This window comes from Mycobacterium europaeum (assembly GCF_002102155.1).
Lineage (GTDB): Bacteria > Actinomycetota > Actinomycetes > Mycobacteriales > Mycobacteriaceae > Mycobacterium > Mycobacterium europaeum.
Genome location: NZ_LQOU01000003.1, coordinates 1 through 55,863, shown reverse-complemented (window position 1 = coordinate 55,863; position 55,863 = coordinate 1). Strand labels below are relative to the sequence as shown.

Sequence of the window (55,863 nt, the reverse complement as noted above, 5' to 3'; positions counted from 1 at the left end):
CCGGCACCACCAAAGCCGCCGGCGCCAAGGCGATCTCCGGCTCGGACGCCTTCACCCTGCACGACACCTACGGCTTCCCCATCGAGCTGACCCTGGAGATGGCCGCCGAGGCGGGCCTGCAGGTCGACGAGATCGGCTTTCGGGAACTGATGGCCGAGCAGCGGCGCCGTGCCAAGGCGGACGCCGCCGCCCGCAAGCACGCGCACGCCGACCTGAGCGCCTACCGCGAGCTGGTCGACGCCGGGCCCACCGAGTTCACCGGCTTCGATGAATTGTCTTCGGAAGCAAAGATTCTCGGCATCTTCGTGGACGGCAAGCGGGTGCCGGTCGTCGCCCACGGCGCGCAAACAGGAGGGGCCGCCCAGCAGGTCGAGCTCGTGCTCGACCGCACCCCGCTCTACGCCGAGTCGGGTGGGCAGATCGCCGACGAGGGCACCATCAGCGGGACGGGGACCAGTGAGAGCGCCCGCGCGGCGGTCACCGACGTGCAGAAGATCGCCAAAACCCTGTGGGTGCACCGGGTCAACGTCGAGTCCGGTGAATTCGTCGAGGGCGACACCGTCGTCGCGGCGGTCGACCCGGAATGGCGCCGCGGGGCCACGCAGGGGCACTCGGGCACCCACATGGTGCACGCCGCCCTGCGCCAGGTGCTGGGCCCCAACGCCGTCCAGGCGGGATCGCTGAACCGCCCCGGCTACCTCCGGTTCGACTTCAATTGGCAGGGGCCGCTGTCCGACGAGCAGCGCACCCAGGTCGAAGAGGTCACCAACCAGGCCGTGCAGGCCGACTTCAAGGTGCACACCTTCATCGAGCAGCTGGACAAGGCCAAGGCGATGGGCGCGATGGCGATGTTCGGCGAGGCCTACCCGGACGAGGTGCGCGTGGTGGAGATCGGCGGCCCGTTCTCGCTGGAGCTCTGCGGTGGGACCCACGTGCACAACTCGGCGCAGATCGGGCCGGTGACCATCCTGGGCGAATCGTCGGTCGGGTCGGGGGTCCGCCGGGTCGAGGCCTACGTCGGGCTGGACTCGTTCCGCCACCTGGCCAAGGAACGCGCGCTGATGGCCGGGCTGGCGTCGTCGCTGAAGGTGCCGTCCGACGAGGTGCCGACCCGGGTGGCCAACCTGGTCGAGCGGCTCAAGGCCGCCGAGAAGGAACTCGAACGCGCCCGGCTGGCGAGCGCCCGCGCCGCCGCGACCAACGCCGCGGCGGGCGCGGAGCGTATCGGTAACGTCCGTGTGGTGGCGCAACGGATGTCCGCGGGGATGACGGCCGGTGACCTGCGTTCCCTGGTGGGTGACATTCGCGGCAAGCTGGGCAGCGATCCCGCGGTGGTGGCGCTGATCGCGGAGGGCGAGGGCGGCAGCGTGCCGTACGCGGTCGCCGCGAACCCCGCCGCCCAGGAACTCGGAATCCGCGCCAACGACCTGATCAAGCAACTGGCCGCGACCGTCGACGGCCGCGGCGGGGGCAAGCCGGACTTGGCGCAGGGCTCCGGCAAGGACGCGACCCGCATCGACGCGGCGCTCGAGGCGCTGCGCTCCGAGATAGCGCGGGTCGGCTGAGTGGTTCCCGCACAGCATCGCTTGCCCGACCGGCCCGGTGAACCGGGCCAGGACCCCGGTCGGGGCCGACGGATCGGCGTAGACGTCGGCAGCGTGCGCATCGGCGTCGCCTGCAGCGACCCCGACGGCATCCTGGCCACCCCGGTGGAAACCGTGCGGCGCGACCGCTCCGGCAAACACGTGCGGCGGCTCGCCGAGCTGGCCGCGGAGCTGGGGGCGGTCGAGGTGGTCGTCGGGCTGCCGCGGACGCTGGCCGACCGCACCGGCCCCTCGGCGCTCGACGCCATGGAGCTCGCCGACACGCTGGCGCAGCGGATCGCGCCCACGCCCGTGCGACTGGCCGACGAACGGCTGACCACGGTGAGCGCGCAGCGGTCGCTGCGCGCGGCCGGTGTCCGGGCCAAAGAGCAGCGGGCGGTGATCGACCAGGCGGCCGCGGTGGCCATCCTGCAGAGCTGGCTCGACCAGCGCCGCGCCACCCTGGCGGCGGGGGAGCCCGCCGATGGTTGACAGCGCACGGCGCCAACGGGCCGAACCCGAAGCGGTCGGTCCGTCCCGAAAGGGGAGCCGCGTCGCCCGGAACCGGGCCCAGCGGGGACGCCGCCGGCGGTTCACCGGCCAGATCGTGCTCGCGGTCGTGGCCGTCGTCGTGCTGGTGGGGGTGTTCGTCGGCGCCAAGCTCTGGCACACGGTGTTCGGGGCCGGTGACGACTACACCGGAGACGGCAAGCGCGACATCGTCATCCAGATCAAGGACGGCGACTCGACCACCATGGTCGGGGAGACGCTGCAGCACGAGCAGGTGGTCAAGACCGTCCGCGCCTTCGTCAACGCCGCGCACGGCAACAGCAAGATCTCCTCGATCCAGCCCGGCTATTACCGGATGCGCACCGAAATCCCGGCGGCCAACGCGGTCGCGCGGCTGACCGACCCGAACAACCGGGTCGGCCGGCTGGTCATCCCCGAAGGCCGCCAGCTCGACGACACCACCGACATGAAGACCAACAAGGTGAACCCGGGGATCTTCACCCTGATCTCCCGCGCCACCTGCGTGGACCTGGATGGCAACCAGCACTGCGTGGCGGTGGAGGAGCTGCGGGCGGCGGCGACCAACAGCCCCCCCGCGGCGCTGTCGGTGCCGCCGTGGGCCGTCGAGCCGTTCACCGAGCTCGGCAAGGACCATCGCCGGATCGAGGGGCTGATCGCACCGGGGACCTTCAACGTCGACCCGTCCGCCTCGGCCCAGACCATCCTGTCCGGGCTGATCAGCGCCGGCGCCGTCGAGTACATGAAGTCCGGGCTGGGGGACACCGCCCAAACCATGGGCCTGTCGCCCTACGACATCCTGGTGGTGGCCTCGCTGGTGGAGCAGGAATCCAAATCCCAGGACTTCGCCAAGGTCGCCCAGGTCATCTACAACCGCCTGCACGCGCACCACACGCTGGAATTCGACTCGACGGTCAACTACCCGCTGGACCGCCGCGAGGTCGCCACCACCGACGCCGACCGCGCCCAGAAGACGCCGTGGAACACCTACGTGTCGCAGGGGCTGCCGGCGACGGCGATCTGCTCGCCCGGTACCGACGCCCTGCATGCCGCCGAGCATCCCGAGCCCGGCGACTGGTTGTACTTCGTCACCATCGACGCCCAGGGGACGACGCTGTTCACCAAGGATTATCAGCAGCACCTGGCCAATATCGAGCTGGCTAAGCGCAACGGTGTCCTCGACTCCGCACGGTAGGGCGCCCGTCCCGGGCGCGGCCCGGAAAGCGGCGGTGCTCGGCAAGCCGATCGCCCACTCGAAGTCACCGCAGCTGCACCTGGCGGCCTACCGGGCGCTGGGCCTGCACGACTGGACCTACGAGCGCATCGAGTGCGACGCCGAGCAGCTGCCCGCGGTGGTCGGCGGGTTCGGGCCCGAGTGGGTCGGGGTGTCGGTGACCATGCCGGGCAAGTTCGCCGCGCTGCGGTTCGCCGACGAGCGCACCGACCGGGCCGAGCGGGTCGGGTCGGCCAACACCCTGGTCCGCACGGCGGCGGGCTGGCGGGCCGACAACACCGACATCGACGGCGTCGCGGGGGCGCTGGCGTCACAAGGGGAAGTGGCCGGCCTGGCGCTGGTGTGCGGCTCGGGCGGCACCGCGCCGGCGGCCGTCCTGGGGCTGGCTCAGCTCGGCGTCACCGCCATCACCGTCGTCGCGCGCAACCCCGATCAGGCGGCCCGGCTGGTGGACCTCGGCACGGGCGCCGGGGTGCCGACGCGGTTCGTGGCCCTGGACAGCGACGGGCTGGCCGGCGCGGTGGCCGCCGCCGAGGTGCTGGTCAGCACCATCCCCGCGAACGTCGCGGCGCGGTACGCGGACACCTTCGCGCCGATCCCGGTGCTGCTCGACGCCGTCTACGACCCGTGGCCCACGCCGCTGGCCGCCGCGGTGGCCGCGGCGGGCGGCCGCGTCGTCAGCGGGTTGCAGATGCTGCTGCACCAGGCGTTCACCCAGGTCGAGTTGTTCACAGGGCTCCCGGCGCCGCGAGAGGCAATGGCCGCGGCCCTCGGCTAGCGTCCGCGGCATGCGGATGGCGGCGACGGTCGCGGTGCTGGCCTGGCTGGCGGTGTTGAGCGGATACGACGTCCGCGAGCGCCGGTTGCCGAATCTGCTGACGCTGCCCGGGGCCGGGGTGATCCTGCTGGCGGCCGCCGTGGCCGGGCGCGGCTGGCCCGCCCTGGCCGGCGCGGCCGCGCTGACCGCGATCTATCTGCTGGTGCACCTGATGGCGCCGGCGGGGATGGGGGCCGGCGACGTCAAGCTGGCGATCGGCGTGGGCGCGCTGGCCGGCTGCTTCGGCGCCGCGGTGTGGTTCCTGGCGGCGCTGGCCGCGCCGCTGCTGACCGTGACGTGGGGCCGGCTCGCCGGCCGGGCGGGCGCGGCCGCGGTGCCGCACGGCCCGTCGATGTGCGTGGCCACCGCCGCCGCGATCGGGCTGGCGCTCGCCTGACCCCGACGGCGGCGCGCGGATGCAAGGCCACCCGGGCGCACATGGGAAGATGATCGGGTGTTGCGTTGGATCACCGCAGGAGAGTCGCATGGCCGCGCGTTGGTGGCCATGGTCGAGGGCATGGTCGCCGGCGTTGAGGTCACCTCCACCGACATCGCCGACCAATTGGCCCGCCGCCGGCTCGGTTACGGCCGCGGCGCGCGGATGAAGTTCGAGCGCGACGCGGTGACCGTGCTGTCCGGGGTGCGCCACGGGCTGACGCTGGGCGGGCCCATCGCGATCGAGATCGGCAACACCGAGTGGCCCAAGTGGGAGACCGTGATGGCCGCCGACCCGGTCGACCCGGCGCGAGCCGCCGAGCTGGAAAACTCAGCGCGCAACGAACCGCTCACCCGGCCGCGGCCCGGCCACGCCGACTACGCGGGCATGCTCAAGTACGGCTTCGACGACGCCCGGCCGGTGCTGGAGCGGGCCAGCGCCCGCGAGACCGCTGCCCGCGTCGCGGCCGGGACCATCGCCCGGTCGTTCCTGCGCCAGGCGATGGGCGTCGAGGTGCTGTCCCACGTCATCGCGATCGGTCCGTCGGAACCCTACGACGGCCCGCCGCCGCGGCCGCAAGACCTGCCCGCCATCGACGACAGCCCGGTGCGCGCCTTCGACAAGGCCGCCGAAGAGGCGATGATCGCCGAGATCGAGGCGGCCAAGAAGGACGGTGACACGCTCGGCGGTGTGATCGAGGTGGTGGCCCTGGGCCTGCCCGTCGGGCTCGGCTCGTTCACCAGCGGCGACAACCGGCTCGACAGTCAGCTCGCCGCCGCGGTCATGGGGGTCCAGGCCATCAAGGGCGTGGAGATCGGCGACGGCTTCGAGACGGCGCGCCGTCGGGGCAGCCGCGCCCACGACGAGATGTATCCCGGGCCCGACGGCGTCGTCCGCTCGACCAACCGCGCCGGCGGGCTCGAGGGCGGCATGACCAACGGCCAGCCGCTGCGGGTGCGCGCCGCGATGAAGCCCATCTCCACCGTGCCGCGGGCGCTGGCCACCGTCGACATGGCCACCGGCGGCGAGGCCGTCGCCATCCACCAGCGGTCCGACGTCTGCGCGGTGCCGGCCGCCGGCGTGGTGGTCGAGGCCATGGTGGCGTTGGTACTGGCGCGCGCGGCGCTGGAGAAGTTCGGCGGCGACTCGCTCACCGAGACCCGCCGCAACATCGAGGCGTATCGGCGCGCGGTCGCCGACCGGGAGCCGCCGGCCGCGCGGGGTACCGCGTGATGGCCCCCAGGGCGGTACTCGTCGGGCTGCCGGGGTCGGGCAAGTCCACCATCGGGCGGCGCCTGGCCAAGGCGCTCGGCGTCGAGTTCCTCGACACCGACGCCGCGATCGAGCAGCGGACCGGCCGCAGCATCGCCGACATCTTCGCCGCCGACGGCGAGCGGGAGTTCCGCCGCATCGAGGAGGACGCGGTGCGCGACGCGCTGGCCCACCACGACGGCGTGGTGTCGCTCGGCGGCGGGGCCGTCACCAGCCCCGGGGTCTGCGCGGCGCTGGCCGGCCACACCGTCATCTACCTGGAGATCAGCGCCGGTGAGGGCGTGCGGCGCACCGGCGGCGGCGCGGTGCGCCCCCTGCTCGCCGGCCCCGACCGCGCCGAGAAATACAAGGCGCTGATGGCCCAGCGGGCGCCGCTGTACCGGCGGGTGTCGACCATCCGTGTTGACACCAACCGCCGCAATCCCGGCGCGGTGGTGCGCTACATCGTGTCCCGGCTGGAGACGCCCGAGGGCGCGCACGCGGAGGCCGCCACATGACGCGCCCGGATCCGGTCACCGTGCAGGTGGCCGTCGACCCGCCCTATCCGGTGGTGATCGGCGCCGACCTGGGCGAGGAGCTGGTCGACCTCCTCTGCGACCGGCACCGGGTGGCCGTCGTGCACCAGCCGGTGCTGGTGCACACCGCCGAGGCGATCCGAAGCCGGCTGGCGGACAAGGGTGTCGACGCGCACCGCATCGAGATCCCGGACGCCGAGGCCGGAAAGGACCTGCCGGTCGTCGGCTTCCTCTGGGAGGTGTTGGGCCGCATCGGCATCGACCGCAAAGACGCCGTGGTCAGCCTCGGCGGCGGCGCCGCCACCGACGTCGCCGGCTTCGCGGCGGCGACCTGGCTGCGCGGCGTCGACATCGTCCACGTCCCCACCACGTTGCTCGGCATGGTCGATGCGGCCGTCGGCGGCAAGACGGGCATCAACACCGACGCCGGCAAGAACCTGGTGGGCGCGTTCCACCAGCCGCTCGCGGTGTTCGTCGACCTGGCGACCCTGGAAACCTTGCCGCACAACGAACTCGTCGCCGGGATGGCCGAGGTGGTCAAGGCCGGCTTCATCGCCGACCCGGTGATCCTCGAGCTCATCGAGGCCGACCCGCGCGCCGCCGTGGACCCCACGTGCGAGGTGCTGCCGGAGCTGATCCGGCGCTCGATCGCCGTCAAGGCGCGGGTGGTCGCCGCCGACGAGAAGGAGTCGGAGCTGCGCGAAATCCTCAACTACGGCCACACTTTGGCGCACGCGATCGAGCGCAGGGAGCGCTACGAGTGGCGCCACGGGGCCGCGGTGTCGGTGGGCCTGGTGTTCGCCGCGGAGCTGGCCCGGCTGGCCGGCCGGCTCGACGACGCGACCGCGCAGCGCCACCGCACCGTGCTGTCGGCGCTCGGGCTGCCGGTCGGCTACGATCCCGACGCGCTGCCGCAGCTGCTGGAATACATGGCCCAGGACAAGAAGTCGCGCGCCGGTGTGCTGAGGTTCGTGGTCCTCGACGGGCTGGCCAAGCCGGGCCGGCTGGCCGGCCCCGACCCGTCGCTGCTGGCGGCGGCGTACGCCGGGCTGTCCGGCGAAGAGGGTGAGCGATGACCGGCAGCGTGCACGTCATCAACGGCCCGAACCTGGGCCGGCTGGGCCGCCGCGAGCCCGAGGTGTACGGGGACACCACACACGAGCAACTGGCCGCGCTGATCGAGCGGGAGGCCGCCGCACTAGGCCTGAAAGCCGTTGTGCGCCAAAGCGACAGCGAAGCCCAGCTGCTGGACTGGATTCACTCGGCCGCCGACGCGGGCGAACCGGTCATCCTCAACGCCGGTGGCCTGACCCACACGTCGGTCGCGCTGCGCGACGCCTGCGCCGAGCTGCGCGCGCCCCTAATCGAGGTGCACATCTCCAACGTGCATGCCCGCGAGGAGTTTCGGCGCCACTCGTACCTGAGCCCGGTCGCGACGGGCGTCATCGTCGGGCTGGGAATCCAGGGCTACCTGCTCGCCCTGCGCTATCTGGCGGAAGCCGCCGAGCGCTAACCCTTGTCCGAGTCCGGCTTGCCGGGCTCGTCGCCGACCGTCCGGATCACCTCGGTCTTGGGGTCGTCGTCGGTCTTGGCGATCGTTTCGGTGGGCGCGTCGCGCTCGGCCGCTTCCGTGGGTGCCTCCCGCTCGGCGGTCGCGACCGCCGCGGTCCGCTCCTCGTGCTGCGCTGCGGCCGCCGGGATCTCCCCGGTCGGCGCGTCGTCACCGCGCACCGTGGAGAACACGTCGGTGTCACTGTCGCGCCCTTGCTTGTCCCCGAGGCCATGGCGTTTTTCCGGCTCCTTCTCGTACTGCCGGTCCACCCGCCAGCGGCCGATGGTCACGCCGATGATCCCGGGCAGGAACACGCAGAGCGCGGTGAACGCCGCGAACGTGGTCAGCTCGTTGATCAGCCCGCCCGTGTAGAGGCCCTTGTAGAACAGCGCGATGAGCCAGGAGACGGCGCCGGACAGGACGCCGGCCACCAGGCCGGCCAGCAGCCAGGTCATCGCCAGGTCGCGCCGCCGGTCCGGGTCCGGGTTCGCGATGGCGTCGGCCCGGCCGTCGAATACCCCCCACACGGCCACGCCGATGATGAAGAGAAGCAGCAGCACCACGCTGAAAAGCCCGGCCTGCGTCTGCCACGCGTTGATCAACGCGCCTTGGAACAAACGAACGACTACCATCGCCGCGGCGTAGACCAATCCGCGCAGCATCCAGGACCTCATGGGCAATCAGCGTAGCGAGTACCGTCAAGGGTCGTGACACATTCTCAGCGCCGGGACCACCTGAAGGCGCAAATCGGGGCCGTTGGACTGGACGCGATGCTGGTCAGCGACCTGCACAACGTGCGTTACCTGTCCGGTTTCACCGGATCCAACGGCGCGTTGCTGGTGTTCGCCGACGATCGCGACCCGGTGCTGGCCACCGACGGCCGATATCGCACCCAGGCCGCCGAGCAGGCGCCGGGGCTCGAGATCGCCATCGAGCGGGCCCTCGGGCGGCATCTGGTCGGCCGGGCCGCCGAGGGCGGCGTGGCGAGGCTGGGCTTCGAAAGCAACGTGGTGACCGTCGACGCCTTCGACGTCCTGACCGGCGAGCTCGGCGAACGCAACGCGGACACCGAGCTGGTGCGGGCCGCGGGAACCGTCGAGGCGCTGCGCGAGGTCAAGGACGACGGCGAGGTGGCGCTGCTGCGACTGGCCTGCGAGGCGGCCGACGCCGCGCTCGCGGAGCTGGTGGAGCGCGGGGGCCTGCGGCCCGGGCGAACCGAGCGCGAGGTGAGCCGGGAGCTGGAGGCCCTCATGCTCGACCACGGCGCCGATGCGATCTCGTTCGAGACCATCGTGGCCGCCGGCGCGAATTCGGCGATCCCGCATCACCGCCCCACCGACGCGCCGCTGGCGGCGGGCGACTTCGTCAAGATCGACTTCGGCGCGCTGGTGGCCGGCTATCACTCCGACATGACCCGCACCTTCGTGCTCGGCAAGCCGGCCGATTGGCAACTGGAGATCTATCAGCTGGTCGCCGATGCGCAGCGGGCCGGCCGGGAGGCGCTGCGGCCGGGTGCGAGCCTGCGCGATGTCGACGGCGCCGCGCGGCAGATGATCGTCGACGCGGGTTACGGCGAGCAGTTCGGCCACGGGCTGGGGCACGGGGTGGGGTTGCAGATCCACGAGGCGCCGGGAATCGGGGCCACCTCCACCGGCACCCTGCTGGCGGGTTCGGTGGTGACCGTCGAGCCGGGCGTCTACCTCCCCGGTCGCGGCGGCGTGCGCATCGAGGACACGCTGGTCGTGCCCGACGAAGCGGGCGCAACGCGCGGGCAGGCACCGGAACTGCTGACCAGGTTCCCCAAGGGGCTTGCCGTTCTCGACTAGGCAAACTGGGCATTTGGCGGACCGGCGTCCGGGGGTAGAGTCGGGGGGCGTGAGCGGGGTGGAGCCAATCGAACGTGGTTGGGCGCGCCTGCGGGACTTCCGGTGGGACATCCACGCCCAGCCCTTACGGGAGATGCGGCTCGAGATCGACATCGTGTATTTCACCGTCCCCGTGCCGTTCACCGGCGGTCGAGGCCTGAGCGTTCCCTTCTTGACGATGATCAAGCGGATGCCCCCTTCGGCCACCAAGCCGGACGAGGCCGGCCCGTAGCGCGTGCGGCGGGCTTCCCGCCGGTCCCGGGCCACCCGACCCGCGGGTCCCGGCCGCGACGCGACTTAGACTGACGGACACATTGCAGACAGCCGGAGAACGGCTGTTCATTCCCTAGGAGAGACACCGAACCGTGGCAAGCACCGCCGATTTCAAGAACGGACTGGTGCTGGTGATCGACGGCCAGCTGTGGCAGATCGTCGAGTTCCAGCACGTCAAACCCGGCAAGGGGCCGGCCTTCGTGCGCACCAAGCTGAAAAATGTGCTGTCGGGCAAGGTCGTCGACAAGACCTACAACGCCGGCGTGAAGGTGGAGACCGCCACCGTCGACCGGCGCGACACCACCTATCTCTACCGCGACGGCTCGGACTTCGTGTTCATGGACAGTCAGGACTACGAGCAGCATCCGCTGCCGGAGTCGCTGGTCGGCGACGCCGCCCGGTTCCTGCTGGAGGGCCTGCCGGTGCAGGTGGCGTTCCACAACGGTGCGCCGCTCTACATCGAACTGCCGGTGTCGGTCGAGATGGAGGTCACCCACACCGAGCCGGGCCTGCAGGGTGACCGGTCCAGCGCCGGCACCAAACCCGCCACCGTGGAGACCGGGGCCGAAATCCAGGTGCCGCTGTTCATCAACACCGGCGACAAGCTGAAGGTGGATACGCGCGACGGCAGCTACCTGGGACGCGTCAACGCGTGAGCAGGCCCGTCAGGGGACGCCACCAGGCCCGCAAGCGCGCCGTCGACCTGCTGTTCGAGGCCGAGGCCCGCGGACTGGGCGCGGCCGAGGTGGTCGACGTGCGGGCCGCGCTGGCCGAGACCAACCCCGACGTGGCGCCGCTGCAGCCCTACACGGTCGCGGCCGCCCGGGGGGTCGGCGAGCACGCCGCCCACATCGACGACCTGATCAGCTCGCACCTGCAGGGCTGGACGCTGGACCGGCTGCCCGCCGTCGATCGCGCGATCCTGCGAGTCGCCGTGTGGGAGCTGCTCTACGCCGACGACGTCCCGGAGCCGGTCGCCGTGGACGAGGCCGTGCAGCTGGCCAAGGAGCTGTCCACCGACGACTCGCCCGGCTTCGTCAACGGCGTGCTGGGCCAGGTCATGCTGGTGACGCCGCAGATCCGGGCCGCCGCCGCGGCGGTCCGGTCCGCGCCCGCCGCCGGGCCGGAGAACGAGGGCCCCGACGGGTGACCCGGCTGGAGCTGCGCGTCGTCGTCGCGGGATTGTTGGCCGCGACGGTGGTGCTGGGCGCCGTCGTGTGCGCCGCCTTCGGCTGGACGATCGTCGCGTCCGCGCTGTCCATCTACGCGCTCGGTGTGGGCGCCTGGCTCTATCACTGCGTCGAGCGCCTGATCGTGGCGCGGCGCATCAGCACCGTCCGCTCGGCCGCCAGGCCACTGCAGCCGCTGCTGCCGGTGATGGCCGCGCTCATGGGTCTGACCCAGTCGGTGGTCAGGTCCCTGACCGACGTCACCGAGCTGCCGGCCCGGCGCTGGGATCTGCCGGTGCTGCGCTGGGTGGACGGCACCCGGGCGAATCGGCGCGTCGTGGACGCCGACGACGAGCTGGACGGCTGAGGAGCGCTCACGCGAAACGAGCACGCGGGAGCCGCGGCGGGGTGAGAATACAAGTCGCACAGAAGAACAGGTGAGGTCATGACTCGATACACCACCCAGCCGCGACGACTCCGCGTCTCCGCGCTGGCGGCGGTGGCCAACCCGTCCTACGCCCGCGTCGACACCTGGAACCTGCTCGACGATGCGTGCCGCCACCTCGCCGAGGTCGACCTGGCCGGCCTCGACAAGACCCACGACGTGGCCCGGGTGAAACGCCTGATGGACCGCATCGCCGCCTACGAGCGGTACTGGCTGTACCCCGGGGCGCAGAACCTGGCGGTCTTCCGTGCGCACCTCGAGAGCCTGTCCACGGTGCGGCTCACCGAAGAGGTGTCCATGGCCGTGCGGCTGTTGAGTGAATACGGCGACCGCGCAGGCCTTTTCGACACCTCCGCGCCGCTGGCCGATCAGGAGCTGGTGGCCCAGGCCAAACAGCAGCAGTTCTACACCGTGTTGCTCGCCGACGACGCGCCCGCGACGGCCCCCGACTGCCTGGCCGAATGCCTGCGGACCCTGCGCAACCCGTCCGACGACGTGCAGTTCGAGATCCTGGTGGTGCCCAGCGTCGAAGACGCCATCACCGCGGTCGCGCTGAACGGGGAGATCCAGGCCGCGATCATCCGCGATGACCTGCCCCTGCGGTCCCGCGACCGGCTGCCGCTGATGAACACGCTGCTGGGGCCGAACGAGGACGCGGGCGACGTCATCCCCGACCGCGCCAACGACTGGGTGGAGTGCGGCGAGTGGATCCGCGAGCTGCGGCCCCACATCGACCTGTACCTGCTGACCGACGAGTCGATCGCGGCGGGCGACGACACCGAGCCCGACGTCTACGACCGGACGTTCTACCGGCTCAACGACGTCACCGACCTGCACAGCACGGTGCTCGCCGGGCTGCGGAACCGTTACAGCACACCGTTTTTCGATGCGCTGCGGGCGTATGCGGCGGCACCGGTGGGCCAATTCCACGCGCTGCCCGTCGCGCGCGGCGCCAGCATCTTCAACTCGAAGTCGTTGCAGGACATGGGGGAGTTCTACGGCCGCAACATCTTCATGGCCGAGACGTCGACCACGTCCGGCGGCCTGGACTCGCTGCTCGACCCGCACGGCAACATCAAGAAGGCGATGGACAAGGCCGCGCACACCTGGAACTCCGACCACTCGTATTTCGTCACCAACGGGACCTCCACCGCCAACAAGATCGTCGTGCAGTCCCTGACCCGCCCGGGCGACATCGTGCTGATCGACCGCAATTGCCACAAGTCGCACCACTACGGGCTGGTGCTCGCCGGCGCGTACCCGCTGTATCTGGACGCGTATCCGTTGCCGCAGTTCGCGATCTACGGGGCGGTGTCGCTGCGCACGATCAAGCAGACACTGCTGGACCTGGACGCGGCCGGCCAGCTGGACCGGGTGCGCATGCTGCTGCTGACCAACTGCACCTTCGACGGCGTGGTGTACAACCCGCTGCAGGTCATGCAGGAGGTGCTGGCGATCAAGCCGGACATCTGCTTCCTGTGGGACGAGGCGTGGTACGCGTTCGCCACGGCCGTGCCGTGGGCCCGGCAGCGCACGGCGATGGTGGCGGCCGAGCGCCTCGAGCAGATGCTGGCATCGCCGGAATACGCCGCGCAGTACCGGGATTGGGCGGCCGAAATGGAACGGGTGCAAAAAGAGGGGGACCGGTCGGAGTGGGTCGACCGCCGGCTGTTGCCCGACCCCGCCCGCGCGCGGGTCCGCGTGTACGCGACGCATTCGACGCACAAGTCGCTGTCCGCGCTTCGGCAGGCGTCCATGATCCACGTCCGCGACCAGGACTTCAACGCCCTGACCCGCGACGCGTTCGGTGAGGCGTTCCTGACCCACACCTCGACCTCACCGAACCAGCAACTGCTGGCGTCGCTGGACTTGGCCCGCCGGCAGGTCGACATCGAGGGTTTTCAGCTGGTCCGGCAGACCTACGACATGGCGCTGGTCTTCCGCCATCGGGTGCGTCGAGACCGGTTGATCAGCAAGTGGTTTCGCATCCTCGACGAGTCGGATCTGGTGCCCGAGGAGTTCCGGGCGTCGTCGGTGAGTTCCTACCGCGAGGTCCGCCAGGGCGCGCTGGCCGAGTGGAACGAGGCGTGGCGGTCCGATCAGTTCGTGCTGGACGCGACGCGGGTGACCCTGTTCGTCGGCAAGACGGGGATGAACGGCTACGACTTCCGCGAGAAGATCCTGATGGAGCGATTCGGCATCCAGATCAACAAGACGTCGATCAACAGCGTGCTGCTGATCTTCACCATCGGTGTCACGTGGTCGAGCGTGCATTATCTGCTCGATGTCTTGCGCAGGGTGGCAACCGATTTCGACCGTGCCGAAAGCGCGGCCAGCGTCGCCGACCGGGCGCTGCACCAGCGGCATGTCGAGGAGATCACCCAGGACCTGCCGCACCTTCCCGACTTCAGCGAGTTCGACGTCGCCTTCCGGCCGGTCGACGCGTGCATCTTCGGCGACATGCGGTCGGCCTTCTACGCCGGATACGAGGAGTCCGACCGCGAGCATGTCCTGATCGGCATGGCGGGGCGGCGGTTGGCCGAAGGCAAGACGCTGGTGTCCACCACGTTCGTGGTGCCCTACCCGCCCGGCTTTCCGGTGCTGGTCCCCGGTCAGGTGGTGTCCAAGGAGATCATCTACTTCCTGGCCCAGCTCGACGTCAAAGAGATCCACGGCTACAACCCCGACCTGGGGCTCTCGGTGTTCACCGAGGCGGCGCTGGCGCGGATGGAGGCGCAGCGCAGCGCGGCGACGGCCGCGGTCGGTTCGGCGTTCCCGGCCTTCGAGCTGCCCTCGGACGCCTCGGGACTCAACGGCGCGCTCAACGGCAACAGTGCCGCGCAAGCCGTCAGCGAAGACGCCTGAGCCTAATGCCCCGGTTGGGCCGAGACTTGTGGTTGCGGCCGGCCGAGTTCGCCCCGCCGGATCCCTCGCTGGATCTCGTCGCTGCGGGCGGTGCTGCCGGCTCGAGCCGTCTCCGGACAGCTGCAGCTGAGGGTGTTGAAAGGGCTCGGGTCGGCGCCGGCCGGCGCCGCCCCCACCAGCCCGGAGCCCAGGACGATGGCGAGATAGGCCAGCATTCGTGTGGTCGCGCGGTTGTTGCGGCGCGCAAGGCGTGCAGTACCTGACATGACGAGGTCAGCCTAGGAGGGGGTCGCTGAGAGGCCGCTGAGAAGCGCGCTGAGCTCGGTGTTTCCCGGGGGGCGGCCCTGCAGAATCGGAGGTATGCAGCTGCCTCGCCTCCCGCACTGGGGCATCCCCGCCCGCTCGGCCGCGGTGTCGGCGGCCGTCGTGCTCTGCGCGCTCGCCATCGCCGGCGCGGGACTGGACGCGTTCCTGTATCGGTCCCTGCTGACGGGCGTCGATTACGCCTCCGCCGAGAGAGTGCGCGACCTGAAAAAGGCGCTGCAGTCCGATCCGCCGGCCGGCCTCGACAGCTCGCTGTTGACCACCGACCAACGCGTGGTCGCCGTTCAAGTGATCGCCCCGGACGGTCAGGTGGTGAAGCGGTCACGCTCGGCGCCCACCACGCCGCTCGTTCCGGTCGGCGAGTTCGGCTTCGAGCTGCGTCGCGGATTGTCCGACGACGCGGTGGCCGGTGACGACATGCGCGTCAGCGGTCAACGGGTCGCGACCCCGTCCGGCGACTACACGGTGCTGGTGGGGGGCGGTAGCCGCGCGGTCGAGGCCACCGCGCGGACCGTCGCCCTGCTGCTGGCGTGCGGCGCGCCGGTCGTCATCGCCGGGGCCGCGGCCGCGACGTTCTGGCTGGTTCGCCGGTCGCTGCGATCCGTGGACGCGATCCGCGCGCACGTGGCCGAAATCTCGGCATCGGATCTGGCCGAACGGGTTCCGGTGCCGGAGGGCCGCGACGAGATCGCCGCGCTGGCGGTCACCATGAACCAGATGCTGTCCCGCATCGAAGCCGGCCACCGTGCGCAACAACGCTTTGTCGGCGACGCGTCACATGAGCTGCGCAGCCCGCTGGCCACCATCATCTCCGGACTGGAGGTCGCCGAGGCCCATCCCGATCTGCTGGACGCGGAGCTGGCGGTCCACACCCTGCTGCCCGAGGCGCAACGCATGCGGACGCTGGTCGAAGATCTGCTGCTGCTGGCCCGGGCCGACGAACAGAGCCTGCTGCGGCGCAAGGAAGAACTGGCTCTCGATGACGTCGCCGCCGTCGAGGCCGCCCGCGCGCGCCGCGAGGCGGACTGCGCAATCGACACCGACCTGTGCCCGGTGCGTTGCACCGGCGACCCGGTGGCCCTCTCGCGGATGATCCGCAACCTCGTGGAAAACGCCGTCCGCCATGCCACGTCGCGGGTTGTCCTCGGGGTCGGCAGCCGCGACGGCACGGCGATCATCACCGTCGGCGACGACGGCCCCGGAATCGCTCCGGGCGACCGGACCCGGGTGTTCGAACGCTTCGTGCGGCTGGATTCCGACCGTGCCCGCAGCGGCGGGGGAGCCGGCCTTGGCCTGGCGATCGTCGCCGAGGTGGCCGCCGCTCACGGCGGCACGGTCACCATCGACGACCGGGAGGGGGGCGGGACCCGGGTGATCGTGTCCCTGCCGCACCGCGACCCTCAGCACAACAGTCGGTAGCCGACGCCGCGGATCGTTTCGATGGTGTTGGTGCCGAACGGCAGATCGATCTTGCGACGCAGATATCCCACGTAAACCTCGACCACGTTGTCGGGGCCGTAGTAGTGCGCATCCCACACGTTGCGCAGGATTTCGGCCTTGGTCACCACCATGTCCTTGTTGCGCATCAGGAATTCGAGCACCCCGAACTCCCTGGGCGTCAACATGATCGGAGTGGAGTCGCGTCGGACGGTGTGGCGCGCGGGGTCCAGCACCAGCGATCCGGCGGTCAGCACCGCCGGTCGCTCCGGCACGCCGCGACGCACCAGCGCACGCAGTCGCGCCACAAGCACCCGAAACGAGAACGGCTTGGTCAGGTAGTCGTCGGCGCCCAGCTCGAACGCGTCTGTCTCGTCGTACTCGCCGTCCTTGGCGGTCAGCATGAGCACCGGTGTCCACACGTTGCGCGCCCGCATCCGGCGCAGCACCTCGTATCCGCTCTGGCCGGGGAGCATGATGTCGAGGACCACCACGTCGAAGCTGTTCTCGATGGCCTCCCGCAGGCCGTCGACGCCGGTGCCGACGTTCACCACGACGAACCCCTCGGCCTGCAGGCCCCGGGCGAGGGTCGCCGACAGCCGCGCTTCGTCCTCGACGAGAAGTACCCTCATGTCGTCACGCTTCGTGGTGGGCCGCGCCGGGGTGGCGCCCCGGACGCTGGGGGAGGACGACGAGCAGGGCCACGATGATCGCGGCGATCACCGCCGACGCCAGCGGGCGGCTCAGGGCCAGGCCGCCGTCGGCGACCGGCTTGTCGATGAAGTCGCCCACCGTCGCGCCCAACGGACGGGTCAAGATGAACGCGACCCAGAACAGCACCACCCGCGAGACCGACGTCCAGTAGTAGAGCGCCACGACCGCGGCCAGGCCGGCCGCGAACACCAGCGCGCCGCGCTCGTAACCGAAGTCGCGGGTGTCGGCGAGCCAATCGCCGAGCGCGGTGCCCAGGGTCTGCGAGAAAGTGATTGTCGCCCAATAGAACGCCTCCACTTTCGGCGTGGAGACGGTGGTGACCGACACGGTGCCCTGCGACCAGCGCCACAGGCCCAGGGTGGCCAGCAGGCACGCCAACAGCAGCAGCGACCCGCCGGTGTAGCCGATGCCCAGCGAACGGTCGGCGAAGTCGGCCAGCGTCGTGCCGAACGTCGTCGAGGCCACGATCGTCGCCCAGTACAGCGCCGCGTGGAAGCGCTTGGCGAAGATCTGCGCGGCAACCAGCACGACCAGCGCGACGCCGAACAGCGCGACCCCCGCCGCGTAGCCCCAGTTCAGTGTCATCGTGACGGTGTCGCCGCCCGTCTCGCCCAGCGTGGTGGCGAAGACCTTGATGATCCAGAAGCCCAGGGTGACCGCGGGCACCTTGGTCAGCGCCTGCCGCGAAACGTCGGTCATCCCCAGTCAACTTCCGGTGTCGTCGTTGGTGCTTTTCCAGGGTAGCCGCGCTGAGAAAACGCTGAGTGCGCGCATGAGGGAGCGCTGTGTTCGCGCTGTGAATCACGGAGTCGCATAGCGACTCGGCTGTTTCGCTAATCCCAAGGCGCAGAACGGATTCCGCTGATGAACCGCTTGGGCCGGGGCGTCAACTCTGAGTATCGGTTATCAATCGCCTTAGGATCCAATACGTTACGGTGCTCGCGGCGACAACCGCCCGGGCGAACGTCGTGTCACCATGGATTTCATGTCTCGGGAAGCCGGCAGCGTCGGTCGACTCGGCGCGGGGGCGCGGTGGTCGGTCATGGTCGTCTCCCTGGGGGTGGCGGCGACGTCGTTCCTCTTCATCAATGGCGTCGCGTTCCTGATCCCGTCGCTGCAGGCGGGCCGCGGCATCCCGTTGGCCGAGGCCGGCCTGGTGTCGTCCATGCCGAGTTGGGGCATGGTGGTGACGCTGGTGCTGTGGGGCTGGGTGTTGGACCGCGTCGGTGAGCGGGTCGTGCTGACGGTCGGTTCGGCGCTCACGGCGGCGGCGGCCTGTGCGGCGGCGTCGGCCCACTCGATGCTGGCCGTCAGCGTCTTCTTGGTCCTCGGCGGGATGGCGGCGGCCAGCTGCAACACCGCCGGCGGGCGGCTGGTGTCCGCGTGGTTCCCGTCGCACCAGCGGGGCCTGGCGATGGGCATTCGTCAGACCGCGCAGCCATTGGGCATCGCCCTGGGCGCGTTGGTGATACCGGAGCTGGCCGAGCGCGGCCCACGTTCGGGTCTGATGTTCCTCGCGCTCATGTGCACGGTGGCCGCGGTCGCCAGCGCGCTGGGGATCGTCGATCCGCCCCGGAAATCGCGCAAGGCGGCCACCGACGCCGAACTGGCCAGCCCCTATCGAGGGTCGTCCGTACTGTGGCGACTTCACGCGGTGAGCGCGCTGCTGATGATGCCGCAGACGGTGACCGTGACGTTCATGCTCGTGTGGCTGATCAATCGGCAGGGCTGGTCGCTGGCCGCCGCCGGCGGCCTGGTGATGGTGTGTCAGCTGCTGGGGGCGGCGGGCCGTGTCGCGGTCGGGCGCTGGTCGGATCGCGTCGGCTCGCGGATGCGGCCCCTCCGCGCCGTAGCCGCCGCCGCCGCGCTGAGCCTGTTCCTGCTGGCCTTCACCGACGGCGCCGGTTCACGCTTCGACGTGGTGCTCATGGTCGTCATCTCGGTGATCGCGGTGCTCGACAACGGGCTCGAGGCCACGGCGATCACCGAGTTCGCCGGGCCGTTCTGGAGCGGTCGCGCGTTGGGCCTGCAGAACACCGCGCAACGGCTGATGGCCGCCGCCGGGCCGCCCCTCTTCGGTGCGCTGATCGCGGCCGCCGCGTACCCGCCGGCGTGGGCGCTGTGCGCGTTGTTCCCGCTGGCGGCCGTGCCGCTGGTGCCCTCCTCCGCACGGAACCCGGGCGCGCCGGACGGTGCCGGGTCACCGGGAGCCGGGCGTGACCGCGAGGTGATCGGCGTTTCGTGATCGCGCGCAGGGCGCCGGACCCGGCCCGGTGGCCGGCGATCCGGGTGCGCTCGATCAGCGCAGGATCCTGGCGTACAGCAGGCTGTCCTGCGGCTCGGAGCCGACGTTGGGGTAGACGGCGTGGCGGGCCAGTCGTCCCTCCAGCACGAAACCGGCGCGCTCCAGCAGCCTGGCCGAGCGCTCGTTGTCGACGCTGCAGGTGGCCCACACCCGATACACCGCCCGGTCGCTGTCGAGCGTGGCCAGCAGCATGTCGAGCACGTCGGCCATCAAACCCTTCCCCCACCACCGACGGCTCAGGCAGTAACCGATCTCGACCGAGTGCGGCGCCGCCCGCCGGCAGCTGGCCAGCCCGACGACCTCGCCGCTGTGCCGCAACTCGATCACCCAGGTCCGCTCGTCGGGGGTGGCGTTGAGCTTCTCGGTGATCACCCGCCGCGTCGCCGCGACGTCGGGATGCGGCGCCCACATCAGATACTTGGTGACCTCGGGGTCGCGGGCGACGCGCTGAAACAGGGCGCCCGCGTCGTCGAGCACGGGCCGGCGCAGCACCAGCCGGGGCCCGGTGATCCGGTCGGGTGGGTAATCGGCCACGGTGCTAGAGGCCGAGCGCCTGATACGTGCGGCGAACGAATTTCGGTTGTACCGATTGGAGTTTCGCCAGCGAGGTGTTGCCGGCGACGGCCGCGGCCACGTCGGCGGACATGTCGGGCAGGTTCTGCACCAGATAGAGCAGAACCAGGTCGGCGGTCGGGTCGGCCTGCCACCACGTCCCGTAGGCGCCGGGCCAGCTGAAGGTCCCGACGCCGCCCGGGCCGAACAGCGGCGCGCTCCGGGCCGGATCGGTCACCACCGACAGGTTCAGCCCGAAGCCGCGGCCCACCCAGTACGGCGCCCCCAGGAAGTTGTGGCGTTTCTGTTCGTCGGTCAGCCGGTCGGTTCGCATCAGGCGGGCGGACTCGGCTGACAACACCTGCACACCGTCGATTGTTCCTTCACCGAGCAGCATCCGCACGAACCGCAGGTAGTCGTCGGCGGTCGACCACAGGCCCCCGCCCGCGTTGGGGAAGGAGGGCGGCTTGATGTGCGGCGGACCCATCACGTCGTGGTGCAGTTGGCCCCGCTCGTCGAGCCGATACATGGTCGCGGCGCGGCGCCGCGCCTCGGGGGAGACGAAGAACCCGCTGTCACGCATGCCGACCGGGCCGAGCACCCGCTCGTCGAGAACCTGGTGGAACGGCTTGCCCTCGATGCGCGACGCGATGACGCCCAGCAGGTCGATCGAATGGCTGTAGGTGAGCCGGTCGCCCGGCTGATGCACCAGCGGCAGTTTGGCCAGCCCGGCCAGCCAGGCGTCCGGGCCCTGATTGAACGGCAGCCGCATGTAGGCCTTGGCGATCGGCCCGGACACCGAGAAGCTGTAGGCCAGGCCGCTGGTGTGGGTGAGCAGGTCCTCGATCAGGATGGCGCGCCGGGCCGGATGCGTCCGGTCCAGCGGGCCGTGCGGCTCGTCGAGCACCCGCAGATCGGCCAGCTCGGGGACCCAGCGCACGATGGGGTCTTTCAGCGTCAGCTTGTCCTCGTCGACCAGGCTCATCACCGCGGCGACGGTGACCGGCTTGGTCATCGAGGCGATCCGGAACAGCGTGTCCCGCTGCATCGGCAGGCCGGCGTCCACATCGCGATGGCCGATTTCGTTGACCTGCAGCACTTCTCCGCGCTGCCAGACCATCGTGACCGCGCCGGCGAGCATGCCGGCGTCGCACACTTCGCGGATGGAGGCCGCGTTGGCGTCGAGATTCACCCGAATCACGTTAGCGTCGGGCCCGGGGCGCACCGACGTCACACTAGGACTCTCGCCCCTCCAGCGCCTGGTTCACCGTGGGATAGAGGTCGATGACCTCGTCGAGGCCCACGATGTGCAGCGGCCGGCTGGTGGCCGAGCCGTCGGCGGCCACCCGCAGCGACGTCGGGCTGTCCTGGGTCAGGCGATGCACCTCGACCAGCACGGTGATGCCCGCCGAGGACAGGAAATCCACCTCGGTGAGGTCGATGACGAGCACGGCCGGCGTACCGGACAGGGCGACGTCGATGTGCGTGGCGAGCGAGGGCGCGGTGATGATGTCCACGACGCCGCTGACCTCCAGGATCACCGCCTCACCGGCGTCGCGGCGGTTGACCCAAAACTCCTCGCTCATGACGATCCGAACCGTATCGCCTTCTCAACACGGCCGGTTAACCGGCCCGTCACCCGCCGGTCGCGGCGGCCGGCGGAGTCAGGGGCCCGCGACGTGGGGATCGGTGCACCGGGGCCGAAATTTCATGACGGTTTCGGTTGGGCAAAGGTACGGCAGCTTACCCGCGGGGCGCGGGCCGACATCCCCGGTCCGGTTCTAGTGTTGGCTGCTATGGCTGGACTGAAGAATCACGTGAAGCGCTGGCACACAGCGCTTCACGTAGCGGCCTCGGCGTCGGCGGTTGCCCTCGTCGGGCTGGCGGTCGCCCCCGCGGCTCATGCGGCCGCGGCCACGGCGACGTTGACGGTCGAACATACCTGGCAGACCGGCTTCATCGCCCGCTTCACCGTCACCAACCCGAACATGGTGCCGCTACCCGATTGGAAGCTCGAATTCGACATGCCGGCCGGACAGTCCGTCGTGCACAGCTGGAACAGCACCGTCACCCAATCCGGCACGCACTTTGTGGTCACCCCGGCGAATTGGAACCGCGTCATCGCGCCCGGGGGTTCGGCCACGGGTGGCTTCCGGGGCGTGCTGAGCGGTACCTATTCGCCACCGTCGAATTGCGTGCTCAACGGGCAGTATCGCTGCGCCTAGCGGCGACCGCGCTGGGCGCGGACGTACCAGAACGCCATCTCGACCTGTGCGCCGTCCACCTCCCGGCGCATCGTGGCGGGCTCCAGTGCCTCGATGTCCCACCCCGTGCCGCCCAGGACGTCGCGCAGCGTCTGCTCGGAGACCGCGGGCCGGGGCCAGCGCTCGTCGGTGGCGTTCGCGTCGGAGAAGCAGCTGATCAACAGCGTGGCGCCCGGCCTGGTCGCGCGGTGCACCGCGGCGGCGTAGCTGCGCTTGCCCTCGTCGTCGAGGCAGTGGAACATGCCGCTGTCGATGACGGTGTCGAACGCGCCGGTGTAGCCCGCCAGCTCGGTGGAGTCGGCGACCGCGAACGTGATGTCCACGCCGGCGTCGGCGGCCCGGCGCCCGGCGGTGATCAGCGCGGTGGGGGAGATGTCCAGGCCGGTCACCTCGAACCCGTTCTGCGCCAGGTAGATGGCGTTGTCGCCGAGCCCGCAGCCGATGTCGAGGACGTCACCGTGGACCCAGCCCCCGCCATGCCACGCGATGACATTGTCCTTGGGCGCCTTGGTGTCCCACGGCGGTGTCGTCATCGGCGGGATGCCTTCGCCGGGGCTCTCGCCGCGGTAGAGCGCGTCGAAGTCCATTCGCTGCAGTCCGGAGAAGCCTGAGCCGGTCATGTCCGCCAGGGTAGTGCCGCGTCCGCCCAAGCCGGGACGCGTGGGACGCGTGTGGCGCGCCGGGTGATCCCGCGCGGTGGCGGTCGTGCCTCGCGCCGCCCTCCGGCGAAGAAGTGCTACGCTGCCGGGCAGTCGACATCCTTTAACGATCCGTCCGGCGAGGCGGAGAAGGAGGTCAGGGTTTCGCATGGGTGCAACGGGTGACACCGGCACCGGCCGCGAGTTGATGTCGGCGGCCGACGTGAGTCGCACCATTTCCCGTATCGCGCATCAGATCATCGAAAAGACCGCGCTGGACGGCCCCGACGCGCCGCGGGTGGTGCTGCTGGGCATCCCGACCCGCGGCGTGATCCTCGCCGAGCGGCTGGCCACCAACATCGCCGAATACAGCGGAGTCGACGTCGGACACGGCGCCCTCGACATCACCCTGTATCGCGACGACCTGATGCAGAAGCCGCCGCGACCGCTGGAGGTCACCTCGATCCCGGCCGGCGGCATCGACGACGCGCTGGTGATCCTCATCGACGACGTGCTGTATTCCGGGCGTTCGGTCCGCTCGGCGCTGGACGCCCTGCGCGACGTGGGCCGCCCGCGGGTGGTGCAGTTGGCGGTGCTGGTCGACCGCGGCCACCGCGAACTGCCGCTGCGCGCCGACTACGTCGGCAAGAACGTGCCCACCTCCCGCACCGAGAGCGTGCACGTGCTGCTGAGCGAGCAGGACGGGCGCGACGCGGTGGTGATCTCGCGATGACGCGTCACCTGCTGGCCGCCGGCGATCTCAGCCGCGACGAGGCCACCGCCATCCTCGACGACGCGGACCGGTTCGCCGAGGCGCTGGTGGGCCGCGAGGTCAAGAAGCTGCCGACCCTGCGCGGGCGCACCGTGATCACGATGTTCTACGAGAACTCCACCCGCACCCGGGTGTCGTTCGAGGTGGCCGGCAAGTGGATGAGCGCCGACGTGATCAACGTCAGCGCCGCCGGATCCTCGGTGGGCAAGGGCGAATCGCTGCGCGACACCGCGTTGACGCTGCGCGCGGCCGGCGCCGACGCGCTGATCATCCGGCATCCGGCCTCCGGCGCGGCCCATCTGTTGGCCGACTGGACGTGCGCCGACAACGATTCCGGCCCCTCGGTGATCAACGCCGGCGACGGCACGCACGAGCACCCGACGCAGGCGCTGCTGGACGCCCTGACCATCCGCCAGCGCCTCGGCGGGATCGAGGGCCGGCGCGTCGTGATCGTCGGCGACATCCTGCACAGCCGGGTCGCCCGCTCCAATGTCATGCTGCTGAACACCCTGGGCGCGGAGGTGGTGCTGGTCGCGCCCCCGACGCTGTTGCCCGCCGGGGTCGACGGCTGGCCGGTCACCGTCTCCGGCGACTTCGACGCCGAGCTGCCCGCCGCCGACGCGGTGCTGATGCTGCGGGTGCAGGCCGAGCGGATGAACGGCGGTTTCTTCCCGTCGGTGCGCGAATACTCCTCCCGCTTCGGGCTTTCCGATCGCCGCCAGGCCATGCTGCCCGGCCACGCCGTGGTGCTGCACCCCGGTCCGATGCTGCGCGGCATGGAGATCGCGTCGTCGGTGGCCGACTCGTCGCAATCGGCTGTGCTGCAACAGGTTGCCAACGGTGTGCACGTGCGGATGGCGGTGCTGTTCCACGTGCTGGTGGGCGCGGAATCCGCCGGGAAAGAGGGGGCGGCGTGAGCGTGCTGATCCGCGGGGTCCGGTTGTACGGCGAGGGCGACCGGGTCGACGTGCTGGTCGATGACGGCCAGATCGCCGGCATCGGGCCCACGATCGCGATTCCCGACACGGCCGAGGTCATCGACGCCACCGGGCAGGTGCTGCTGCCCGGCTTCGTCGACCTGCACACCCACCTGCGCGAGCCCGGCCGCGAATACGCCGAGGACATCGAAACCGGCTCGGCCGCAGCGGCGTTGGGCGGGTACACCGCCGTGTTCGCGATGGCCAACACCAACCCGGTCGCCGACAGCCCGGTGGTCACCGACCACGTCTGGCACCGCGGCCAGCAGGTCGGCCTGGTCGACGTCCACCCCGTCGGCGCCGTCACCGTCGGGTTGGCCGGTACCGAGCTCACCGAGATGGGCATGATGGCGGCCGGCGCCGCGCAGGTCCGGATGTTCTCCGACGACGGCAGCTGCGTGCACGACCCGCTGGTGATGCGCCGCGCGCTCGAATACGCCACGGGCCTGGGGGTGCTGATCGCCCAGCACGCCGAGGAACCACGGCTGACCGTCGGCGCGGTCGCCCACGAGGGACCCGCCGCCGCCCGGCTCGGCCTCGCGGGATGGCCGCGGGCCGCCGAGGAGTCGATCGTCGCGCGGGACGCGCTGCTGGCCCGCGATGCGGGCGCCCGCGTCCACATCTGCCACGCCTCCACCGCGGGCACCGTCGAGCTGTTGAAATGGGCTAAGGGACAAGGGATCTCGATCACCGCCGAGGTCACCCCGCACCACCTGCTGCTCGACGACAGCAGGCTCGCCGGCTACGACGGCCGCAATCGCGTCAACCCGCCGCTGCGCGAGGCCGCCGACGCGGTCGCGTTGCGCCAGGCCCTGGCCGACGGCGTGATCGACTGTGTGGCCACCGACCACGCCCCGCACGCCGAGCACGAGAAGTGCGTGGAGTTCGCCGCGGCGCGTCCCGGCATGCTGGGCCTGCAGACCGCACTGTCGGTGGTGGTGCGGACCATGGTGGAGCCCGGGCTGCTGACGTGGCGGGGCGTCGCCCGCGTGATGAGCGAAAACCCGGCGCGCATCGTCGGGCTGCCCGACCAGGGCCGCCCGCTGGAGGTGGGTGAGCCGGCCAACCTGACGGTGGTGGACCCCGACGCCGCCTGGACCGTCGCCGGGTCCGAGCTGGCCAGCCGGTCGGCCAACACGCCCTTCGAGTCGATGGCGCTGCCCGCCACCGTGACGGCCACCCTGCTGCGCGGGAAGGTCACCGCTCGAGACGGGAAGTGCCCGGCATGAATTCCGGCACGCTGGTGGGGTCGCTCATCTTCGCGGCCGTGCTGGTGGTGGTGATCGCGGTGGTGATCCAGCTGATGATGCGCAGCTGGCGGCGGCGCTCGCAACGGCAGTCCGAACTGATCGGCCGGCTGCCCGACGCGCCCGACCAGGTGGGCGCGGCGACGACCACCACCCAAGGCCACTATTGCGGTTCGATGATGGCCCCGGGCTGGAGCGAGCGGATCGCCGTCGGCGATCTGGGTTACCGCAGCAAAGCGGTGCTGACCCGCTATGCGAGCGGAATCATGGTGGAACGCCTACGCGCCCAACCGCTTTGGATTCCACGCGATTCGATCATTCACATCCGCATGGAGCGCGGCATGGGAGGCCGGCCCGCGGCCCGGATCGGGATTCTGGCGATTCGGTGGCGGCTGCCGTCGGGAGTCGAGATCGACACCGGCTTCCGGGCCAACCACCGTGATGACTACACCGAGTGGCTGAAAGAGGAAGCAGCGTGACCGACAAGGCCCTACTGGTACTCGAGGACGGGCGGGTCTTCACCGGCACGCCGTTCGGCCAGATCGGCCAAACCCTCGGTGAGGCCGTGTTTTCCACCGGCATGTCCGGCTACCAGGAGACGCTGACCGACCCCAGTTATCACCGGCAGATCGTGGTGGCCACCGCGCCGCAGATCGGCAACACCGGCTGGAACACCGAGGACGCCGAAAGCCGCGGCGACAAGATCTGGGTCGCCGGTTACGCGGTGCGTGACCCGTCGCCGCGGGCGTCGAACTGGCGCGCCACCGGCACGCTGGAGGACGAACTGGTGCGCCAGCACATCGTCGGGATCGCCGGCATCGACACCCGGGCGGTGGTGCGCCACCTGCGCACCCGCGGCTCGATGAAGGCCGGGGTCTTCTCCGGCGAGGCGCTCGCCGAGCCGGCCGAGCTGGTGGAGCGGGTTCGGGGGCAGCAGTCGATGCTGGGTGCCGACCTCGCAGGCGAGGTCAGCACCCCGGAGCCCTACATCGTGGAAGCCGAAGGCCAACAACGGTTTACCGTGGTTGCGCTGGACCTGGGCATCAAGACCAACACCCCGCGCAACTTCGCCCGCCGGGGCGTCCGCAGCCATGTGCTCCCGTCGTCGACGAGCTTCGACCAGATCACCGACATCGCACCCGACGGCGTGTTCCTGTCCAACGGCCCCGGTGACCCCGCCACCGCCGACGACGTCGTCGCGCTCACCCGCGAGGTGCTGGGCGCCGGAATCCCGTTGTTCGGCATCTGTTTCGGCAACCAGATCCTGGGCCGCGCATTGGGGCTGTCCACCTACAAGATGGTCTTCGGCCACCGCGGGATCAACATCCCCGTCATGGACCACGCCACCGGGCGGGTGGCGGTGACCGCGCAGAACCACGGCTTCGCGCTGGAAGGCGAGGCGGGCCAATCCTTCGACACACCGTTCGGGCCGGCCGTCGTCAGCCACACCTGCGCCAACGACGGGGTGGTCGAGGGCGTCAAACTCGCCGACGGGCGGGCGTTCTCGGTGCAGTACCACCCGGAGGCCGCCGCCGGCCCGCACGACGCGGAATACCTGTTCGACCAATTCATCGAGCTGATGGCCGCCCAACTAAGCGAAAGGGGGCGCTAGTGCCGCGGCGCAGTGACCTCAAGCACGTGCTGGTGATCGGCTCGGGACCGATCGTCATCGGCCAGGCGGCCGAATTCGACTACTCCGGCACCCAGGCCTGCCGGGTGCTGCGGGCGGAGGGCCTGCAGGTCAGCCTGATCAACTCCAACCCGGCCACCATCATGACCGACCCGGAGTACGCCGACCACACCTACGTCGAACCCATCACCCCGGCCTTCGTCGAGCGGGTGATCGCCCAGCAGGCCGAGCGCGGCAACAAGATCGACGCGCTACTGGCCACGCTGGGCGGACAGACCGCGCTCAACACCGCGGTCGCGCTGCACGAGAACGGGGCGCTGGAACGCCACGGTGTCGAGCTGATCGGGGCGGACATCGACGCCATCCAGCGCGGCGAGGACCGGCAGATGTTCAAGGACATCGTCGCCAAGGTCGGCGGCGAATCCGCGCGCAGCCGGGTGTGTTTCACCATGGAAGAGGTTCGCGAGACGGTCGAGGAACTCGGGCTCCCGGTGGTGGTGCGGCCCAGCTTCACGATGGGCGGGCTGGGGTCGGGCATGGCGCGATCCGTCGAGGAGGTCGACCGGATGGCCGGCGCCGGCCTGGCCGAAAGTCCCAGCGCCAACGTGCTGATCGAGGAATCGATCTATGGCTGGAAGGAATTCGAGCTCGAGCTGATGCGCGACGGCAACGACAACGTGGTCGTGGTGTGCTCGATCGAGAACGTCGACCCGATGGGCGTGCACACCGGCGACTCGGTCACCGTCGCTCCGGCCATGACGCTGACCGACCGGGAATACCAGCGGATGCGCGACCTGGGCATCGCGATCCTGCGCGAGGTCGGGGTGGACACCGGCGGCTGCAACATCCAGTTCGCGATCAACCCGGTCGACGGCCGGCTCATCGTCATCGAGATGAACCCCCGGGTGTCGAGGTCCAGCGCGCTGGCCTCCAAGGCCACCGGCTTCCCGATCGCCAAGATCGCCGCCAAGCTGGCCATCGGGTACAGCCTCGACGAGATCGTCAACGACATCACCAAGGAAACGCCGGCCTGCTTCGAACCCACCCTCGACTACGTCGTGGTCAAGGCGCCGCGGTTCGCGTTCGAGAAGTTCCCCGGCGCCGACCCCACCCTGACCACCACGATGAAGTCCGTCGGCGAGGCGATGTCGTTGGGCCGCAACTTCATCGAGGCACTCGGCAAGGTGATGCGGTCGTTGGAGACCACCCGCGCAGGCTTCTGGACCAAGCCGGACCCGGACGGGGACGCCGACGAGGTGCTGGACCGGCTGCGCACCCCGACCGAGGGCAGGCTCTACGACATCGAACTGGCGCTGCGGCTGGGCGCCTCGGTCGAGCAGGTCGCCGAGGCCAGCGGCGTCGACCCGTGGTTCGTCGCCCAGATCGGCGAGCTGGGCACGCTGCGCGCCGAGTTGGTCGACGCCCCGGTGCTGGACACCGACCTGCTGCGGCGGGCCAAGCACAGCGGGCTGTCGGATCGCCAGATCGCCGCGCTGCGGCCCGAATTGGCGGGGGAGAACGGGGTGCGCTCGCTGCGCGAGCGCCTCGGCATCCACCCGGTGTACAAGACGGTGGACACCTGCGCGGCCGAGTTCGAGGCCAAGACGCCTTACCACTACAGCAGCTACGAGCTCGACCCGGCGGCCGAGACGGAGGTGGCCCCGCAGGCCGAGCGGCCCAAGGTGTTGATCCTCGGGTCGGGGCCGAACCGCATCGGGCAGGGCATCGAGTTCGACTACAGCTGTGTGCACGCCGCAACGACATTGAGCCAGGCCGGCTTTGAGACCGTGATGATCAACTGCAACCCCGAGACGGTGTCCACCGACTACGACACCGCCGACCGGCTGTACTTCGAGCCGCTGACGTTCGAAGACGTCCTGGAGGTGTTCCACGCCGAACAGCAGTCGGCGGGGGACGGGCCCGGGGTGGTCGGCGTCATCGTGCAGCTGGGCGGGCAGACGCCGCTCGGGCTGGCGCAGCGCCTGTCCGACGCGGGGGTCCCGATCGTGGGCACCCCGCCGGAGGCGATCGATCTGGCCGAGGACCGCGGCGCGTTCGGTGACCTGCTGACCGGCGCCGGGTTGCCGGCACCGAAATACGGCATGGCAACCACTTTCGCGCAGGCCCGCCGGATCGCCGAGGACATCGGCTACCCGGTGCTGGTGCGGCCGTCGTACGTGCTGGGCGGGCGCGGGATGGAGATCGTCTACGACGAGGAGACGCTGGAGGGCTACATCACCCGCGCCACCGAGCTCTCGCCCGAGCACCCGGTGCTGGTGGACCGCTTCCTCGAGGACGCGGTGGAGATCGACGTGGACGCGCTGTGCGACGGCACCGAGGTCTACATCGGCGGCATCATGGAGCACATCGAGGAGGCCGGCATCCACTCCGGCGACTCGGCGTGCGCGCTGCCGCCGGTCACGCTGGGTCGCAGCGACATCGAGAAGGTGCGCCGCGCGACCGAGGCGATCGCACACGGCATCGGCGTGATCGGCCTGCTCAACGTGCAGTACGCGCTGAAGGACGACGTGCTCTACGTCCTCGAGGCCAACCCGAGGGCCAGCCGCACAGTGCCGTTCGTCTCCAAAGCCACCGCGGTTCCGCTCGCCAAGGCGTGCGCCCGGATCATGTTGGGCGCCAACATTGCCCAGCTCCGTGACGAGGGAATGCTGGCGGCCACCGGGGATGGCGCCCACGCGGCCCAGAACGCCCCGATCGCGGTCAAGGAGGCCGTGTTGCCGTTCCACCGCTTCCGCCGCGCCGACGGGGCCGCGATCGATTCGCTGCTGGGCCCGGAGATGAAGTCGACCGGCGAGGTGATGGGCATCGACCGCGACTTCGGCACCGCGTTCGCCAAGAGCCAGACCGCGGCCTACGGGTCGCTGCCGGCGCAGGGCACGGTATTCGTCTCGGTCGCCAACCGGGACAAGCGGTCGCTGGTGTTCCCCGTCAAGCGCCTGGCCGACCTGGGCTTCCGCGTGCTGGCCACCGAGGGTACCGCGGAGACGTTGCGCCGCAACGGGATTCCCTGCGACGAGGTCCGCAAACACTTCGAGCCGCCGCAGCCGGGCCGCCCGGCCGTGTCCGCCGTCGACGCGATCAAGGCCGGTGAGGTGGACATGGTGATCAACACGCCCTACGGCAACTCCGGCCCGCGCATCGACGGCTACGAGATCCGTTCGGCCGCAGTGTCGGTCAACATTCCCTGCGTCACGACCGTGCAGGGCGCGTCCGCCGCCATCCAGGGCATCGAGGCGGGCATCCGCGGCGACATCGGCGTCCGGTCCCTGCAAGAGCTGCACAGCCTGATGGGACAGGGTGCCACGCCCGGCGAAGGCGCCCGGTGACGGGCTTCGGCGTCCGGCTGGCCGAGGCCAAGGGGCGACGCGGTCCGCTGTGTGTGGGCATCGACCCGCACCCCGAGCTGCTGCGCGCCTGGGATCTGCCGGTCAGCGCCGAGGGGCTGGCCGCGTTCTGCGACATCTGCGTCGAGGCCTTCTCCGGGTTCGCCGTCGTCAAGCCCCAGGTGGCGTTCTTCGAGCCCTATGGCGCCGCCGGGTTCGCCGTGCTGGAACGCACCATCGCGGCGCTGCGCTCGGTCGGGGTCCTGGTGCTGGCCGACGCCAAGCGCGGCGACATCGGCACGACGATGGCGGCCTACGCCGCCGCCTGGGCGGGTGACTCGCCGCTGGCCGCCGACGCCGTGACCGCCTCGCCGTACCTCGGGTTCGGTTCGCTGCGACCGCTGCTGGAGGCCGCCGCCGCGCACAATCGCGGCGTGTTCGTGCTGGCCGCCACCTCCAACCCCGAGGGCGCGACCGTGCAGCGCGCCGTGTTCGACGGCCGCACGGTGGCCCAGCTGGTCGTCGACCAGGCGGCGGTGGTGAACAAGTCCGCCACGCCGACCGGTCCCGGCTACGTCGGCGTGGTCGTGGGCGCGACCGTCCTGCAGGCCCCCAACCTGAGCGCGCTGGGCGGACCGGTGCTGGTGCCGGGCCTGGGGGTGCAGGGGGGACGGCCCGAGACTCTCGCCGGGCTGGGTGGGGCGGATCCCGGCCAGCTGCTGCCCGCGGTGGCCCGCGAGGTGCTGCGCGCCGGGCCGGGGGTGGCCGAGCTGCGGGCGGCCGGCGAGCGGATGCGGGACGCCGTCGCCTACCTGGCCGCGCCGTAGGCGCGTCGCGGGTGAACCCTCGGCTTTCAGTGTGAGCCGGGGGCGCGAATACGGCCGCACTTCCGCCGTCGGCGCACACGCATAGCCGCCAGCGAACCCGCGGGACGGCTCGGCTAGTCGGACGTGAGGGCGGTGCTGGGCCGGGCGGTCTCCACGATCACCGTGGTGGCCTTGACGACCGCGACGGCGACCGTGCCGGGCCGCAGCTGCAACTCCTCGGCGGCCTCGGTGCTCATCAGCGACACGACGCTGAAGGGGCCGCACTGCATCTCCACCTGGCTCATAACCGTGTCGCTGGTGACCTTCGTGACCAGCCCGACGAAGCGGTTACGGGCCGAGCTGCCGATGCTCAGCGGGTCGGGCGGCGGGGTGGGCGCGTTGGTCCGGGAGAACCGGGCCAGGTCTTCGCTGGCGATGACCTTGCGGCCGGCCGCGTCGTGACCGACCGTCAGCGACCCCTGGTTGATCCACCGCCGGACCGTGTCGTCGCTGACCCCGAGCAGTTCAGCGGCCTGACGGATCCGCAGGTTGGACACCGCTAAATCCTAACCCCGCGGGTGTGAGCCGGCGGTCGTACCAGCGATCCACGCGTGATCGCCCCGCTGAACGGCGCGGCGCGACACGCGCGACGCGCGACGAAAAATGCGTGATTCCCCGCATGAGCAGTTTCGGCACGCCTTCGCCGCCGTCGACAGCCGCCCCGGCGGCGGCCCCGCCGCGGTCCGCGACGCTAAAACCCCTGGTCAGAGCGGCATCGCGGCGGCCCGAGGCGCCCGCGCCGCCGCCGTCGCACCGCCGGGCGCGCCCGCCGCCGGCGACGCCCGCCGGCCCGCTTTTTCGGGCCACACGCCGGGCTCATGCTGGGAGTTTGTCCCCTTAACCAGGGGGTCGGGTTAGATTTCGTCAGGAGGCCTGAGTACGGTCGTCTCCGCTGGCTGAAGTACCCGGCAGAGACAAAAGCGATCGATTGACAGTGATCGATCAGATACGGAGGAATCGTGGCCCTTCCCCAGTTGACCGACGAGCAGCGCGCGGCCGCGTTGGAGAAGGCGGCTGCCGCACGTCGAGCGCGAGCAGAGCTCAAGGACCGGCTGAAGCGCGGCGGCACCAACCTCACCCAGGTGCTCAAGGACGCCGAGACCGACGAAGTCCTGGGCAAGATGAAGGTTTCCGCACTGCTTGAGGCGTTGCCCAAGGTGGGCAAGGTCAAAGCGCAGGAAATCATGACCGAGCTGGAGATCGCCCCCACCCGCCGCCTGCGGGGCCTCGGCGATCGGCAGCGCAAGGCCCTGCTGGAAAAGTTCGGCTCCTAACCCGGCCTCGGCCAACCCGCCCTGTGGGCGCACCGGCCCAGGAGCGCCAGTGAGCGCCGGCGGGGGACCGGACGTCCAGCACGGGACACGTCCCGCCCCTGGCAAGGGACGTGTGGTCGTGCTGTCCGGTCCCTCCGCGGTCGGCAAGTCGACGGTGGTCCGGTGCCTGCGCGAGCGGATCCCGGACCTGCATTTTTCCGTCTCGGCCACGACGCGGTCGCCGCGGCCGGGCGAGGTCGACGGCGTCGATTACCACTTCGTCACCCCCGCCCGCTTCCAGCAGCTCATCGACGACGGCGCGCTCTTGGAGTGGGCCGACATCCACGGCGGACTGCACCGATCGGGCACCCTGGCCGAGCCGGTGCGCAACGCCACGGCCGCGGGGATCCCGGTCCTCATCGAGGTGGACCTGGCCGGCGCCCGGGCGGTCAAGCGGGCGATGCCCGAGGCCATCACGGTGTTCCTGGCGCCCCCCAGCTGGCAGGACCTGGAGGCCAGGCTCGTGGGCCGCGGCACCGAAACGCCGGAGGCCATGCGGCGCCGCCTGGAGACCGCGCGCATCGAAATGGCGGCCCGGGATGACTTCGACGAGGTCGTGGTCAACAGTCAATTGGAGTCCGCGTGCGCCGAATTGGTATCGTTGCTGGTGAATACTGCGCCGGCTCGGCACGACCCGCCTGGCCAGACCAAATCCGATCGAGATTGAGCATCGAATCGCCGGCGGTACCAGCCGCTGTAATCCGCCAAGGAGAACGACCTACGTGACTATTCCGCAGTCCGACGCGGCATTGGCCGCCGTCCCCGACCGGTTCGACCCGTCGGCGGGCGGACAACGCGCCTACGACACCCCGCTGGGCATCACCAACCCGCCCATCGACGAGCTGCTGGACCGCGTGTCGAGCAAGTACGCCCTGGTCATCTACGCGGCCAAGCGGGCCCGGCAGATCAACGACTACTACAACCAGCTCGGCGAGGGGATCCTCGAATACGTGGGGCCGCTGGTCGAGCCGGGGCTGCAGGAGAAGCCGCTGTCGATCGCGCTGCGCGAGATCCACGCCGACCTGCTCGAGCACACCGAGGGCGAGTAACGGGCTGGGGCCGGGCGCGCTGTGGACAACCGCGATCACGTCGCGAAAAAAGTCATCGTCGGCGTCTCCGGCGGCATCGCCGCCTATAAGGCGTGCACGGTCGTCCGCCAGCTCTCCGAGGCCGGCCACCTGGTCCGGGTCATCCCCACCGAATCCGCGCTGCGGTTCGTCGGGGCCGCCACGTTCGAGGCGCTGTCCGGCCAGCCGGTGCACACCGGGGTGTTCGAGAACGTCCCAGAGGTGCCGCACGTTCAGCTCGGACAGAAGGCCGACCTGGTCGTGGTGGCGCCGGCCACCGCGGACCTGCTGGCCCGCGCGGTGCACGGCCGCGCCGACGACCTGCTGACCGCGACCCTGCTCACGGCGCGATGCCCGGTGCTGTTCGCCCCGGCGATGCACACCGAGATGTGGTTGCACCCGGCCACCGTCGACAACGTGGCCACCCTGCGGCGGCGCGGCGCCGTGGTGCTCGAACCCGCGTTCGGCCGGCTCACCGGCAGCGACAGCGGGTCGGGACGGCTGCCCGAGGCCGAGGAGATCACCACGCTGGCGCAGCTGCTGCTCGAACGCCACGACGCGCTTCCCTACGACCTCGCCGGCTGCAAGGTGCTGGTGACCGCCGGCGGCACCCGCGAACCGATCGACCCCGTCCGCTTCATCGGCAACCGCAGCTCGGGCAAGCAGGGCTATGCGGTGGCCCGCGTCGCCGCCCAGCGCGGCGCGGAGGTCACGCTGATCGCCGGGCACACCGCCGGGCTGATCGATCCCGCCGGCGTCGAGGTGGTCCACGTCAGCTCCGCCGAGCAGCTCGGCGACGCGGTCGCCAAGCATGCCCCCGCGGCCGACGTGCTGGTGATGGCCGCCGCCGTCGCCGACTTCCGGCCCGCGCAGGTCTCCGCCGCCAAGATCAAGAAGGGTGACGACGGCCCACCGACGATCGAGCTGGTGCGCAACGACGACGTGCTGGCCGGCGCCGTGCGGGCGCGCGCCCACGGCGAGCTGCCCAAGATGCGGGCCATCGTCGGCTTCGCCGCGGAAACCGGCGACGCCAACGGCGACGTGCTCTTCCACGCCCGCGCAAAGCTGCGCCGCAAGGGCTGCGACCTGTTGGTGGTCAACGCCGTCGGCGACGGCAGGGCCTTCGAGGTGGACCACAACGACGGGTGGCTGCTCGCCGCGGACGGCACCGAGTCCGCGCTGCAGCACGGTTCCAAGACGCTGATGGCCAGTCGTATCGTGGATGCGATCGGCGCGTTCCTGCACGGCGGCGGGTAACACGGTTCAGTTTTCCTGTGGCGCCAGGCCAGCTGCCGGCCGGCCCCATGCCAGCCGATATAATTCGGTTAACTAACTATTCGGAAGGGTTGAGATTGTGAGCGAAAAGGGTCGCCTGTTTACCAGTGAGTCGGTGACTGAGGGACATCCCGACAAGATCTGTGACGCGATCAGCGACTCGGTTCTCGACGCCCTGCTGGCGCAGGACCCCCGCTCACGTGTCGCGGTCGAGACGCTGGTCACCACCGGCCAGGTCCACGTCGTCGGCGAGGTGACGACGACGGCCAAGGAGGCGTTCGCCGACATCACCAACACCGTCCGCGAGCGCATCCTCGAGATCGGCTACGACTCCTCCGACAAGGGCTTCGACGGGGCCTCGTGCGGGGTGAACATCGGCATCGGCGCCCAGTCGCCCGACATCGCCCAGGGCGTCGACACCGCATACGAGGCCCGGGTCGAAGGGGAGCGGGACCCGCTGGACGCGCAGGGCGCCGGTGACCAGGGCCTGATGTTCGGCTACGCGATCGCGGACACCCCCGAACTGATGCCGCTGCCCATCGCGCTGGCCCACCGCCTGTCCCGGCGGCTGACCGAGGTGCGCAAGAACGGCGTGCTGCCGTACCTGCGTCCGGACGGCAAGACGCAGGTCACCATCGAATACGAAGACAACGTCCCGGTCCGGCTCGACACCGTGGTGATCTCCACCCAGCACGCGGCCGATATCGACCTGGAGAAGACCCTGACCCCCGACCTGCGGGAAAAGGTCGTCAACACCGTGCTCGACGACCTCGCGCACGACACCCTGGACACCTCGTCGACGCGGTTGCTTTTCAACCCGACCGGCAAGTTCGTCCTGGGCGGCCCGATGGGCGACGCGGGGCTGACCGGCCGCAAGATCATCGTCGACACCTACGGCGGATGGGCGCGCCACGGTGGCGGCGCCTTCTCCGGCAAGGACCCGTCCAAGGTGGACCGCTCAGCCGCGTACGCGATGCGCTGGGTGGCCAAGAACATCGTCGCCGCCGGGCTGGCGGAGCGGGTCGAGGTGCAGGTGGCCTACGCGATCGGCAAGGCCGCGCCCGTCGGCCTGTTCGTCGAGACGTTCGGCACCGCCACGGTCGACCCGGTCAAGATCGAGAAGATCGTGCCCGAGGTCTTCGACCTGCGGCCCGGCGCCATCATCCGCGACCTGGACCTGTTGCGCCCGATCTACGCGCAGACCGCCGCGTACGGCCACTTCGGCCGCACCGACGTCGAGCTGCCGTGGGAGCAGCTCAACAAGGTCGACGACCTCAAGCGCGCCGTCTAGCGCGCGCCGGCACCGGTGAACCGGTAGTCGTCGAGGTCGAAGCGCCGGCTGCGCCAGTAGGCCTCCACCGTCGTGGTGGGGCGCAGCGGCACGTCGCCGTTCTTGTCGAAGTAATAGCTGTTGGCCAGCCGGCAACTGTCCTGCCAGAAGATCTGCCGGTGCCGCCGGCGCATCATCTCGGCGAAGTAGCGGTCGTTGGCTTTTTCGGTGACCTCGACGCGCGTCGCGCCGTCGCGCCGGGCGCGCTTCAGGCACCGCACGATGTGGTGGGTCTGGGTCTCGATGAGCGCGAAATACGAGGAGCCGACGTAGCCGTACGGGCCGAACACGTTGAACAGGTTCGGGAATCCCGGGACCGAAACCCCCTCGTAGGCCTGCAGCCGGTGCTCGTCCCAGAACCGGCTCAACGACTTGCCGCCGCTTCCGGTGACCGCGAAGGTCGGAACGTCGTCGGGGTCCATCACTTTGAACCCGGTGGCCAGGACCAACACGTCTATCTCGTGATCTTCGCCGTCGGTGGTGGCCACCGCCGTGGGCGTGATCTTGTCGATCGGCTCGGTGACCAGCCGCACGTTGTCGCGGTTGAACGTGGCCAGGTACTCGTTGTGAAAACCCGGGCGTTTGCAGCCGACGGCGTAGCGCGGGGTGAGCTGGTCGCGCACCGCTGGATCGTGCACCTGTTTGCGTAGATACGCCAGTCCCGCCGACTCCATCCGTTTGGCCAGCGGCACCACCGTGAAGTAGTGCGCGGAGATCGGGAAGGTGACTTCGACGAAGGCCTGGCTGAGGAGCCGCTGCATGACCAAGACGGCGGGCACCCGCATCGCCCAGCGGGCCGGCGCGGGCAGCGCGACGTCCAGCTTGGGGAAGCACCAGATCGGGGTGCGCTGAAACACGGTGAGCCGCTCGACGATCGGGGCGATCTCGGGGATGACCTGGACGGCCGAGGCGCCGGTGCCGATGATGGCGACGCGCTTGCCGGTCAGGTCCTGGCGGTGATCCCAGCGCGCGGTGTGCATCGTGACGCCGCCGAAGGTGTCCACCCCGTCGATGTCGGGCAGGTTGGGGACGGTGAGGACGCCGCACGCGCTGATCAGGAACCGGGCGGTGACCGTGCCGCCGGGGTCGGTCTGCACCCGCCACAGGCATTGCCCGTCGTCGAACTCGGCCGATTGCACCTTGGTGTTCAACCGGATTCGCGACCGGAGGCCGTATTTGTCGACGCAGTGTTCGGCGTACGCCTTGAGCTCGCGCCCCCGCGCGTACGTTCGCGACCAATCCGGGCTCTGCTCGAAGGAGAACTGGTAGGAGAACGACGGGATGTCCACGGCGATACCGGGATAGGTGTTCCAGTGCCACGTCCCGCCTACCCCGTCGCCCGCCTCGACGACGAGATAGTCGGACAGCCCGGCGTCGTCGAGCTTGATGGCGGCGCCGATCCCGGAGAAGCCGGCGCCCACGATCAGCGTGTGGAAATCGGGAGTGCTGCCCATCGTTCGCCCGCCTAGGAGTGGAGTGCCTTCTTGAGTGCGGCCAGTCCGCGGTCGGTGGCATCGCCGGCCGCGGGAATGACCAGGGCGAAGCTGGCGTAGCCGTGCACCAGGTTCGGCTCGTTGCTCAGCTCGGCGGGCACGCCGGCGGCATCCAGCAGCTCGGCGTAGCGGGCACCGTCATCGCGCAGCGGATCGTGTTCGGCGGTCGCGATGTAGGCGGGCGGCAACCCGGACAGGTCGGTCGCGTTCGCCGGCGCGAGGGTGACCGGCAGCGCCGTCGGGTCGCTGAGGTCGGTGTCGGGCAGGTACCAGGACAGGAAGGCGTCGATCACGTCGCGGTCCAGGATCGGCGCGTTGGCGTTCTCGGTGAACGACGGCAGCGACAGGTCGGCGGTGACGACCGGGTACCAGAGCAGCTGGAAGCTCAGGGTGGGTCCGGCGTTCTCGCTGGCCAGGTGCGTCATCACGGCGGCCAGGTTGCCGCCGGCCGAGTCGCCGGCGACGGCGATCCGATCCGGGTCGCCGCCCAGCTCGCCCGCGTGCGCCGCGACCCACTGCAGCGCCGCCCAGGCGTCCTCGACCGCGGCCGGGAACGGATGCTCGGGGGCCAGCCGGTAGTCCACCGACACCACGATCGCCTCGGCACCCACGGCGTGCGCGCGGGCGAGCGGGTCGTGGGTGTCCACGCCGCCCAGACAGAACCCGCCGCCGTGGTAGAAGACGACGACGGGCAGCGCCTCCTCCGGCTCCAGGGGCGGCCAGTAGATCCGCACCGGGATGTCGGTGAGCTCGCCGTGGCCGATCGTGCGGTCCTCGACCCGCAGGTCGGGGAGCATTTCGGGCGGCACCTGGAGCAGCCGCAGCCGCTTGCGGGCCACCTCCACGCCGTCGTCGGCGCGGAAGGTCATCGGGAAGGCGTCGAGCAGCGCCTTGAACGCCAGATCGATCCCCGGGCGGGCGAAGGTGGGCTCCGTCATGGATTCACCGTACGCCCCGGATTCACCCGCGCAGCCCGGTTCTCAGGGCCGCCAGCCCGCGCTCCATCGCGGCGGTCGCCGCCGGCACCACACCGCCGTAACCGAGGTAGCCGTGCACCAGCGTCTCGGCGTTGTGCACCTCGACGGCCCCACCGGCGGCGGCCAGCAGTTCGCCGTAGCGGATGCCGTCGTCGCGCAGGGGGTCGTAGCCGGCGACCGCGATGTAGGCGGCCGGCAGGTTGGACAGGTCGTCGGCCCGGCCGGGCGCCATACCCGCCGGCGGGGCCGACAGGTTGACATCGCCGGCGTACCAACGCGAGAACTCGGCGACGGCCTTGACGTCGAGGATCGGCGCGCCGGCGTTCTCGGTGAAGGACGGCAGCGTGGCGTCCCACATCGTCGAGGGATACCACAACAGCTGGAACGCGATCGGCGGCCCGCCGCTGTCCCGAGCCCGCTGCGCCATGACCGCGCTGATGGTTCCGCCGGCCGAATCCCCGGCCACACCCATCCGATTCGGGTCACCGCCCAGCTCGACGGCGTGCTCGGCGGCCCAAAGCGTTGCGGCCCAAGCGTCTTCGACGGCGGCGGGATAGGTGTGCTCCGGCGCCAACCGGTAGTCGACGGACAGCACGATCGCGTCGGCGCCGACCGCGTGCTGACGCGCCGTGCCGTCGTAGCTGTCCAGGTCACCCACGACGAAACCGCCGCCGTGGAAATACAGCACGACGGGCGCCGCGGCGTCTTCGGAATGGCTTGGCGGCCAATAGATCCGCACGCCGACCGATCCCGCCGGTCCCGGGATGGCCCGGTCCTCGACGCGCAGCTCGGGGTGCAGCGCCCGGCGCGGCAGGTCGCGGAACCGCTGCCGCGCCGCGTCCACGCCGTCGTCGGTGGATAGCCGGAAGGGAACCGCATCCAGTACCTTCTGCAGGATGGGGTCGATCGCGGGCTTTTCGTCGGCTGTGTTATCCAAGCTTGGCATGGACGTACCGTACGCACCTCGACTGGTGACCGGCGGCTGGGTGGTGGCCGGCTGGGCGGCCCTCGGCTACGGCGTCTACCTGACGGTGCTGGCGTTGGGATCGCCGCCGGGGACCGAGCTGACCGGGCACTGGGTGCTGCAGCCGCTGTTCAAGGCCTCGATGGCGCTGTTGCTGACCGCCGCGGCGGTGGGCCACGCGATCGTGCGCGAGCGGCGATGGTTGATGCCCGCACTGCTGCTGTCGGCCGTCGGCGACTGGGCGCTGGCCATCCCGTGGTGGACGCAGTCCTTCGTGGTGGGCCTGGCCGCATTCCTGTTGGCGCACTTGTGTTTCCTGGGGGCGCTCCTGCCGCTGGCGGCGCGGCGCCCGTCGAAGCCGCGCATCGCCGCGGTGGTTGCCATGTGCGCGGCCACCGCCGCGCTGCTGGCCTGGTTCTGGCCGCACCTGAACAAGCTGACGCTTCCGGTGACGGCCTACATCCTGGTGCTGACCGCGATGGTGTGTGCCGCGCTGGTGGCGCGGTTGCCGACGATCTGGACGGCGGTGGGGGCGGTGTGTTTCGCGGCTTCGGACTCCCTGATCGCCATCGGCCGCTTCATCCTGGGCAACGAGGCGCTGGCGGTGCCGATCTGGTGGTCCTACGCGGCCGCGCTGATCCTGATGACGGCGGGGTTCTTCTTCGGCCGTGAGGCACCGTCCGACGCCGGCCCCCCGGCATCGGACGAAAGCTGACCGCTTCCGAGCCGGACGGTGAAGGTGTTGGCCTACAACACATTTCGATACCGGCGGGAACATTGACCGCCGGCGCGCCGACGCCCGTTCAGGTCGAACCCATCGCCCGGGTGCTGCCGATGCTCTCGGTGCCGCACCTGGACCGCGAGTTCGACTACCTGGTGTCGGCCGAGCAGTCCGACGACGCCCAGCCGGGGGTGCGGGTGCGGGTGCGGTTTCACGGCCGGCTGGTCGACGCGTTCGTGCTGGAGCGCCGCAACGACACCGACCACCACGGCAAGCTCGGGTGGCTGGACCGCGTCGTGTCGGCCGAACCGGTACTGACCCCCGAGATCCGCCGGTTGGTCGACGCGGTGGCGGCGCGCTACGCGGGCACCCGGCCGGACGTGCTGCGCCTGGCGGTGCCGGCCCGGCACGCGCGGGTGGAGCGGGAACCGGTGACCGCCCACCGGCTGCCGGTTCCCGCGCCCGTCGACCCGGCGGCGTGGGCGTCCTACGGCCGGGGCGCGCAGTTCCTGGACGCCCTGGCCGAATCGCGGGCCGCGCGGGCCGTCTGGCAGGCGCTGCCGGGGGAGTCGTGGGCGGACCGGTTCGCCGAGGCCGCCGCGCAGACCATCCGCGCCGGCCGGGCGGTGCTGGCGATCGTGCCCGACCAGCGCGACCTGGACACGCTGTGGCGGGCCGCGACCGAGCGGATCGACGAGAACGGCGTGGTGGCGCTGTCGGCCGGGCTGGGGCCGGCCGCGCGTTACCGGCGGTGGCTCGCGGCGCTGCGCGGTCAGGCCCGGCTGGTGATCGGCACGCGCAGCGCGGTTTTCGCGCCTCTCAGCGACCTGGGCCTCGTCATGGTCTGGGCCGATGCCGACGACAGCCTGTCGGAGCCGCGGGCGCCGTACCCGCACGCGCGGGAGGTGGCGATGCTGCGCGCGCACCAGGCCCGCTGCGCGGGGCTGATCGGGGGGTACGCGCGCACCGCGGAAGCGCAGGCATTGGTGCGCAGCGGGTGGGCGCACGACATCGTCGCGGCCCGGGCGGTGGTGCGGGCCCGCACGCCGCGGGTGGTCGCCCTCGACGACACCGGCTACGCGGACGAGCGTGACCCGGCCGCACGCACCGCGCGGATCCCGTCCATCGCCCTGCGCGCCGCCCGGTCGTCGCTGCAGGCGGGCGCGCCGGTGCTGGTGCAGGTGCCGCGGCGCGGGTACGTCCCTTCGCTGGCCTGCGCGCGCTGCCGGGCCATCGCCCGGTGCCGGCACTGCACCGGGCCGCTGTCGGCGCAGGAGGGCGGCGCCGCACTGGTCTGCCGGTGGTGCGGGCGCATCGACCCGACCCGTCGCTGCGCGCGCTGTGGGTCCGACGCGGTGCGCGCCGTTGTGGTCGGGGCGCGTCGGACCGCCGAGGAACTCGGGCGCGCCTTTCCCGGCACCGCGGTGATCACCTCGTCGGGAGACGGCGTCGTGCCGGAGGTCGCCGCCGCCCCGGCGCTGGTGGTCGCGACACCGGGGGCGGAACCCGCCGCGGCGGGCGGCTACGGCGCCGCGCTGCTACTGGACACCTGGGCGCTGCTGGGCCGACAGGACCTGCGCGCCGCCGAGGACGCGCTGTGGCGCTGGATGAGCGCCGCGGCGCTGGTGCGTGCCCGCGGCGACGGCGGGGTGGTGCTGGCGGTGGCCGAATCGTCCATTCCGACGGTGCAATCGCTGATCCGATGGGACCCGGTGGGCCACGCCGAGGCCGACCTGGCGGCTCGGACCGAACTGGGCCTGCCCCCGAGCGTGCACCTGGCGGCGCTGGACGGCGCCGCCGAGGCGGTGGCGGCGCTGCTCGAGGAGGCCGGGCTGCCCGAGGGGGCCGATGTGCTGGGTCCGGTGGATTTGCCGGCGGGCGTGCGCCGTCCGCCGGGGACGCCGGCCGGCGTCCCCGTGACCAGGATGTTGGTGCGCGCCCGCCGCGATCAGGGCCTGGCGTTGGCCGCGGCGCTGCGCCGGGGCGTGGGTGTGCTGTCCGCCCGTCAATCCCACGAGCCGGTGCGGGTGCAGATCGATCCCCTGCACATCGGGTGACCTCGCGACATCCCGCGCGAAGGGATAGTATGCGTCGGAAATAGTTCCTCACTACTTCATTGGAGTGTTGTTACACTTCCTGTTCTTCAGCCGTCGACAGGCCGGAGATGATCCGGGGAAGGGTCGAGATGGCAGCGGACAATCCGGCGACGGCGGACGAGTCGCTCGATGTGATCACCGACGCTTTGCTGACGGCTTCCCGCCTGCTGGTTGCCATCTCGGCGCGCTCAATCGGGCAGGTGGACGAGACGATCACCATCCCGCAGTTCCGGACGTTGGTGATCCTGTCCAATCGGGGTCCGGTCAACCTGGCCACCCTGGCCGGTCTGCTGGGGGTGCAACCCTCCGCCACCGGGCGGATGGTCGATCGCCTCGTCGCGGCGGGGCTGATCGACCGCCTCCCGCACCCGACGTCCCGGCGCGAGTTGCTCGCCGCCCTGACCAAGCGGGGGCGCGAGGTCGTCCGCCAGGTGACCGCGCACCGGCGGTCCGAAATCGCGGCCATCGTGGAGCAGATGCCGCAGGCGGAGCGCCACGGCCTGGTGCGCGCGCTGACCGCGTTCACCGCCGCCGGCGGTGAGCCGGACGTGCAGCTCGACGCCGAGATCGACCTGTAGCCGAACCCTTGGCTGGTCACCGCCTTTCGGCGATGACCAGCAGGTACTCCCAGCCCATCGTGCCGTTGTCGAGGTATTGCCCGGCGAGTTCGACGAGTTGGGCGTCCAGCTCGGCGGTCAAGACCCGGTTGTGGCCGATGTTCGCGTAGGCCTCGATCGTCGGGCCGTAGTGGTTCTTGAAGTAGGTGTGTACCGCTTTGGCGCTGGTGAATCGGTTGACCCCCAGCATTCCCCGCACCGCGGTCATCCGGCCGACCCGCTCGCCGAGCAGTCCGGTGACATAGCCTTCCCGTCCCCACAGCGCGGCGGGTGGCACGGCTTGCGACAGGCTGGGCCGGTAAGGCCGGATGGTGGCGAGCATCCGACCGAAAAATCCTTCCGGGGTCCAGCTGATGACGCCGATCGTCCCGCCCGGCCGGCAGACCCGGACCAGTTCGTCGGCGGCCCGCTGCTGGTCCGGCGCGAACTGGACGCCGATCGCGGACATGACGACGTCGAACTCGCCGTCGCCGAAGGGCAGCGCGTGCGCGTTGGCCTCCCGGTAGTCGATCGTCAGGCCGCGTGCCGCGGCCCGGGCCTGCGACCGTTGCAACAGCTCGGGGGTCAGGTCGCTGGAAACCACCTCGGCGCCCGTGGCGGCGGCCGGCAACGAGATGTTGCCCGAGCCGGCCGCGACGTCGAGCACCCGCACGCCCGGCCCGATGCCGGTGGCCTTGACCAGGACCGGGCCCAGCGGGGCCATCACTTCCTCGGCCATCAGGGCGTAGTCGCCGAGGGCCCATATCGCGCGGTGGGGAGTGGCGTCGCTGATCATCGTGTCGAGAGTCATCAGACCTCCTTGGAGATAAGGAAAGGGCTGCCCACTCGACCCCGTTGTCACTAGCACGGCAGTGCGGTCACCAGGCAAAGATGATGACCTTTAGCAATAGTATGCATGAGAAATAATTTATGTGCGCAACTTACGGTCGGGTGGCGTCCGTGTCTTCCTAGACTGAGCCGGTGCGTCTCGTCTTCGCCGGCACCCCCGAACCCGCGCTGCCCGCCCTGCGTCGCCTCATCGACTCGCCTCGTCACGAGGTGATCGCGGTGCTGACGCGGCCCGACGCCGCGGTGGGCCGGCACGGCAAGCCGCAGCCGTCGCCGGTGGCGCGCGAAGCGCTCGACCGCGGCATCCCGGTGCTGCGGCCGGCGCGACCGAACTCCGACGAATTCGTCGCCGAACTCTCGGAGCTGGCACCGGACTGTTGCCCGGTCGTGGCCTACGGAGCGTTGCTGCGCGACGCGCTGCTCGCGGTGCCCCCGCATGGGTGGATCAACCTGCACTTCTCGCTGCTGCCCGCCTGGCGGGGGGCGGCGCCGGTGCAGGCGGCGATCGCGGCCGGGGACACCATCACCGGGGCGACGACGTTTCGGATCGAGCCCAGCCTGGACTCCGGCCCCGTCTACGGCGTCGTCACCGAAACGATCCGGCCCACCGACACCGCCGGCGAATTGCTTGAGCGACTGGCCGATTCGGGTGCGGCCCTGCTGTCGACCACGCTGGACGGCATCGCCGACCAGACGTTGACGCCCCGCCCGCAACCCGCCGACGGCGTCAGCGTCGCGCCGAAAATCACCGTCGAGCAGGCCCGGGTGCGCTGGGACCTGCCCGCCGCGGTGGTGGAGCGGCGGATCCGCTCGGTCACGCCGAACCCGGGTGCCTGGACGATGATCGGCGACCTGCGCATCAAGCTCGGCCCGGTGCACATCGAGGCCGACGCCCCGGAAGCGTTGCCGCCCGGCGCTATTCACGTCGACCGCAAGAGCGTCTGGGTCGGGACGGGCTCGCAAGCCGTGCGGCTGGGCCAAATCCAGCCGCCCGGAAAGAAACTCATGAACGCCGTCGACTGGGCCCGCGGCGCGCGACTCGACGCCGCGGCGCGGGCGACATGAGCCCGCCCCGACCGCCGAACCGCGGGCGCGGCAAGCGGCGTCGGCCGCTCGACCCCGCGCGGGCCGCCGCGTTCGGCGTGCTGCGGGCGGTCACCGAGCGCGACGCCTACGCGAACCTGGCCCTGCCCGCCCTGCTGCGCGAACGCGGGATCACCGGCCGTGATGCGGCGTTCGCCACCGAGCTGGCCTACGGCACGTGCCGCACCCGGGGCCTGCTCGACGCGGTCATCGGCGCCGCCGCGGGCCGCTCGCCGGACACGATCGACCCGGTGCTGCTCGACCTGCTGCGCCTCGGCGCCTACCAGCTGCTGCGCACACGGGTGGACACCTACGCCGCGGTGTCCACCACGGTCGAGCAGGCTGGAATCGAATTCGATTCGGCCCGAGCCGGATTCGTCAACGGCGTGCTACGGGCCATCGCCGCCCGAGACGAGAAGTCCTGGGTCGAGGAGCTGGCGCCCGACCCTTCGCGGGACCCGGTCGGGCACGCCGCCTTCGTGCACGCCCACCCGCGCTGGGTCGCGCAGGCCTTCGCCGACGCGCTGGGGCCCGCCGCGGGCGAGCTGGACGCGCTGCTGGCCAGCGACGACGAGCGGCCGCAGGTGCACCTGGCGGCCCGCCCCGGGGTGCTGACCGCCGCGGAGCTGGCCGATGCCGTGGGGGGCACCGTCGGCAGGTATTCGCCCTACGCGGTGTACCTGCCGGGCGGCGATCCCGGGCGGCTGGCGCCGGTGCGCGACGGCGCCGCGCTGGTCCAGGACGAGGGCAGCCAGCTGGTGGCCCGCGCGCTCACGCTGGCGCCGGTCGAGGACGACGCCGGGCGGTGGCTGGATTTGTGCGCCGGCCCGGGCGGCAAGACCGCGCTGCTGGCCGCGATCGGCGCCGGTGCGGGGGCCCGCGTCACGGCGGTGGAGCCGGCCCCGCGCCGCGCCGACCTGGTGGCCGAGAACACCCGTGGGCTGAACGTCGAGGTGCTGCGGGTCGACGGGCGGCAGACCGGACTCGAGCCGACGTTCGACCGGGTGCTGGTCGACGCGCCCTGCACCGGGCTGGGCGCGTTGCGGCGCCGGCCGGAGGCGCGGTGGCGGCGGCAGCCGGCCGACGTGCCGGTGCTCGCCAAGCTGCAGCGCGAGCTGCTGGGCGCCGCGATCGCGCTGACCCGGCCCGGCGGTGTGGTGCTGTACGCGACATGTTCGCCGCACCTGGCCGAAACCGTCGGCGTGGTCGCCGACGCGCTGCGCCGGCACCCGGTGTGCGCCTTGGACACCCGGCCGCTGTTCGAGCCCGTCACCGGGTTGGGGGACGGGCCGCATGTGCAGCTGTGGCCGCATCGGCACGGCACCGACGCGATGTTCGCGGCCGCGCTGCGCCGCGAAGCGGGGTAGGGCGGCGCGACTTGACGGGCGGGGCCGCGGCCGCGCTGCGCCGCGAAGCGGGGTAGGGCGGCGCGACTTGACGGGCGGGGCCGCGGCCGCGCTGCGCCGCAGATAGTCTGGCGCACATGCCTGGCAACACCGGTCGTCCGCTGATCGCGCCATCCATCCTGTCCGCTGACTTCGCGCGGCTGGCCGATGAGGCGGCCGCGGTGCGCGGCGCCGACTGGTTGCACGTGGACGTGATGGACAACCATTTCGTGCCCAACCTGACCATCGGCCTGCCGGTGGTCGAGAGCCTGCTGGCCGCCACCGCCATCCCGATGGACTGCCATCTGATGATCGAGGACCCCGACCGTTGGGCACCGCCATACGCCGAGGCGGGCGCCTACAACGTCACCTTCCACGCCGAGGCCACCGACAACCCGGTCGCGGTGGCGCGCGACATCCGCGCCGCGGGCGCCAAGGCGGGCATCAGCGTCAAGCCGGGAACACCGTTGGAGCCGTACCTGGAAATCCTGCCGCAGTTCGACACCCTGCTGATCATGTCGGTCGAGCCCGGCTTCGGCGGCCAGAGCTTCATCCCCGAGGTGCTCAGCAAGGTCCGCACCGCGCGCAAGCTGATCGACGCGGGGGAGCTGACCATCCTGGTCGAGATCGACGGCGGCATCAACGACGACACCATCGAGCAGGCCGCCGAGGCCGGCGTCGACTGCTTCGTCGCCGGGTCGGCCGTGTACGGCGCCCAGGACCCGGAGGCCGCCGTGGCGGCGCTGCGCAGACAGGCGGCGGCGGTGTCACCGCACCTGCGATGAACCCAGCCGTCGACGGGCTCGACGCGGCCATGCGCCTGGCGATCGAGCAGTCCAACCAGGTCAAGGGCACCACCTATCCGAACCCGCCGGTGGGCGCGGTCATCCTGGACGCGGACGGGGCGGTCGTCGGTGTCGGCGGCACCGAACCGGCCGGCGGCGACCACGCCGAGGTGCTGGCGTTGCGGCGGGCCGGCCAACTGGCGGTCGGCGGGACCGCGGTGGTCACGCTGGAGCCCTGCAACCACTACGGCAGGACCCCGCCGTGCGTGAACGCCCTGCTGGACGCGAAAGTGGGCGCGGTGGTCTACGCCGTCGCCGACCCCAACCCCGCCGCCGCCGGCGGCGCGGCCCGGTTGACCGAAGCGGGCGTGCAGGTGACGGCCGGGGTGCTGGCCGACGAAGTCGCCGGTGGGCCGTTGCGGGAATGGCTGCACAAGCAGCGCACCGGGCTGCCGCACGTGACCTGGAAATACGCCAGCAGCGTTGATGGCCGCAGCGCGGCCGCCGACGGCACCAGCCAGTGGATTTCCAGCGAGGCCTCGCGGCTGGACCTGCATCGCCGCCGCGGGGCGGCCGACGCGATCGTGGTCGGCACCGGCACCGTGCTGGCCGACGATCCGGCGTTGACGGCCCGGTTGCCCGACGGCTGGCTGGCCGACCGGCAGCCGCTGCGCGTGGTGGTCGGGATGCGCGAAATACCGGCGGAGGCAAAGGTTCTCAACGACGATTCGCGGACCATGGTGATTCGCACGCACGACCCCATGGAGGTGATCAAGGCGCTCTCGGACCGCACCGACGTCCTGGTGGAGGGCGGACCCACCCTCGCGGGCGCCTTCCTGCGGGCGGGGGTGGTCAACCGCATCCTGGCCTACGTCGCGCCGATGCTGCTGGGTGGTCCCGTCTCCGCGGTCGACGACGTCGGGGTGCCCACGATCGCGCGGGCGCTGCGCTGGCAGTTCGACGGGGTCGACCGCGTCGGGCCGGATCTGTTGCTCAGCCTGGTGCCGCGCGGCGAGTAGGAGCGGTCAGCGCTGGTGCTCACCGAGCGCCACGGTCTGCGGCTCGGGAATCTCGGGCTCCTCGGCGTGTTCCTTGCGGCCGCCGATGAGCAGGCCCAGCAGCGCTCCCACGATGCAGATGACCACGGTGGCGCTGAAGATGTCGCCGTACATCATCGCGAACGCCTTGAGGTACATGGTGCCCTGGGCGGCGATCCGCTCCAGCAGGGAGGCGTTGGGGGGTATCGCCGCGGTCAGCCCCGCCACGATCTGGTTGAACCGGTACAGGCCCCACGCGCTCAGCGCGGCCACACCGATGAGCATGCCGGTCATGCGGGCCACCACCACCGCCGCCGAGGCGATGCCGTGCTGCGCCGAGGGGACGACCCGCAGGGCGGCGGAGGTCAGCGGCCCGATCACCAGGCCGAGGCCGACACCGGCCACCAACAGGTCGGCGTGCAACACGGGGACGCTGAGCACCCCGAAGATGTCGTGCTTCTGGCTCAGCACGTCTTGACGCCAGTAGTGGATCAGCCAGTAGCCGTAGGCCGCGATCAGCAGCCCGATGAAAGCCATCACGCGGTCGCCCACCCGGGTGGCGATCCACCCGCCGAGCACCGCACCGATCGGCAGCGCGATCAGGAACCACAGCAGCAGCCCGGCGGCCTGCGTCTGGTCCATCTGCAGCACACCCTGCCCGAACAGCTCGACGTCCACCAGGGTCACCATCAGCGCCGCGCCCGCGGCGAGCGATGCGCCCAGCGCCGCCAGGAAGGGGCGGAAGTGCACCCCCGCCGGCTCGATCAGCCGGGTGCGCGCGAACCGTTCCCAGAGCAGGAACAGCACGGCGACCACGACGGCCCCGATGACCAGCGGCGGCCCGTAGCTCGGCAGGATCTGTTTGCCGTCGGGTTGGGGGTTGTACAGGCCGATGACGGCCAGGCCCAGCGCGACCGCGAGCAGCAGACCGCCGACCAGGTCCACCCGCTCGGGCTCCTCCACCCGCTCGTGCGAGGGCAGGCTGAACTGGATCATCACCATCGCGATCAAGGTCAGCGGGACGTTGATCCAGAAGACGTAGCGCCAATCGTGGAACAAGTACACGATGAAGATCCCGTACAGCGGGCCCAGCACGCTGCCGAGCTCCTGTGCGGCGCCGATGCCGCCCAGCACGCCGGCGCGGTTGCGCTGGGCCCACAGGTCGGCGCCGAGGGCGAGCGTGACCGGCAGCAGCGCGCCACTGGCCACGCCCTGGATGGTGCGGCCGCCGATCAGCAGGTGGAAGTCGCCCCAGTGCCCGGCCAGCGCGGTCACCACCGAACCCACCATGAACAGCGTCAGGCTGACCTGCAGCACCAGCTTGCGGCCGAACCGGTCCGACGCCCGGCCGAGCAGCGGCATCGCCGCGATGTAGCCCAGCAGGTACATCGTGATGATCCAGGTGATGCGCTGCAGCTGGTTGATCGGGATGTGAACGTCGCTCATGATGTCGCGCATGATCGTCACGACGACGTAGGCGTCCAGGGCGCCCAACAGCACCGCCAGGCTGCCGGCGCTGATCGCGACGCGGCGCCCGGTCTGCGAACTCATGAACTCACCGGGGGCTTGGTGACCTGAACCTGCTCGCCCCAATTGGACAGCGTGACCTGGACGGAATTGCCCGAGCTCTTCTGCATGTTGGCCTGAACCAGCTGGTGGTCACCGGTCTCCTGGATCCACACCGTGCTCGGCACCGGCTGCGTCGCATTGAACTGCGGCATGATCTTGTTCACCGCGTCCGCCGATACGTTGCCGCTGACGCGAATGGTGTTCTGGCCGTTGATGGTGTCGCGGCCCTCGGCCTTGGCGTTGGTGAAGTTCGCCAGCGCGTTGGCCAGCCCGGTGTCGGGGTTGAGCAGCACCGACACGTCGTAGATGTCGGACGCCTTGCCGAAGTCGCTCCACTTGTTGGGCGTCAGCGTGGCGTACAGGGTGCCGTCGACCACCACGAAGTTGGCGTCGATGTCGGAGCCGCCGAGGGTGATCGTGGCGTTGCCCGACGCGGCGGTGGCCGGGGCCGTGGTGAGGTCACCGGTCAACGTCTTGATGGGGAGTCCCTGGATCTTGCCCTGAATGCTCAGCACCAGGTGCACGCTCTTGACGTTCTTGGTGGCGTCGGCCGACTGCTTGACCAGGGTGGTGGCGTCGGGCAGCGGGGCGCCGCTCTGCTTTGAGCCCGACGAACAGCCGGCGACCAAGGCGGTGGCGAGGGTCAGGGATGCGAGGACGGCCGATAGACGGCGGCGGGTCTGCATACTTTGCATCGTAGAGGGTGCCGGTGACCGGCTTGGGGGACGCGGGCCGCGGTGTCGCGCCGGGGCCGAACCTTTGGCCTGCTCACCAGCGCGCCCGCGGGTTCGCGGCGGCCGATTAACCTGATGCCATGTTCACCGGAATTGTCGAGGAACTCGGAGAGGTGACCGGCCGCGACGTGCTCGCCGACGCGGCGCGGCTGACCATCCGCGGACCCATGGTTACCTCCGATGCCGGGCACGGCGATTCGATCGCCGTCAACGGCGTCTGCCTGACCGTCGCGGAGTTGCTGCCCGACGGCCAGTTCACCGCCGACGTGATGGCCGAGACCCTCAACCGGTCCAACCTGGGCGCGCTGCAGGTCGGCAGCCCGGTCAACCTGGAGCGCGCCGCGGCGGTCAACAGCCGCCTGGGCGGGCACATCGTGCAGGGACACGTGGACGGGACCGGGCAGGTGGTGGCCCGCACGCCGTCCGAGCACTGGGAAGTGGTGCGCATCGAGATCCCCGCGGGCGTGGCCCGCTACGTCGTGGAGAAGGGTTCGATCACGGTCGACGGCATCTCCCTGACGGTCTCCGGGCTCGGCAACGGGCCGGGGGACTGGTTCGAGGTTTCGCTGATCCCCACCACCCGCGAGCTGACCACCCTGGGTCGCGCCCCGGTCGGAACGCAGGTCAACCTCGAAGTCGACGTCATCGCGAAATACGTGGAGAGGTTGCTCACCGCGCGCTGACTACGCCGCGTTCGGTGACGCGCGCCGTGCCGATCCGGTCAGCAGGGTTCGCCCGGCGGCGTCCAGTACGGCTCGCCGGACGGGGTGTAGCACGGCGGCGGCGCGTCGGGCGGCGGGGCCGTCATCGCATCGGCCGGAAGGACCCAGTTGCCCCAGCGCCCCGGGTCGGTGCACCCGCCGACACTCACGTGCCGGCCGCCGACGTCTGCGCACGCGTCGGCCGCCGCCGGTTGCGGGTGGGCGATCGCCGCCGCGAATCCCGCCGCGAACATCAAGGTCACGGCCGGTGTCGCAAGGCTCACTGTGATTTTCATCCGCTCAGCGTAGATTGCTGGCGTCCGATCAGGAGTCGTTTCGGCGTGCCGGTTCGCCCGGTGTCGAAGGGGCGCACGCCGCCGGCGGCGCCAGGGCGCCGGCGAGACCTGCCGCCGCACGGGAGCGGTCCGGGCCGCGCGCGGGTCACCGGTGCCGGTCGCACCGCGGGAACGCAGCGGCAATAACGTGTCCCGCGCGGTGGTTCATACTGAATGCAACACTTGGGCTCTTCCCGCGGACCCCTGACACAGCAAGGTAGCGACGATGACGAGGTTGGACTCCGTCGAGAGGGCGGTTGCCGACATTGCGGCCGGTAAGGCCGTGGTCGTCATCGACGACGAGGATCGCGAGAACGAGGGCGACCTGATCTTCGCCGCCGAAAAGGCGACGCCGGAGCTGGTGGCGTTCATGGTCCGCTACACCTCGGGGTACCTGTGCGTGCCGCTGGACGGCGCGATCTGCGACCGGCTGGGGCTGCTGCCCATGTACGCGGTGAACCAGGACAAGCACGGGACCGCCTACACCGTCACCGTCGACGCGAGAAACGGTGTGGGTACCGGGATCTCGGCTTCCGATCGGGCCACCACCATGCGCCTGCTGGCCGATCCCGCCAGCGTCGCCAACGATTTCACCCGCCCCGGCCACGTGGTTCCGTTGCGCGCCAAGGATGGCGGCGTGCTGCGCCGCCCCGGCCACACCGAGGCCGCCGTCGACCTGGCCCGGATGGCGGGGCTGCAGCCGGCGGGCGCGATCTGCGAGATCGTCAGCCAGAAGGACGAAGGCTCGATGGCGCAGACCGATGAGCTGCGGGTCTTCGCCGACGAGCACGACCTCGCGCTGATCACCATCGCCGATCTTATCGAGTGGCGACGCAAGCACGAGAAGCACATCGAGCGGATCGCCGAGGCCCGCATACCCACCCGGCATGGCGAGTTCCGCGCGATCGGCTACGCCAGCATCTACGAGGACGTCGAACACGTGGCGCTGGTTCGTGGCGAGATCGCCGGGCCGAACGCCGACGGCGACGACGTGCTGGTCCGCGTGCACTCCGAGTGCCTGACCGGTGACGTGTTCGGTTCTCGCCGCTGCGATTGCGGGCCCCAACTGGATGCCGCGATGGCGATGGTCGCGCGGGAGGGCCGCGGCATCGTGCTGTACATGCGCGGCCACGAGGGCCGCGGCATCGGCCTGATGCACAAATTGCAGGCCTACCAGCTACAGGACGCCGGCGAGGACACCGTCGACGCCAACCTCAAACTCGGATTGCCCGCCGACGCAAGGGATTACGGAATCGGGGCGCAGATCCTGGTCGACCTCGGCGTCCGCTCCATGCGGCTGCTGACCAACAACCCGGCCAAGCGGGTGGGGCTGGACGGCTACGGCCTGCACATCATCGAGCGCGTGCCGCTGCCGGTGCGCGCCAACGCGGAGAACATCCGCTACCTGATGACCAAGCGCGACAGGATGGGCCACGACCTGGTGGGATTGGACGACTTTCACGAATCCGTCCATCTGCCAGGCGAATTCGGCGGTGCTTTGTGAGTCGCGGGGGACGAAGCGATGAGGAGGAGTGGCGCCGATGAGTCCTGCGGCGGGTGTGCCGGATTTCCCACCGCTGGACGCATCGGGACTGCGGCTGGCCATCGTCGCGAGCACCTGGCACACCGGGATCTGCGATGCCCTGCTGGCCGGTGCGCGCAAGGTGGCCTCCGAGTCCGGTATCGACAACCCGACGGTGGTCCGGGTGATCGGCGCCATCGAAATCCCGGTGGTGGCGCAGGAACTGACCCGCAATCACGACGCGGTGGTCGCCCTGGGTGTGGTGATCCGCGGGCAGACACCGCATTTCGATTACGTATGCGATGCGGTGACGCAGGGATTGACCCGGGTTTCGCTGGACTCGTCGACACCGGTGGCCAACGGCGTGCTGACCACCGACACCGAGGCGCAGGCGCTGGACCGCGCAGGCCTTCCCGGATCGGCCGAGGACAAAGGCGCCCAGGCGACCGGCGCGGCGCTGCAAACCGCGCTGACGCTGCGTGACCTGCGCTCTGGGTCGTGACCGAGCCGGGGGAATGGGACGTCGAATTGCGTCCCCATCGCACGCCGATATTCGTTTACGTGACGGCCGTCGTCATCGTGGTGGTCCACATCGCGATCGGCTTCCTGCTCAAGGTCGGCTCCACCGGCGTGGTGTTCCACACCAGCGACCAGGTGGCGATGGCGCTGCTCGGTGTGGTCCTCGCCGGCGTGATCCTGCTGTTCGCCCGGCCCCGGCTCCGGGTCGGGGCGGCCGGAATATCGGTGCGTAACCTGTTGGGCGACAGGCTCATCGAATGGCCAGACGTCGCCGGTGTCTCGTTCCCGACAGGTAATCGCTGGGCGCGCATCGACCTGCCCGACGACGAGTACATCCCCGTGATGGCCATCCAGGCCGTGGACAAGGACCGCGCGGTCAACGCGATGGATACCGTCCGGTCATTGCTGGCGCGATACCGGCCCGACCTGCACACCCGCTGAAAAGGCTATCCGTGCCCCGCACGGATAGCCCTTTCAGGTGGACGGCTCAGAAGTTCTTGCAGTCGGTCATCATCTGCTGGAAGATCGGCAGCGCCTGCTGCGCGCCCTGGTTGTGCTCGATGGCGTGGAGCAGGTTCACCCGCTGATCCGGCGACGACGCCAGGTACTGCTGCAGGAACTGCTGGTTCGGCGGCGACTGGTCGAGGTACTGAGCGGCCATCGGGTTTTCGGCGTGCACCGCCCGCATCGCCTGGTCGTAGGTGCAGGTCGTGTGGATCATCGGTCCGTAGTCGGGGGCAGCGGATGCGACCCCGGCCGCGGCGGTCGACGCCAATGCCAGACCGCCGACCCCGATCGCGAGCCTGGTCAACGAGCGCTTGAACATCTGTGGACTCCCTCCATTGATTACCACCCACTGTAACGTCCGGCTCCACCTCTGGTAGCCGAAATGGGAGCCCTCCAAACCGTTCACACCTGCGCCTGCACGGCGTCGGCGCTGGTCATCGGGCTATTCGGGAGCGCGTTCGCCAGTTTCGGACGCCCAGTCGCCGGGCAGCATCGGCATGCTGGGACCGCCCCTTTCGTCGCTGCCGAGGGTGGCCAGGCCGGCCGCTTGACCGGCACCGGCCGAGCCCGCGGCGCCCGACCACCCCATCGTTCCCGCGCCATGAGCCGAGGCCGTCGGCGACGCGGCGTAGTCGTCCGGGTCGAGGTATTCATAGCGGTGCCCGGGGTCGATCAAGCCCCATCGGGTGCGCCTGCGCTGCTGGTTCCGTTCCCGCCGGGCTGAGGCGGTCGGCGCCGCGACGGCGTCGGGCACGGGCGATTTCCGGGCGATGCGCGAGCCGAGGCTCATGTCCGTGCCGGCCCCGAGCCCGGGGGGGCCGACGACGTAGGGATAGCTGAGAGCGGGGACGCCGGGGGCGGGCGGCGCCGGCGCCGGGGCGGACACCGACGCCGCGGTGGGCGCGGTCGCGTGCACCGGGGCGGTGGTGGGGGCCGGAGCGGGGGCGCCGAGACCGGGCGCCATCGCGACGGGCGTTCCCGTGTGGGACGGAGCCGGCGCGGCGGCGGGCAGCGTGGGTGCGGGTTGGCCTACGCCGGCCAACCCGGCCAGACCCGCCAGGCCCGCCGCGCCCGCGACGGGGAGGGAGACGAAGGGAGCGATCAGGCCGACGGAAAGCTGCGTCAATTGGGGCACTTGGGGGAGGAAGGTGTAGAGCGCCTCGCCCGCCCAGTGTGGAACCTGGGAGGCGAGCATCGGGTCGCTCATCAGGGTGTTGAGGACCGTGGACGGGTTGGATCCGGATTGGCTGAGATCTCCGTTGAGTTCTTGGGCAACTTCTTGCACGCGAGTTACCCACCAGCTCAGTTGGTCTGCGCCGCCACCCGCATCTTGGTTGGGGGGGTTGGCCAGCTGGATCGGCGGGGGCGGGGCGGTCGGCGG

General features: G+C 70.8%; 59 protein-coding genes (1 of these 59 only partly in view). 41 read left to right on the top strand and 18 right to left on the bottom strand.

The features are described 5' to 3' along the window. The 9 genes in view from alaS to aroQ are tightly spaced (at most 57 nt apart) and all read left to right on the top strand, a layout consistent with a single transcriptional unit that may run on beyond the window. Positions 1–1,565: the 3' portion of an alanine--tRNA ligase gene (gene alaS / locus AWC03_RS01445; protein WP_085238752.1), read on the top strand. 1,138 nt of this gene lie to the left of the window's left edge; only the last 1,565 of its 2,703 coding nucleotides appear in the window; its start codon lies beyond the left edge, outside the window; its stop codon occupies positions 1,563–1,565. Beyond that, the gene (ruvX, locus tag AWC03_RS01440) at positions 1,566–2,075 is read left to right on the top strand and encodes a Holliday junction resolvase RuvX (protein ID WP_085238751.1); all 510 of its coding nucleotides are present in this window, start codon (positions 1,566–1,568) and stop codon (positions 2,073–2,075) included. It begins immediately after the preceding gene. Further along, on the top strand, positions 2,068–3,306 hold the full coding sequence (locus tag AWC03_RS01435) for an endolytic transglycosylase MltG (protein WP_085238750.1): 1,239 nt from the start codon (positions 2,068–2,070) through the stop codon (positions 3,304–3,306). The genes ruvX and AWC03_RS01435 overlap by 8 nt, the downstream gene beginning before the upstream one ends. Continuing rightward, positions 3,284–4,123: a shikimate dehydrogenase gene (locus AWC03_RS01430; RefSeq protein ID WP_085238749.1), complete on the top strand. Its 840-nt coding sequence runs from the start codon at positions 3,284–3,286 to the stop codon at positions 4,121–4,123. Before AWC03_RS01435 ends, AWC03_RS01430 begins: the two co-directional genes overlap by 23 nt. 10 nt (positions 4,124–4,133) lie before the next feature. Beyond that, positions 4,134–4,559, top strand: a complete 426-nt coding sequence (locus AWC03_RS01425; RefSeq protein WP_085238748.1) for a prepilin peptidase — start codon at positions 4,134–4,136, stop codon at positions 4,557–4,559. A 57-nt stretch (positions 4,560–4,616) separates the two neighbouring features. After that, complete coding sequence (gene aroC, locus AWC03_RS01420) at positions 4,617–5,831, top strand: chorismate synthase (protein ID WP_085238747.1); 1,215 nt, start codon at positions 4,617–4,619, stop codon at positions 5,829–5,831. Then, entirely contained in the window at positions 5,831–6,367 is a 537-nt protein-coding gene (locus tag AWC03_RS01415) for a shikimate kinase (protein WP_085238746.1), read from the top strand. Before aroC ends, AWC03_RS01415 begins: the two co-directional genes overlap by 1 nt. Beyond that, positions 6,364–7,461, top strand: a complete 1,098-nt coding sequence (gene aroB / locus AWC03_RS01410) for a 3-dehydroquinate synthase (RefSeq protein ID WP_085238745.1) — start codon at positions 6,364–6,366, stop codon at positions 7,459–7,461. Before AWC03_RS01415 ends, aroB begins: the two co-directional genes overlap by 4 nt. After that, a complete protein-coding gene (gene aroQ, locus AWC03_RS01405; protein WP_085238744.1) occupies positions 7,458–7,898 on the top strand; it encodes a type II 3-dehydroquinate dehydratase in 441 nt (146 codons plus the stop codon). The genes aroB and aroQ overlap by 4 nt, the downstream gene beginning before the upstream one ends. Here the strand turns inward: aroQ and AWC03_RS01400 are convergent. After that, positions 7,895–8,611: a B-4DMT family transporter gene (locus AWC03_RS01400; RefSeq protein WP_085238743.1), complete on the bottom strand. Its 717-nt coding sequence runs from the start codon at positions 8,609–8,611 to the stop codon at positions 7,895–7,897. The two genes, aroQ and AWC03_RS01400, sit on opposite strands and share 4 nt — an antisense overlap. Before the next feature lie 33 nt (positions 8,612–8,644). Between AWC03_RS01400 and AWC03_RS01395 the strand changes: the two genes are divergently transcribed. The 6 genes from AWC03_RS01395 to AWC03_RS01370 all read left to right on the top strand — a co-directional run bounded on the left by AWC03_RS01395 (position 8,645) and on the right by AWC03_RS01370 (position 14,554). Then, positions 8,645–9,763, top strand: a complete 1,119-nt coding sequence (locus AWC03_RS01395) for a M24 family metallopeptidase (protein ID WP_085238742.1) — start codon at positions 8,645–8,647, stop codon at positions 9,761–9,763. 49 nt (positions 9,764–9,812) lie between these two features. Continuing rightward, positions 9,813–10,034, top strand: coding sequence for a hypothetical protein (locus tag AWC03_RS01390; RefSeq protein WP_085238741.1), 222 nt, complete (start codon positions 9,813–9,815; stop codon positions 10,032–10,034). A 133-nt stretch (positions 10,035–10,167) separates the two neighbouring features. Beyond that, complete coding sequence (gene efp, locus AWC03_RS01385) at positions 10,168–10,731, top strand: elongation factor P (protein ID WP_007171952.1); 564 nt, start codon at positions 10,168–10,170, stop codon at positions 10,729–10,731. Further along, on the top strand, positions 10,728–11,225 hold the full coding sequence (gene nusB / locus AWC03_RS01380) for a transcription antitermination factor NusB (RefSeq protein WP_085238740.1): 498 nt from the start codon (positions 10,728–10,730) through the stop codon (positions 11,223–11,225). Before efp ends, nusB begins: the two co-directional genes overlap by 4 nt. Further along, a complete protein-coding gene (locus AWC03_RS01375) occupies positions 11,222–11,611 on the top strand; it encodes an antitermination protein NusB (RefSeq protein WP_085238739.1) in 390 nt (129 codons plus the stop codon). Before nusB ends, AWC03_RS01375 begins: the two co-directional genes overlap by 4 nt. 78 nt (positions 11,612–11,689) lie before the next feature. Further along, positions 11,690–14,554: an aminotransferase class I/II-fold pyridoxal phosphate-dependent enzyme gene (locus tag AWC03_RS01370; RefSeq protein ID WP_085238738.1), complete on the top strand. Its 2,865-nt coding sequence runs from the start codon at positions 11,690–11,692 to the stop codon at positions 14,552–14,554. A gap of 2 nt (positions 14,555–14,556) precedes the next feature. Here the strand turns inward: AWC03_RS01370 and AWC03_RS01365 are convergent, their stop codons facing one another. Beyond that, on the bottom strand, positions 14,557–14,820 hold the full coding sequence (locus tag AWC03_RS01365; RefSeq protein ID WP_085238737.1) for a hypothetical protein: 264 nt from the start codon (positions 14,818–14,820) through the stop codon (positions 14,557–14,559). A 58-nt stretch (positions 14,821–14,878) separates the two neighbouring features. Here AWC03_RS01365 and AWC03_RS01360 point away from each other — a divergent pair, with 58 nt between their 5' ends. Beyond that, a complete protein-coding gene (locus AWC03_RS01360; protein ID WP_085238736.1) occupies positions 14,879–16,297 on the top strand; it encodes a sensor histidine kinase in 1,419 nt (472 codons plus the stop codon). On the opposite strand, the gene AWC03_RS01355 is transcribed toward AWC03_RS01360, so the two are convergent. Beyond that, on the bottom strand, positions 16,279–16,947 hold the full coding sequence (locus AWC03_RS01355) for a response regulator transcription factor (protein WP_085238735.1): 669 nt from the start codon (positions 16,945–16,947) through the stop codon (positions 16,279–16,281). The genes AWC03_RS01360 and AWC03_RS01355 overlap by 19 nt on opposite strands. A gap of 4 nt (positions 16,948–16,951) precedes the next feature. Beyond that, on the bottom strand, positions 16,952–17,728 hold the full coding sequence (locus AWC03_RS01350; protein WP_085238734.1) for a COG4705 family protein: 777 nt from the start codon (positions 17,726–17,728) through the stop codon (positions 16,952–16,954). A 286-nt stretch (positions 17,729–18,014) separates the two neighbouring features. Here AWC03_RS01350 and AWC03_RS01345 point away from each other — a divergent pair, with 286 nt between their 5' ends. Continuing rightward, a complete protein-coding gene (locus tag AWC03_RS01345) occupies positions 18,015–19,274 on the top strand; it encodes an MFS transporter (RefSeq protein WP_085238765.1) in 1,260 nt (419 codons plus the stop codon). 54 nt (positions 19,275–19,328) lie between these two features. Here AWC03_RS01345 and AWC03_RS01340 read toward each other — a convergent pair whose 3' ends face one another. The 3 genes from AWC03_RS01340 to AWC03_RS01330 are packed head-to-tail and all read right to left on the bottom strand — an operon-like array spanning position 19,329 to position 21,472. Continuing rightward, on the bottom strand, positions 19,329–19,868 hold the full coding sequence (locus AWC03_RS01340) for a GNAT family N-acetyltransferase (protein WP_085238733.1): 540 nt from the start codon (positions 19,866–19,868) through the stop codon (positions 19,329–19,331). A gap of 4 nt (positions 19,869–19,872) precedes the next feature. Beyond that, positions 19,873–21,078 (bottom strand): serine hydrolase domain-containing protein, encoded by a 1,206-nt coding sequence (locus AWC03_RS01335; RefSeq protein ID WP_208859461.1) that lies wholly within the window; start codon positions 21,076–21,078, stop codon positions 19,873–19,875. A 43-nt stretch (positions 21,079–21,121) separates the two neighbouring features. Continuing rightward, positions 21,122–21,472 (bottom strand): STAS domain-containing protein, encoded by a 351-nt coding sequence (locus tag AWC03_RS01330; protein WP_085238732.1) that lies wholly within the window; start codon positions 21,470–21,472, stop codon positions 21,122–21,124. A 210-nt stretch (positions 21,473–21,682) separates the two neighbouring features. On the opposite strand from AWC03_RS01330, the gene AWC03_RS01325 reads away from it, so the two are divergent. Continuing rightward, complete coding sequence (locus tag AWC03_RS01325; RefSeq protein WP_085238731.1) at positions 21,683–22,111, top strand: cellulose-binding domain-containing protein; 429 nt, start codon at positions 21,683–21,685, stop codon at positions 22,109–22,111. On the opposite strand, the gene AWC03_RS01320 is transcribed toward AWC03_RS01325, so the two are convergent. Continuing rightward, on the bottom strand, positions 22,108–22,746 hold the full coding sequence (locus tag AWC03_RS01320) for a class I SAM-dependent methyltransferase (RefSeq protein WP_090423475.1): 639 nt from the start codon (positions 22,744–22,746) through the stop codon (positions 22,108–22,110). The genes AWC03_RS01325 and AWC03_RS01320 overlap by 4 nt on opposite strands. Before the next feature lie 211 nt (positions 22,747–22,957). On the opposite strand from AWC03_RS01320, the gene pyrR reads away from it, so the two are divergent. Genes pyrR through pyrF form a run of 7 tightly spaced genes read left to right on the top strand, consistent with a single transcriptional unit; the run spans position 22,958 to position 31,585 of the window. Next, complete coding sequence (pyrR, locus tag AWC03_RS01315; protein WP_085238729.1) at positions 22,958–23,521, top strand: bifunctional pyr operon transcriptional regulator/uracil phosphoribosyltransferase PyrR; 564 nt, start codon at positions 22,958–22,960, stop codon at positions 23,519–23,521. Beyond that, complete coding sequence (locus tag AWC03_RS01310; RefSeq protein ID WP_085238728.1) at positions 23,518–24,477, top strand: aspartate carbamoyltransferase catalytic subunit; 960 nt, start codon at positions 23,518–23,520, stop codon at positions 24,475–24,477. Before pyrR ends, AWC03_RS01310 begins: the two co-directional genes overlap by 4 nt. After that, positions 24,474–25,766 carry a dihydroorotase gene (locus AWC03_RS01305; protein WP_085238727.1) on the top strand — a complete coding sequence of 431 codons (1,293 nt, stop codon included), beginning with the start codon at positions 24,474–24,476 and terminating at the stop codon, positions 25,764–25,766. The genes AWC03_RS01310 and AWC03_RS01305 overlap by 4 nt, the downstream gene beginning before the upstream one ends. Beyond that, positions 25,763–26,263, top strand: coding sequence for a PH-like domain-containing protein (locus AWC03_RS01300; RefSeq protein ID WP_085238763.1), 501 nt, complete (start codon positions 25,763–25,765; stop codon positions 26,261–26,263). Before AWC03_RS01305 ends, AWC03_RS01300 begins: the two co-directional genes overlap by 4 nt. Beyond that, complete coding sequence (carA, locus tag AWC03_RS01295; RefSeq protein ID WP_085238726.1) at positions 26,260–27,396, top strand: glutamine-hydrolyzing carbamoyl-phosphate synthase small subunit; 1,137 nt, start codon at positions 26,260–26,262, stop codon at positions 27,394–27,396. Before AWC03_RS01300 ends, carA begins: the two co-directional genes overlap by 4 nt. Then, entirely contained in the window at positions 27,396–30,761 is a 3,366-nt protein-coding gene (gene carB / locus AWC03_RS01290; protein WP_085238725.1) for a carbamoyl-phosphate synthase large subunit, read from the top strand. The genes carA and carB overlap by 1 nt, the downstream gene beginning before the upstream one ends. After that, positions 30,758–31,585 carry an orotidine-5'-phosphate decarboxylase gene (gene pyrF / locus AWC03_RS01285; RefSeq protein ID WP_085238724.1) on the top strand — a complete coding sequence of 276 codons (828 nt, stop codon included), beginning with the start codon at positions 30,758–30,760 and terminating at the stop codon, positions 31,583–31,585. Before carB ends, pyrF begins: the two co-directional genes overlap by 4 nt. A 113-nt stretch (positions 31,586–31,698) precedes the next feature. Here the strand turns inward: pyrF and AWC03_RS01280 are convergent, their stop codons facing one another. Next, complete coding sequence (locus AWC03_RS01280) at positions 31,699–32,121, bottom strand: TOBE domain-containing protein (protein WP_085238723.1); 423 nt, start codon at positions 32,119–32,121, stop codon at positions 31,699–31,701. Between the two features lie 462 nt (positions 32,122–32,583). Here AWC03_RS01280 and mihF point away from each other — a divergent pair, with 462 nt between their 5' ends. The 5 genes from mihF to metK all read left to right on the top strand — a co-directional run bounded on the left by mihF (position 32,584) and on the right by metK (position 36,570). Further along, positions 32,584–32,898: an integration host factor, actinobacterial type gene (mihF, locus tag AWC03_RS01275; RefSeq protein WP_007171927.1), complete on the top strand. Its 315-nt coding sequence runs from the start codon at positions 32,584–32,586 to the stop codon at positions 32,896–32,898. A gap of 49 nt (positions 32,899–32,947) precedes the next feature. Continuing rightward, positions 32,948–33,604 (top strand): guanylate kinase, encoded by a 657-nt coding sequence (gmk, locus tag AWC03_RS01270; protein WP_090423193.1) that lies wholly within the window; start codon positions 32,948–32,950, stop codon positions 33,602–33,604. A 55-nt stretch (positions 33,605–33,659) separates the two neighbouring features. Further along, positions 33,660–33,986: a DNA-directed RNA polymerase subunit omega gene (rpoZ, locus tag AWC03_RS01265; RefSeq protein WP_085238721.1), complete on the top strand. Its 327-nt coding sequence runs from the start codon at positions 33,660–33,662 to the stop codon at positions 33,984–33,986. 21 nt (positions 33,987–34,007) lie between these two features. After that, a complete protein-coding gene (coaBC, locus tag AWC03_RS01260; RefSeq protein WP_085238720.1) occupies positions 34,008–35,261 on the top strand; it encodes a bifunctional phosphopantothenoylcysteine decarboxylase/phosphopantothenate--cysteine ligase CoaBC in 1,254 nt (417 codons plus the stop codon). 97 nt (positions 35,262–35,358) lie between these two features. Next, positions 35,359–36,570: a methionine adenosyltransferase gene (gene metK / locus AWC03_RS01255; RefSeq protein ID WP_085238719.1), complete on the top strand. Its 1,212-nt coding sequence runs from the start codon at positions 35,359–35,361 to the stop codon at positions 36,568–36,570. Here the strand turns inward: metK and AWC03_RS01250 are convergent. The 3 genes from AWC03_RS01250 to AWC03_RS01240 are packed head-to-tail and all read right to left on the bottom strand — an operon-like array spanning position 36,567 to position 40,025. Then, positions 36,567–38,063 carry a flavin-containing monooxygenase gene (locus tag AWC03_RS01250; RefSeq protein ID WP_085238718.1) on the bottom strand — a complete coding sequence of 499 codons (1,497 nt, stop codon included), beginning with the start codon at positions 38,061–38,063 and terminating at the stop codon, positions 36,567–36,569. The genes metK and AWC03_RS01250 overlap by 4 nt on opposite strands. An 11-nt stretch (positions 38,064–38,074) precedes the next feature. Then, positions 38,075–39,040, bottom strand: coding sequence for an alpha/beta hydrolase (locus AWC03_RS01245; RefSeq protein WP_085238717.1), 966 nt, complete (start codon positions 39,038–39,040; stop codon positions 38,075–38,077). Between the two features lie 22 nt (positions 39,041–39,062). After that, positions 39,063–40,025 carry an alpha/beta hydrolase gene (locus AWC03_RS01240; RefSeq protein ID WP_085238716.1) on the bottom strand — a complete coding sequence of 321 codons (963 nt, stop codon included), beginning with the start codon at positions 40,023–40,025 and terminating at the stop codon, positions 39,063–39,065. Between AWC03_RS01240 and AWC03_RS01235 the strand changes: the two genes are divergently transcribed. The 3 genes from AWC03_RS01235 (at position 40,024) to AWC03_RS01225 (ending at position 43,438) form a co-directional block, all read left to right on the top strand. Next, entirely contained in the window at positions 40,024–40,758 is a 735-nt protein-coding gene (locus AWC03_RS01235; protein ID WP_085238715.1) for a lysoplasmalogenase, read from the top strand. The genes AWC03_RS01240 and AWC03_RS01235 overlap by 2 nt on opposite strands. Positions 40,759–40,877: 119 nt before the next feature. Continuing rightward, entirely contained in the window at positions 40,878–42,821 is a 1,944-nt protein-coding gene (locus AWC03_RS01230) for a primosomal protein N' (RefSeq protein WP_085238762.1), read from the top strand. A 128-nt stretch (positions 42,822–42,949) separates the two neighbouring features. Further along, complete coding sequence (locus tag AWC03_RS01225; RefSeq protein ID WP_085238761.1) at positions 42,950–43,438, top strand: MarR family winged helix-turn-helix transcriptional regulator; 489 nt, start codon at positions 42,950–42,952, stop codon at positions 43,436–43,438. A gap of 16 nt (positions 43,439–43,454) precedes the next feature. Here the strand turns inward: AWC03_RS01225 and AWC03_RS01220 are convergent, their stop codons facing one another. Further along, a complete protein-coding gene (locus AWC03_RS01220) occupies positions 43,455–44,267 on the bottom strand; it encodes a class I SAM-dependent methyltransferase (RefSeq protein WP_085238714.1) in 813 nt (270 codons plus the stop codon). Positions 44,268–44,437: 170 nt separating this feature from the next. Here AWC03_RS01220 and fmt point away from each other — a divergent pair, with 170 nt between their 5' ends. The 4 genes from fmt to ribD all read left to right on the top strand — a co-directional run bounded on the left by fmt (position 44,438) and on the right by ribD (position 48,577). Continuing rightward, entirely contained in the window at positions 44,438–45,370 is a 933-nt protein-coding gene (fmt, locus tag AWC03_RS01215) for a methionyl-tRNA formyltransferase (RefSeq protein ID WP_085238713.1), read from the top strand. Further along, complete coding sequence (locus tag AWC03_RS01210; RefSeq protein WP_085238712.1) at positions 45,367–46,755, top strand: RsmB/NOP family class I SAM-dependent RNA methyltransferase; 1,389 nt, start codon at positions 45,367–45,369, stop codon at positions 46,753–46,755. The genes fmt and AWC03_RS01210 overlap by 4 nt, the downstream gene beginning before the upstream one ends. A gap of 116 nt (positions 46,756–46,871) precedes the next feature. Next, a complete protein-coding gene (gene rpe, locus AWC03_RS01205; protein WP_085238711.1) occupies positions 46,872–47,558 on the top strand; it encodes a ribulose-phosphate 3-epimerase in 687 nt (228 codons plus the stop codon). Then, the gene (gene ribD, locus AWC03_RS01200; protein WP_085238710.1) at positions 47,555–48,577 is read left to right on the top strand and encodes a bifunctional diaminohydroxyphosphoribosylaminopyrimidine deaminase/5-amino-6-(5-phosphoribosylamino)uracil reductase RibD; all 1,023 of its coding nucleotides are present in this window, start codon (positions 47,555–47,557) and stop codon (positions 48,575–48,577) included. The genes rpe and ribD overlap by 4 nt, the downstream gene beginning before the upstream one ends. Positions 48,578–48,583: 6 nt before the next feature. Here ribD and AWC03_RS01195 read toward each other — a convergent pair whose 3' ends face one another. Further along, complete coding sequence (locus AWC03_RS01195) at positions 48,584–50,146, bottom strand: MFS transporter (RefSeq protein ID WP_085238709.1); 1,563 nt, start codon at positions 50,144–50,146, stop codon at positions 48,584–48,586. After that, positions 50,143–50,850, bottom strand: coding sequence for an LppX_LprAFG lipoprotein (locus AWC03_RS01190; protein ID WP_085238708.1), 708 nt, complete (start codon positions 50,848–50,850; stop codon positions 50,143–50,145). The genes AWC03_RS01195 and AWC03_RS01190 overlap by 4 nt, the downstream gene beginning before the upstream one ends. A gap of 128 nt (positions 50,851–50,978) precedes the next feature. Between AWC03_RS01190 and AWC03_RS01185 the strand changes: the two genes are divergently transcribed. Beyond that, positions 50,979–51,581, top strand: coding sequence for a riboflavin synthase (locus AWC03_RS01185; protein WP_085238707.1), 603 nt, complete (start codon positions 50,979–50,981; stop codon positions 51,579–51,581). 38 nt (positions 51,582–51,619) lie between these two features. Here the strand turns inward: AWC03_RS01185 and AWC03_RS01180 are convergent, their stop codons facing one another. Beyond that, on the bottom strand, positions 51,620–51,895 hold the full coding sequence (locus AWC03_RS01180) for a hypothetical protein (protein WP_244275464.1): 276 nt from the start codon (positions 51,893–51,895) through the stop codon (positions 51,620–51,622). A 265-nt stretch (positions 51,896–52,160) separates the two neighbouring features. Between AWC03_RS01180 and AWC03_RS01175 the strand changes: the two genes are divergently transcribed. Genes AWC03_RS01175 through AWC03_RS01165 form a run of 3 tightly spaced genes read left to right on the top strand, consistent with a single transcriptional unit; the run spans position 52,161 to position 54,416 of the window. Continuing rightward, on the top strand, positions 52,161–53,438 hold the full coding sequence (locus tag AWC03_RS01175; protein ID WP_085238706.1) for a bifunctional 3,4-dihydroxy-2-butanone-4-phosphate synthase/GTP cyclohydrolase II: 1,278 nt from the start codon (positions 52,161–52,163) through the stop codon (positions 53,436–53,438). 37 nt (positions 53,439–53,475) lie between these two features. After that, positions 53,476–53,958 (top strand): 6,7-dimethyl-8-ribityllumazine synthase, encoded by a 483-nt coding sequence (gene ribH / locus AWC03_RS01170; RefSeq protein WP_085238705.1) that lies wholly within the window; start codon positions 53,476–53,478, stop codon positions 53,956–53,958. Further along, on the top strand, positions 53,955–54,416 hold the full coding sequence (locus tag AWC03_RS01165) for a PH domain-containing protein (protein ID WP_085238704.1): 462 nt from the start codon (positions 53,955–53,957) through the stop codon (positions 54,414–54,416). Before ribH ends, AWC03_RS01165 begins: the two co-directional genes overlap by 4 nt. Positions 54,417–54,462: 46 nt before the next feature. Here AWC03_RS01165 and AWC03_RS01160 read toward each other — a convergent pair whose 3' ends face one another. Next, complete coding sequence (locus AWC03_RS01160; RefSeq protein ID WP_085238703.1) at positions 54,463–54,801, bottom strand: hemophore-related protein; 339 nt, start codon at positions 54,799–54,801, stop codon at positions 54,463–54,465. Between the two features lie 123 nt (positions 54,802–54,924). After that, positions 54,925–55,863 (bottom strand): PPW family C-terminal domain-containing PPE protein (locus tag AWC03_RS01155; protein ID WP_476738880.1); only part of this gene is annotated, 939 nt, incomplete at its 5' end.

Coding starts and splice junctions, on each gene's coding strand:
- AWC03_RS01435 (WP_085238750.1), top strand. CDS start 2,068: ATGGTTGACAGCGCACGGCGCCAACGGGCCGAACCCGAAGCGGTCGGT.
- AWC03_RS01425 (WP_085238748.1), top strand. CDS start 4,134: ATGCGGATGGCGGCGACGGTCGCGGTGCTGGCCTGGCTGGCGGTGTTG.
- AWC03_RS01415 (WP_085238746.1), top strand. CDS start 5,831: ATGGCCCCCAGGGCGGTACTCGTCGGGCTGCCGGGGTCGGGCAAGTCC.
- aroB (WP_085238745.1), top strand. CDS start 6,364: ATGACGCGCCCGGATCCGGTCACCGTGCAGGTGGCCGTCGACCCGCCC.
- aroQ (WP_085238744.1), top strand. CDS start 7,458: ATGACCGGCAGCGTGCACGTCATCAACGGCCCGAACCTGGGCCGGCTG.
- AWC03_RS01400 (WP_085238743.1), bottom strand. CDS start 8,611: ATGAGGTCCTGGATGCTGCGCGGATTGGTCTACGCCGCGGCGATGGTA.
- AWC03_RS01370 (WP_085238738.1), top strand. CDS start 11,690: ATGACTCGATACACCACCCAGCCGCGACGACTCCGCGTCTCCGCGCTG.
- AWC03_RS01365 (WP_085238737.1), bottom strand. CDS start 14,820: ATGTCAGGTACTGCACGCCTTGCGCGCCGCAACAACCGCGCGACCACA.
- AWC03_RS01355 (WP_085238735.1), bottom strand. CDS start 16,947: ATGAGGGTACTTCTCGTCGAGGACGAAGCGCGGCTGTCGGCGACCCTC.
- AWC03_RS01350 (WP_085238734.1), bottom strand. CDS start 17,728: ATGACCGACGTTTCGCGGCAGGCGCTGACCAAGGTGCCCGCGGTCACC.
- AWC03_RS01345 (WP_085238765.1), top strand. CDS start 18,015: ATGTCTCGGGAAGCCGGCAGCGTCGGTCGACTCGGCGCGGGGGCGCGG.
- AWC03_RS01330 (WP_085238732.1), bottom strand. CDS start 21,472: ATGAGCGAGGAGTTTTGGGTCAACCGCCGCGACGCCGGTGAGGCGGTG.
- AWC03_RS01325 (WP_085238731.1), top strand. CDS start 21,683: ATGGCTGGACTGAAGAATCACGTGAAGCGCTGGCACACAGCGCTTCAC.
- pyrR (WP_085238729.1), top strand. CDS start 22,958: ATGGGTGCAACGGGTGACACCGGCACCGGCCGCGAGTTGATGTCGGCG.
- AWC03_RS01310 (WP_085238728.1), top strand. CDS start 23,518: ATGACGCGTCACCTGCTGGCCGCCGGCGATCTCAGCCGCGACGAGGCC.
- AWC03_RS01300 (WP_085238763.1), top strand. CDS start 25,763: ATGAATTCCGGCACGCTGGTGGGGTCGCTCATCTTCGCGGCCGTGCTG.
- AWC03_RS01250 (WP_085238718.1), bottom strand. CDS start 38,063: ATGGGCAGCACTCCCGATTTCCACACGCTGATCGTGGGCGCCGGCTTC.
- AWC03_RS01245 (WP_085238717.1), bottom strand. CDS start 39,040: ATGACGGAGCCCACCTTCGCCCGCCCGGGGATCGATCTGGCGTTCAAG.
- AWC03_RS01235 (WP_085238715.1), top strand. CDS start 40,024: ATGGACGTACCGTACGCACCTCGACTGGTGACCGGCGGCTGGGTGGTG.
- AWC03_RS01240 (WP_085238716.1), bottom strand. CDS start 40,025: ATGCCAAGCTTGGATAACACAGCCGACGAAAAGCCCGCGATCGACCCC.
- AWC03_RS01230 (WP_085238762.1), top strand. CDS start 40,878: ATGCTCTCGGTGCCGCACCTGGACCGCGAGTTCGACTACCTGGTGTCG.
- AWC03_RS01225 (WP_085238761.1), top strand. CDS start 42,950: ATGGCAGCGGACAATCCGGCGACGGCGGACGAGTCGCTCGATGTGATC.
- AWC03_RS01220 (WP_085238714.1), bottom strand. CDS start 44,267: ATGACTCTCGACACGATGATCAGCGACGCCACTCCCCACCGCGCGATA.
- AWC03_RS01210 (WP_085238712.1), top strand. CDS start 45,367: ATGAGCCCGCCCCGACCGCCGAACCGCGGGCGCGGCAAGCGGCGTCGG.
- rpe (WP_085238711.1), top strand. CDS start 46,872: ATGCCTGGCAACACCGGTCGTCCGCTGATCGCGCCATCCATCCTGTCC.
- ribD (WP_085238710.1), top strand. CDS start 47,555: ATGAACCCAGCCGTCGACGGGCTCGACGCGGCCATGCGCCTGGCGATC.
- AWC03_RS01195 (WP_085238709.1), bottom strand. CDS start 50,146: ATGAGTTCGCAGACCGGGCGCCGCGTCGCGATCAGCGCCGGCAGCCTG.
- AWC03_RS01190 (WP_085238708.1), bottom strand. CDS start 50,850: ATGCAGACCCGCCGCCGTCTATCGGCCGTCCTCGCATCCCTGACCCTC.
- AWC03_RS01185 (WP_085238707.1), top strand. CDS start 50,979: ATGTTCACCGGAATTGTCGAGGAACTCGGAGAGGTGACCGGCCGCGAC.
- AWC03_RS01180 (WP_244275464.1), bottom strand. CDS start 51,895: ATGAAAATCACAGTGAGCCTTGCGACACCGGCCGTGACCTTGATGTTC.
- AWC03_RS01175 (WP_085238706.1), top strand. CDS start 52,161: ATGACGAGGTTGGACTCCGTCGAGAGGGCGGTTGCCGACATTGCGGCC.
- ribH (WP_085238705.1), top strand. CDS start 53,476: ATGAGTCCTGCGGCGGGTGTGCCGGATTTCCCACCGCTGGACGCATCG.
- AWC03_RS01160 (WP_085238703.1), bottom strand. CDS start 54,801: ATGTTCAAGCGCTCGTTGACCAGGCTCGCGATCGGGGTCGGCGGTCTG.